This is a genomic window from Echinicola sediminis (genome assembly GCF_054777495.1).
The window spans coordinates 1-57,671 of the sequence record NZ_BAAHAP010000025.1 but is presented as its reverse complement, the minus strand read 5'-3'; the positions used below and the strand labels follow the sequence as shown (position 1 = coordinate 57,671).

Annotated in this window: 29 protein-coding genes (1 of these 29 running past the window's edge); 8 read left to right on the top strand and 21 right to left on the bottom strand. The window is 44.0% G+C overall.

Going from position 1 to position 57,671, the window contains the following annotated elements; translation table 11 throughout:
• The 8 genes from ACYVAA_RS08760 to ACYVAA_RS08725 all read right to left on the bottom strand — a co-directional run.
• Nucleotides 1-134: the beginning of a FecR family protein gene (locus ACYVAA_RS08760; protein ID WP_460540614.1), read on the bottom strand. The gene continues 955 nt to the left of window position 1, outside the view; the window shows 134 of its 1,089 coding nt (coding positions 1-134); it begins with the start codon at nt 132-134; its stop codon lies beyond the left edge, outside the window.
• 508 nt (nt 135-642) lie between these two features.
• Nucleotides 643-1,248 (bottom strand): RNA polymerase sigma factor, encoded by a 606-nt coding sequence (locus tag ACYVAA_RS08755; protein ID WP_460540612.1) that lies wholly within the window; start codon nt 1,246-1,248, stop codon nt 643-645.
• 346 nt (nt 1,249-1,594) lie between these two features.
• A complete protein-coding gene (locus tag ACYVAA_RS08750) occupies nt 1,595-2,242 on the bottom strand; it encodes a DUF2490 domain-containing protein (protein WP_460540609.1) in 648 nt (215 codons plus the stop codon).
• Between the two features lie 392 nt (nt 2,243-2,634).
• Entirely contained in the window at nt 2,635-3,522 is an 888-nt protein-coding gene (locus ACYVAA_RS08745) for an alkaline phosphatase (RefSeq protein WP_460540607.1), read from the bottom strand.
• 57 nt (nt 3,523-3,579) lie between these two features.
• Nucleotides 3,580-5,082 (bottom strand): RagB/SusD family nutrient uptake outer membrane protein, encoded by a 1,503-nt coding sequence (locus tag ACYVAA_RS08740; protein ID WP_460540605.1) that lies wholly within the window; start codon nt 5,080-5,082, stop codon nt 3,580-3,582.
• A gap of 12 nt (nt 5,083-5,094) precedes the next feature.
• Nucleotides 5,095-8,487, bottom strand: a complete 3,393-nt coding sequence (locus tag ACYVAA_RS08735; RefSeq protein WP_460540603.1) for a SusC/RagA family TonB-linked outer membrane protein — start codon at nt 8,485-8,487, stop codon at nt 5,095-5,097.
• 150 nt (nt 8,488-8,637) lie between these two features.
• A complete protein-coding gene (locus tag ACYVAA_RS08730) occupies nt 8,638-9,642 on the bottom strand; it encodes a FecR family protein (RefSeq protein WP_460540601.1) in 1,005 nt (334 codons plus the stop codon).
• 569 nt (nt 9,643-10,211) lie between these two features.
• On the bottom strand, nt 10,212-10,871 hold the full coding sequence (locus ACYVAA_RS08725) for a sigma-70 family RNA polymerase sigma factor (RefSeq protein ID WP_460540599.1): 660 nt from the start codon (nt 10,869-10,871) through the stop codon (nt 10,212-10,214).
• Nucleotides 10,872-11,136: 265 nt separating this feature from the next.
• On the opposite strand from ACYVAA_RS08725, the gene ACYVAA_RS08720 reads away from it, so the two are divergent.
• Complete coding sequence (locus tag ACYVAA_RS08720; RefSeq protein ID WP_460540597.1) at nt 11,137-14,301, top strand: GH92 family glycosyl hydrolase; 3,165 nt, start codon at nt 11,137-11,139, stop codon at nt 14,299-14,301.
• Nucleotides 14,302-14,805: 504 nt separating this feature from the next.
• Here ACYVAA_RS08720 and ACYVAA_RS08715 read toward each other — a convergent pair.
• Nucleotides 14,806-16,617, bottom strand: a complete 1,812-nt coding sequence (locus ACYVAA_RS08715) for a DUF3472 domain-containing protein (RefSeq protein ID WP_460540595.1) — start codon at nt 16,615-16,617, stop codon at nt 14,806-14,808.
• A 1,107-nt stretch (nt 16,618-17,724) separates the two neighbouring features.
• Between ACYVAA_RS08715 and ACYVAA_RS08710 the strand changes: the two genes are divergently transcribed.
• From ACYVAA_RS08710 to ACYVAA_RS08685, 6 genes are all read left to right on the top strand, one after another.
• Nucleotides 17,725-20,847, top strand: coding sequence for a SusC/RagA family TonB-linked outer membrane protein (locus ACYVAA_RS08710; RefSeq protein WP_460540592.1), 3,123 nt, complete (start codon nt 17,725-17,727; stop codon nt 20,845-20,847).
• Nucleotides 20,848-20,858: 11 nt separating this feature from the next.
• Nucleotides 20,859-22,709 carry a RagB/SusD family nutrient uptake outer membrane protein gene (locus ACYVAA_RS08705; protein WP_460540589.1) on the top strand — a complete coding sequence of 617 codons (1,851 nt, stop codon included), beginning with the start codon at nt 20,859-20,861 and terminating at the stop codon, nt 22,707-22,709.
• A 322-nt stretch (nt 22,710-23,031) separates the two neighbouring features.
• Nucleotides 23,032-26,382, top strand: a complete 3,351-nt coding sequence (locus tag ACYVAA_RS08700; protein WP_460540587.1) for a VCBS repeat-containing protein — start codon at nt 23,032-23,034, stop codon at nt 26,380-26,382.
• Between the two features lie 264 nt (nt 26,383-26,646).
• Nucleotides 26,647-29,004 carry a GH92 family glycosyl hydrolase gene (locus ACYVAA_RS08695; RefSeq protein WP_460540585.1) on the top strand — a complete coding sequence of 786 codons (2,358 nt, stop codon included), beginning with the start codon at nt 26,647-26,649 and terminating at the stop codon, nt 29,002-29,004.
• Between the two features lie 68 nt (nt 29,005-29,072).
• Entirely contained in the window at nt 29,073-31,817 is a 2,745-nt protein-coding gene (locus ACYVAA_RS08690; protein ID WP_460540583.1) for a GH92 family glycosyl hydrolase, read from the top strand.
• Nucleotides 31,818-31,849: 32 nt separating this feature from the next.
• Complete coding sequence (locus ACYVAA_RS08685; protein WP_460540581.1) at nt 31,850-33,979, top strand: thioredoxin domain-containing protein; 2,130 nt, start codon at nt 31,850-31,852, stop codon at nt 33,977-33,979.
• 60 nt (nt 33,980-34,039) lie between these two features.
• Here the strand turns inward: ACYVAA_RS08685 and ACYVAA_RS08680 are convergent, their stop codons facing one another.
• From ACYVAA_RS08680 to ACYVAA_RS08660, 5 genes are all read right to left on the bottom strand, one after another.
• Nucleotides 34,040-35,143 (bottom strand): ROK family protein, encoded by a 1,104-nt coding sequence (locus ACYVAA_RS08680; RefSeq protein WP_460540579.1) that lies wholly within the window; start codon nt 35,141-35,143, stop codon nt 34,040-34,042.
• A gap of 24 nt (nt 35,144-35,167) precedes the next feature.
• Complete coding sequence (locus ACYVAA_RS08675) at nt 35,168-36,892, bottom strand: class I mannose-6-phosphate isomerase (protein WP_460540577.1); 1,725 nt, start codon at nt 36,890-36,892, stop codon at nt 35,168-35,170.
• A 50-nt stretch (nt 36,893-36,942) separates the two neighbouring features.
• Nucleotides 36,943-40,086, bottom strand: coding sequence for a GH92 family glycosyl hydrolase (locus ACYVAA_RS08670; RefSeq protein ID WP_460540575.1), 3,144 nt, complete (start codon nt 40,084-40,086; stop codon nt 36,943-36,945).
• A 59-nt stretch (nt 40,087-40,145) separates the two neighbouring features.
• On the bottom strand, nt 40,146-41,309 hold the full coding sequence (locus ACYVAA_RS08665) for an MFS transporter (RefSeq protein WP_460540573.1): 1,164 nt from the start codon (nt 41,307-41,309) through the stop codon (nt 40,146-40,148).
• A 520-nt stretch (nt 41,310-41,829) separates the two neighbouring features.
• Complete coding sequence (locus tag ACYVAA_RS08660) at nt 41,830-42,045, bottom strand: hypothetical protein (protein ID WP_460540571.1); 216 nt, start codon at nt 42,043-42,045, stop codon at nt 41,830-41,832.
• Nucleotides 42,046-42,709: 664 nt separating this feature from the next.
• Here ACYVAA_RS08660 and ACYVAA_RS08655 point away from each other — a divergent pair.
• Entirely contained in the window at nt 42,710-43,240 is a 531-nt protein-coding gene (locus ACYVAA_RS08655) for a hypothetical protein (RefSeq protein ID WP_460540569.1), read from the top strand.
• Nucleotides 43,241-43,553: 313 nt separating this feature from the next.
• Here ACYVAA_RS08655 and fbp read toward each other — a convergent pair whose 3' ends face one another.
• From fbp to ACYVAA_RS08620, 7 genes are all read right to left on the bottom strand, one after another.
• A complete protein-coding gene (fbp, locus tag ACYVAA_RS08650; RefSeq protein WP_460540567.1) occupies nt 43,554-44,561 on the bottom strand; it encodes a class 1 fructose-bisphosphatase in 1,008 nt (335 codons plus the stop codon).
• Between the two features lie 2 nt (nt 44,562-44,563).
• Nucleotides 44,564-47,212: a pyruvate, phosphate dikinase gene (gene ppdK, locus ACYVAA_RS08645; RefSeq protein WP_460540565.1), complete on the bottom strand. Its 2,649-nt coding sequence runs from the start codon at nt 47,210-47,212 to the stop codon at nt 44,564-44,566.
• Nucleotides 47,205-48,032, bottom strand: coding sequence for a pyruvate, water dikinase regulatory protein (locus ACYVAA_RS08640; RefSeq protein WP_460540563.1), 828 nt, complete (start codon nt 48,030-48,032; stop codon nt 47,205-47,207). The genes ppdK and ACYVAA_RS08640 overlap by 8 nt, the downstream gene beginning before the upstream one ends.
• A 475-nt stretch (nt 48,033-48,507) precedes the next feature.
• Nucleotides 48,508-50,883 (bottom strand): peptide-binding protein, encoded by a 2,376-nt coding sequence (locus ACYVAA_RS08635; protein ID WP_460540561.1) that lies wholly within the window; start codon nt 50,881-50,883, stop codon nt 48,508-48,510.
• A 195-nt stretch (nt 50,884-51,078) separates the two neighbouring features.
• Nucleotides 51,079-52,524 (bottom strand): RagB/SusD family nutrient uptake outer membrane protein, encoded by a 1,446-nt coding sequence (locus ACYVAA_RS08630; protein WP_460540559.1) that lies wholly within the window; start codon nt 52,522-52,524, stop codon nt 51,079-51,081.
• A 45-nt stretch (nt 52,525-52,569) separates the two neighbouring features.
• On the bottom strand, nt 52,570-55,887 hold the full coding sequence (locus ACYVAA_RS08625; protein WP_460540557.1) for a TonB-dependent receptor: 3,318 nt from the start codon (nt 55,885-55,887) through the stop codon (nt 52,570-52,572).
• A 133-nt stretch (nt 55,888-56,020) separates the two neighbouring features.
• The gene (locus tag ACYVAA_RS08620; RefSeq protein ID WP_460540555.1) at nt 56,021-57,190 is read right to left on the bottom strand and encodes a FecR family protein; all 1,170 of its coding nucleotides are present in this window, start codon (nt 57,188-57,190) and stop codon (nt 56,021-56,023) included.
• Nucleotides 57,191-57,671 lie beyond the last annotated feature (481 nt).

Sequence of the window (57,671 nt, the reverse complement as noted above, 5' to 3'; positions counted from 1 at the left end):
TCTTCACTTTTATTCGGGTATTTTTCCAAAAAATCACGCCAAAGAGAATTGGTATAATTATCCGGCTTCAGGACCCATTTTTTGAATTCGGTATCCAGAACAAAATCCTCTATGGTATATTTTGATTTACTCATTACAATTCCTTTTCATCTATAGGTGTCACAAGCCAGCAAAAGTTATCCTTCCTAAAGGAGTTTTTTTTTAGAAAACTTAAATAAAATCCATCAAATACCTGACTTACAACGATTTAAAAACTATTCGAAGTCAATATTTTTTTGAATGTAAAGGAGTGGAATGACATAAGTAGATTTCTCTGAGTTCTACACAAATAATTTTTCCTTGTAGCCTGAGAGTCAGTGGAGAGAGGGCCCGCCCCAAAGGGGCAAATTTATATTAGCCTGGGGTGGAGCCCCAGGCTAAAGTACCCTAAAGGCTCATGTTTTGGCCGGATTAATAGCAATAGAGCATACCACTTGCCGCCAAAACCCATAGATTTCAATTGAGAAGTCTACCCAAGATAATGTACGAATTACGCCCTAGGTTTGATCCTTATTTAATTGCGCCTATGCACCTTTAATCTCAGTGGACAGTCGTCCGTTGACCGTCAACTTTTAAAACCTTTCCCGCCTACTCCGGGACTGATCAAAAAGACATAAAAAGAATAATCCACACCATCAATTTCCCTACCTTTTTCTTCAAGGCCGAAATGGCCTTCCAGGCCAGGGTGTAGACCGACTTGATATTGATCCCCATGATCTTGGACACCTCTTCATAGGACAGGTTTTCGAAAAACAGGTAATAAATCACTTCTTTTTGCCTTTCCGGCAGCTTCTGCATCAGACCGGCAATCTTATGCCGTAGGCTTTCTTCCACCTGTCTGGCGATCAGCTGGGACTCTATCGAAGGAGACACCAGTACCTGCTCAGACAGCGTATCCAAACTTTCCTGGGATCGTTTTGACTTTTTCTTGGATTCCCTGAACATTTTATAGGACAGGGCCTTGAACAGGTACACCTTTACATTATCCGCCCTCTGCAGGTTTTTGTGGTACTTCCACAATTCTATAAAAACATCCTGAATACAATCCTGCACAAAATCCTGGTCCTCAAAAATGGAAACACCATACAGAAACAATTCTTTAGAAAAAACCCTATAAATCCCTTCAAGTCCACGCTTTTCACCCCGGATCAACTGCTCCCACAGATCATTGACCTGTTCATTGCTCGGACTGAACTCCTGGATTTTCATGAAAGGATTATTTTAGGTTTAAAAGCTATAGCTGTATTCCAAACATCCTTATAAAAGGACAATTTTCACTGGAAACTATTACCAGGTCCCCACTTTTATTTCTTTTTTTACTTAGGGATTGTGTAAGGTAATTAAAATATTCTTAAAAAGTGTTTGGAATGGGCAGCAAAAAATGTCGTTGTAAATAGGAGGGTTTGTGGCAATTACATCAAAATAAGGCTACAGTGGAAGCACTGTACTGGTCAAAGAAATAGGAATGGAGATTTTCAGGAAAACTTCAGCATAGATTATTTAACCAAACTTGATAGTACAGAGAGCTGACCACACTCCGTATCCAGGAAGCAGGTCACTTTAATTTTATCGAAAGCATCCCGCCAAACACATAAGTGGAATTCCACTCTCCCTGTTCTTCATCCCCCTGATGGGCCAGGTACAACCATGGGACAAAACGCCTGTTCCCTGCCATAAAAACACCCAGGTAATTTCTGGTCCTTCCCAATTTGCCCTTGGAAACAAAAACCTCGCTTGTACAAAATGGTCTAAAGCCCAAAAACTTAACCGACTCGGGAGGAATAAACCTAAAATCTGTACGGTATCGGATTTTTTTGACTGACTCGGGCAACATCCTGTATTCAAACCGTAGCCGGTTTCTAAGCGACCAATTTCCAATTTTTAGCTTAGTCCCAAACCGCAGCTGAGGCCTGTTCTCCACCAACCATCTCCCCTCTTCCCAATATCTTTCATGTCTAAAATAACCTTCCAGATAAAAATGGGGCGAAAAGGTGGTTTTCATCCCTAGCTCTACAAAATTATCATAAGAACCGACTCCCTTCTGAAACAAGGAATTAAACAGGGCAAAAGCGGAAAACTTCGGTGAAACCTCTTTGAACAGATAAAGCTCAGTCCATGCTTCCCTTCTGCCAGCTGATTCTTCCACTCCCTGCGCGAATGTGGATAGATGGACAAAACAGCATATCCATAAACTTATGGCCATGTAACATGCCAGCTTATTACTGCTTGTAGTTTTTTCTCTTCTCCTAACACCCATCATATTCAAATGCAAGGAGTGTATTTTTTTCGACTTGTTACAAATTGATTATTCCGGCCTTGGTTGAAACTGGCAATCAACCTCCGGTTACTCAGCCTTACTTTTTTTCAGAAAATAAGGAAAGGAATACTCTGGCCCGGCCATTCCCGGTCCGGAGTTCCAAATAGTTGTATTATCATGAAGATCCATTCCAGCACACGTTTAAAGCTTCCTCCCTCCTTGCATTGGATGAGGCTTCAAACTTCACTTCAAGATAGCTATCCTCTCTATTCTCGCTTCCTCACCAATAAACAAACCTCATCTCTTACATTGCCTATTCTGAAACTTTTAAAAACGGGCTATTTAAATACCTCATCAATTGAACTACCTCTCCAACTATCGGGAATAGTTAAATTTAAAATTTTTGCAATTGTGGGAGAAGTGTCATAATTAATTACCAGGCCTTTAATGTTATAGTTTTCTTTAATTCCTGGTCCTGAAATCACCCAGGGTACAAACACCTCTTCAGGCGACTTGCCACCATGGGTTGCATCAATTCCACCATGGTCTGAGATCAAAATCACCGTTGTTTCATCCTTCTGGTCCAGCTTTCTGATGGTGGATAAAATTTTATTGAGATACTGATCATTCTTTTCAATCTGACGGTATATTTCAGGGGTTGCGTGGCCGATATCATGCCCTACATGATCGATATCATCAAAATGCACCAACATAAACTGGGGAGAGTTTTTTGTCCAAATTTGGATTGCCGTTTCAGTAGTCAGGCTATCTCCCTCACAGTGCACACTGAAATCGGTCAATTCCTCCTCAAAATAAGAGTTAAGCCCCTTCCATGAATAAACAGCACCTTTGTATGCATTTGGATAGGTTTTATCCAATAGATAAAAAATGGTAGGAAACATGCCGAATTCCGTGGTGTCCGCTGATGCTATTTCAGGTTCTTTGCTATACCATGTGGTGTAGCCGTGTACTTCCGGTCCAGCTCCCATTAAATGAGAGGCCCAATTTACCCCAGAAGATGTTGGTAGTACAGCTCTTGTCTTTAAGGAATAAGCTCCTTTTTGTAGGAGTGAATCTATGGTTGGCGTGTGTGCTTTTGGAATAGCATATGATCCTAATCCGTCAAAGCCCACTACTATTACTCTAGAAGTTTGGGCATTTGAATAAAATGCCAAGTTTATTAAGAGAATTGTAAGGATGTAAATAAATAGTTTCTTTTTTTTCATGGAATTGAAATTGATGGTCATAATAGCCCCCTCTTAATCAAAAGAGGAGGCTGTTTTTTACTTTATTAACCACATCTCAGCGTTGATATCATCAGATCCATTATATTGTCTGTTAATCGCATCGGAGACGTTTTGTTCATTTACCTGAAACTCATTTAATGGGTACATCCATCTTTTAGGAATTTTATTTCCATTTTCATTAGCAGGTCCCACTTTAAAAGAGGGAACTCCTGTTCTTCTTTGATTGTAAAATGCTTCCCATCCCGAGTTTTGGAAAAAGGCGACATATTTTTGCAGGAGAATTTGCGTTAAACCTTCTTGATTATCTCCAGTATAAGCTACCTTTTCACTGTTTAGAAAGTCCTGAATTTTTGATTCAGGTATTCCATAATGTAACATACTTGCCCTAATGCCCCTTTGATAATGTTGCGATGCATCTCCGGGTATCCATCCTCTATTTATCGCCTCAGCGATTGAGAATTCTGTTTCGGCCCAACTCAGAAGGAACGTTTGCTCCCCTGTGGGAGAGTAGAAATGATCAGGATTAAAGGAGGATAGCTGCCCTTCAACAGACTGGATATAAATATCAGCTTGTAAAGCTCCAGGGTTGGCTCCTCGGTATGATGAAAAATCAGTAGCATAATCAGGATTTCCACTATTAGCAGATTCTGGTGTGGGAGAAGCGACAACAAAGGTCCTTGGATCCTTTAACTCAGTTAGTATATCCAAATAAGTCATAGATATAGGAAATCTTTGCTGGGAATTTCCCGCGCCAGATCCGGGACGGAAGAGTGGATAAGTGTTGAGATTATTGTCGACCCAAGTAGCCTTTAAGCTTTCATCATTAGATGAAATAAGGGGGTATTTTTCAGGTGAATTTACAATTGCTGAAAATCTTTCACTTATTTTTAAATCTGGATCGCTCTCTTTATGGCTTAAACTGATCAATACCCTTAACGTATAGGAATTAATTGTTTTTTGCCAGGACTGAACGGACCCATTTAAATAAATGTCTCCGTTTACAGTAGCGCTGGGATTATCAATTAGGATTTCAGTAATTTCATCGTTTGCCTTTTCCAAAAGATTTAGTGCCTCAAGGTAAACTTGCTTTTGAGAATCGTATTTTGGTGTGAAGATTCCTTCATCAGCTTTCAGGGCCTCTGATAGCGGAATATCTCCAACCCGTCTGGTCATGTCAATAAGGAAGTAGGCTTTGAGGAATTTTGCCAAGCCAAGATAAGGGTTTAATGTCGGACCACTTAGTCTTAGGGTCTCCTCTTCCATCTTCTCAATATTTCGTATGACGTCGTATTTTAAGGAAGTTCTAGTCCAAAGAAAATTTTGGTTGCCATAATAAGATTCATTTATACAAAAGAACTGATTGTGGCGCATGGTGTAGTCCCAGGCGACAGGGTCAAGATCCACCAATATTCCTGTGAATATGGTTGAAGGCGTAGCTTGTGAAGGGGCATTGGGATTAACCTGCAAATCATCCCAGGATTCGCATCCCCATATCAGTATAACTGAGATAAGTAGTATATATGATTTTATGTATTTCATAATGGTCTGGAATTAGAAAGTGGCATTGATATTAAACCCGTAGCTTCTAACTGAAGGAGTTTGTAAGTTAGAGCCCGACTCATCGTTGGTATATTGGTCTAAATCAACAAATGGAGTACTGGCCCAATAGAATAAGTTCCTCCCGATTAAGGAAATATCTGCTCTTTGCAAAGGCGTTCTTTTTAACAATGGCGCTGGCACTGAATAGGTAAACACAACTTCTCTTAGTTTTAGGAAGGCCTTTTTCATGACCATATTCTCTGTTTTGGGATAGAAACTTCTAGCCCAATCCTGGTAAAATAAAGCAGTGGTATTAGGAGCAAACTCCCTGGTGTCAGATATAATATTTCCTTCACCATCATAGTTGATTTCTCCACCTGTCACTATAACGCCAGGCCCAACCATCGTCTTTTCTCCTCTCTCAACTGCGTCTTCCCTCTCAGGAGTTACAGAGTCTGGGTGACGTCCTGACCGCCACAAATTATATTCTATATTGTTAAATATGGTTCCTCCTACTCTCCCGTCCAGAGAAGCCGAAAGTGTCATGTTTTTATATCTGAAGGTATTGGTAATTCCTCCAAACCAATCAGGCCTTATGTATCCCAAGAATCTTGCATATGGATCATTTTTGGGAAATCCATTATCGTTATAAACCACTTCTCCCTGAGGTGATTTTTCAAATGCTGTTCCCCAATACTGGTCGGTACGTTCACCAACCTTGATATATCCAAGCTTTTCTTCCTCTCCATACACGGATTTGAGATACTCCCGCATGGTGGCCCAGTTGATGGCCGTGCTCCATGAAAAATTCTTTTTCTTGATCAAGTCAAGGTTCAAAGAAACTTCCCATCCCTTACGTTCGAACTCCCTGCCACTCACTTGGCGTTGATCAAACCCTGAGGCTTCTGATATGGGTAGGGAAAATACTTGGGGACCATCAACAGTGTTGAACTTGGCAATATCCAAGTATATTCTGTTGTTTAAAAAGCCAAATTCTGCTCCCCATTCAAAGGAATTACTGAATGGAGGCTCTATAAGGTTTGCATCATATAAAGTACCCGTAAAACGTAATGGTGTCATACCATTCCATTTCGAGCCTTGGGAATATAATGGGGTGTAACTGTACAATGGAAGATCACTACCAACGCTGGCATATGCGCCCCTTACTTTCACCATACTGATCAGGTTAGGCAGTTTGATCATCTCACTGACAAGCACACTCCCTGAAATGGAAGGATAGAAATATGCATTCTTACTTATTGGCAAAGAACTGGATTTATCCCACCTTCCTGTCATTCCTAGAAATAAGAACGACTTGTAGTTTAAATCTAATGTTCCATAGAAACTTAATACCTGTTTATGGCTTTTAAAGTTGGTAGGGGAGAAAGGAAGAACAGAATTTTGAAGGGTATATACCCCTGGAACATTAAGTCCACCATCAGTTCTTGCATATAAATTTTCCGAATTTAAATACCTAAAGTTACTTCCTCCAGTAGCACTGATTTCAAAGTTCTGGGAAAGCTGCTTTTGGTAACTGATAAGAAAATCTATATTATTCTCTAAATATTTGTCATAAGTCTCCTCAAAGCCACCAACATAAGTCCATGGTCTGTATTCCATCGTTGAAAGTGGATACTTGTTTTGGCGGTTGAGGTAGGTGAAACTAGTATAGTTTCTTATATGGGCTTTTAAATTTTCCGTAATGTCAAAATTTAACCTTAAGTAGCCATACATGTCATCCTTGTAATATCCTCTAGTCTGTTCGTAGGCAACAAAGTACGGGTTGTTGTATTGGAAGTATTCGACATTTTTTTGTTGGATTCCTTCTTGTCCTGGAAGCCAATAGTCTTGTAAGTCTCTTACATCATAATGGGATCCCTGCCAGATTAAAAGATTATAAATAAAACTTCTTGGACCGTAGTTTACGTTGGGGTAATTGTCGGTTTCCTGCCTGTTATAATTGATGTTGGCATCAACCCAAACTTTTTCACCCAGCTTCTGTAAACCGGATAGATTAAAGTTATAGGTCTTTAAATCGGTATTGGGCACCAAACCTTTTTGGTAAGTGTTCGATAAAGAAAAACGGATATTTCCTTTGTCATGGTTGGAAGCTACGGTTACGTTATTGGTGTTGAGTAATCCTTCTCTCATAAAGTTGGTCAGGTTGTCTTTTCCTTTAGGTAAAAAGGGAGTAGCAATTCTTTTACCCGTTTCTGGATCTATTGGTGAATCCCATTGAGGAATAAGTTGGCCATTTAATTTAGGCCCCCAGATGTTATAATCGTAATAATTTATTCCGCCTTCACCTCGTGGGCCATCACCGAATGCGTATTTCCCATAGTTTCCTGGTCCATATACATGCTGAACATCAGGAATAGCAATGAAACCATTTTGGAATTGGGTACTGGAATTAATTTCTACTGTAAATGGATTACCATTCGAAGCTCCTCGTTTTGTGGTTATCTGTATAGCACCATCACGTCCCCTTGATCCGTATAAGGCTGCTGCTGTTGGACCTTTTAGGACAGAAATTGATTCAATATCGTCTGGGCTGAGGTTCCATGAATCTGAATTAATAGGGACACCATCCACTACTATTAGAGGTTGTTTGCCTCTTAACCTTATTTTAGGATCTCCAAATAAATCAGGGGTGTTTGAAATTTGTAAACCAGCGACCCTGCCTGTGAGACTTCCCATGGCATTGGCATCTCTAGCTTTGGTCAACACATCTCCTTTTACTTCTTGGATAGCATAACCAAGTTTGGCCTTGTCCTTTTTGATCCCAAGGGCGGTAACCACCACCTCCTTCATCCCCAAAGCTGACTCTTCCAAGGTCACATTAATCTCCACCCTATTTTCAATAGGCTCACTATGTGTCTCAAAGCCTATAAATGAAAACAGCAAGGTGTCGTAAGGGTCCGCTTTTACATGGTATCTCCCCTCTATGTCGGTTATTGATCCAGTTTGAGTTCCCTTTACCTTCACTGTTACCCCCGGTAGTGGCATACCATCCCCACCAGACAAAACTTTCCCAATTATTTCTAATCGGATCGGTTCAAGGGACTTTTTGGAGCTCTCAGGCCTAAATTTCCGAAGGGAAATATTATTATTGACCTGTTGAAAGCTCAGCCCTGTCTGTCGGCTGATGTCTAATAATAGCTTTTCAACAGACACCTTGGAATAATCAACTGAGATCCTCTCCCTCAAGTAATTTTCCTTCTCTTGTAACGTAAAATGAAAATCTGATTGCCTCTCGATTTCCTTGAGCACATTGATCAACTTTTCCTTTTCAAAGGAAACACTCACATAAACTTCATCGATTTTTTGGGCTTCAATTTTGTGGGCGAGTACCACGTTTAATAGTAGCATCTGAAACAAAAAACCATATAGGGTATATTTTGTCATTTTCAGAATTAGTAGTAAAGGTTTTTTTTCCATAATTTTGGGTTGTTAAAGTACTGACTAGTATTTTGATAGGTTTAACCAATAAGCGACCAAACCTTTGGTTAAACCGGCCCAGAATCAGCGGGGCGCCATCCTGCTGATTCTGTTTTTTTAGAATTGGATGTTTATGCTGTCTTCTTTTATCTCATAAGTAAAGTGTTTAGCGTATTGTAAATCGGTTAATATATTCTTCAATGTCTGACCATCGTACACCGTGGTCAAATGCCAATCTTTAGGGATCTCACCATGCACATCGATCTGCACCCCAAACCACCTTTCAAGTTTTAACTTTACCTGATCAAAGCTGGCATTTCTAAAGCTGAGTTTGCCCTCTTTCCATCCGATCACCTCCAGCGGGTCAAAAGGCCTTTCTTGAAAGTGGTTGGTGGATTGCACCAAGTTCGCCTCCCTTCCGGGATTTAATATCAAGCGCTTATTGGATTGCCCTATCTGCCGGACCTCCACTTTCCCTTCTATCAGGGACACGCTCAATTCGTCTTGGCCTTCATAGGCATTCACATTAAAAGCTGTGCCCAAGGCAACGGTTTCCAGCCCTTGGCTTTCCACCACAAAGGGTTTTTCTTTATTTTTCACCACTTCAAAATAGGCCTCTCCGCTTAGCAGCACCCTCCTTTCATTTCCGGAGAATCCTTCCCGGAATTTTATCTGGGAGGCACTGTTCATATAGGCCACCGAGCCATCAGGCAGGAACAGTTTTGTTTTTTGCCCGGATGGATTTTCCCTTATTACATAAGTTGCCTGAATGATTTCTGTGGGTAAGGTTTCGGAAGAATGGAGATAATAGTAAAGACTGCCGGAAACGCCGATCAGGATCAGAATGGCCGCAGCATACTTCCAAATGGCTTTCCATGGGGAGATTACGCGGGCCTTTTCCCCCATACCTGCTTCCCAAATCGTGTTGATTTTTTCATCTGCATTTACCAAGACAGGTTCAGGGCTTTTCTCAGCCCAAGCCTTTTGTAAAGTTTCCAACAAGGCCAGGTTCTGCTCACTATCCGCAGCCCATTGCTTGATGCTTTCCTTTTCCTCCTCGCTGGCATTGCCAGAAAGCCAGTCCGTCAATAGCTTGTCAATATGGTTTTCATCTGTGCTCACATTATAAAGACAATCCTAAAAAGGAAAAGGCGTAATGGGTAGTGAAGTTTTTTTGAAAAATTTTCTCTATATGATTTATATTGAATACCGGATTTGATTGTGTTAGCAAAATATCACCATAATAATCAATTCATACTTTGTTACTTTTTTGCTTCAGGTCAAAAAAGTAACCAAAAAACCCCGCCGCTATGCATGTATTTGCCTAAAATTAAAGCCCTCCCTCATGCAGGCAAACTCCTCCTGCTAAGCTGCCAATCACCTTTTTGATCAGCATTTCGTCAAACAAGCCTGCCTTCTTGCTTGCCCACTTCTTTAATTTCTTAACGCCCAATACCTGCAAGGCGGATTAACCTACACGTTTACATAATCCTAGACGGATTTTGTTCAGGCTATTGTTCATAAGAACGTTTGGCCCCATGACTTCATATAGAGCAAAAAATACATTAGCCGCTTTTCTGCTAGTAGAACACTTTATTGAGAATTTCAAGGTCTCAAAAAAATTCGTGTAAATCCGTGTAAACTTGTCCGCCGTGGTGGATTCGTGGACTCCCTATCTTAAGCCTTTAAAATCAAACACCCTCCCCAATCCTCACTTCGGTGAGGAATAAGGCCAGCCAGACCATATTGGCTTTTCTGTTGAGCGGGATGATTTTGGTCGCTTCGTCCTTGGAAGAGAGATAATCCGTGATCCCCAGCCTCAGATCCTTAACGGCCAGTTCCAGATGCTTTTTCACGGTCTTGTCCGCTATGTCCAACAACTTGGCCACTTCACTGATTTTCAAGCCCTCATCTTTGATCATTTTGAACACGAGCTTTCTTTTGTGTGGCAATTTCTCCACAATTTCAGTAATGACAGTTCTAAGTTCTTTGGTCAACAGCTCCTCTAAAGGCTGGGTATACTCACCGGTTTTGACATCTTCAAAATCTATGGGAGTGAAAAGTTGGTGTTTTCTCAGGTCCTTCTTGAGTTGGTTCAGACACTGGTTCTTAACCGAAAAATAGATATAGCCTTCAAAGTTTTCAATGTTCTTCAAAGTGGAATGCTTTTTCAGCAGCTTTATAAAAACTTCCGAAACCGCATCTTCTGCCTCCTCATAACTGGACAAATAACAAAGTGCAAAAGAAACCAGTTTGGAATGATATCTTCTAAAAAGTTCACCGAAGGCCTTCTTATCGGCAGATTCCGAAATTCTCAAAAGGAGTTCTTTATTGGTGATTGCACTTAACATAATCCATTTTTAATGTCCCGTTTTGGTCATAATAAAAAAATCATCAAAATATTAAATTTTAAAAAACATGTACAAGGTAATGTAATTGCATTAGTAATGCTACGAAAAGCGATTTTTTCACCTGCAAACCCATTAAAGGCCTATGATATAGTAAAACAATTTTAAAATGTATAAACATAGGTACATTTGATTCATTTTGAACTATATTTGAAATGATTCAACCTAATTGGTTCCATTGGGACCTATCACCTTTACCATAAATCTAATGAAACAATTTTTCTACAATATACTTCTCCTTTTTATCAGCACATTTGCCATTAAGGCCATCGCCCAGACTTCTGATCAACAACTGCTTTGGAATATCGGACTGAAGGACAGTTCATCCCTTGAATTTGCCCTCTCTCCAAATCATTTCCAGGATTTTGTACCGGAGGGCTTTGGAGGCTCAGCCCGCTATTATGTAGTGGGTGAGTCATCGCCTGAGCAAGACTTTCCCTACCTACTGCCCGGTCCAAAAGATGGATTTGCTGGTTATGGCTATTGGGCAGGGCTGGCTTTGAGTCAGTTGCCTATCTATTTCAATATAACCGAACTTCCACTATCTGGTAGCTGCACCGTCCATATCGATATTCTGGCGGTCAATTCCATTCAAGCACCTCTGTTCCGATGCACGGTAAACGGAAAAAACTTTGACCACCAACTAGAGAAGGGATTATCACAGTCACCCGAAAATGTGCAAGAAAGCCCACAGCAGATTTCATTTACAATGCCTGTTTCCATTTTAAAAAAAGGCATCAATGAAGTGACCTTTCAAAACATGACCGGTAACTGGTCTACCTTCGACGCCATTAATTTCTATGGACCAAAGGAGCTTAAAATAAAAGCACCGGGCAAAACCTTGATTCACGCTGTCCAGTTTGCCGAAAAGGAACTCAAAACTGAAACAGGTACCAGCCTTCCCCTTCAGGTGGAAATCCGTCACACAGGTAAAAAAACAGCTGCCCGGGCCATCGTCGATGGGATAAAAAAGGATTTGCTTTTGGAAGAAGGGCATTCCATTCTGGAATTTGAATTCCCCGCGGTCGATAAGAAAACCATGTCCTCTGTTCAGGTATTTATAGATGGAAAACTTCATCACGAATCCCAATTGGAACGCCACCCTCAGCCTTTAGTGACGCCTGCTGATTATGTGGACCAATTTATGGGCACCAGTGGTTCCCGCTGGATGATTACTCCAGGCCCAAGACTCCCTATGCCTATGGTACAGCTAAGTCCAAACAATGAAGCCTCCGTATGGAAAGCCGGTTATGAATACCAGATCGAAAACCTCTCTGGATTCAATCACAGCCAGGAATGGACTGTAGCTGGCTTTCTGATGATGCCTACAACTGGCAACTTACAAACCCAACCGGGGCCTGAGCACCACCCTGACCTTGGTTACCGTTCCCGAATCAATAAACCAACTGAAAAAGCGGAAATCGGCCAGTACAGTGTAGACTTAACAGATTACAATATTCATGTAGACCTCACTGCCACGACAAGGGCCGGTTTGCAGCGGTATATTTTTCCCAAATCGGAATCTTCCCGAGTTTTGATTGATGCTTTTCCAAACGCTGAATACGCTTATAAAAATGCAGAAACAAAAATAACCCGTGTCGGAGACCAGAAGATAGAAGGCTATGTCCATCATATTTGTGACAAAACAGGATACGTCCTTAGCCAGGATTATAAACTCTATTTTGTCCTCGAGTTCAACAAGCCTTTCGAAAGTATGGGCGGATGGCTGGACAAAGCGGACAGCTTCGAAAAATTGGGCCATGGCAGCACCTTCCAATCCATTGTACAGGACGTGCAGGAAATTTCAGGTTCTGGATCTACCGGAGCCTTTATCAACTTTAAAACCGAGAAAAACGATACCATCTTGGTAAGAAGTGCTATCTCCATGGTGAGTATTGAAAATGCCTGGCTGAATCTGGGAAAAGAAATCACCGAACCTTTTGATTGGGATTTTGAAAAGGTGATTCAGAACCAAAAAAATCACTGGAATGACTATTTGGGAAGGATAGAGATAGAATCCAGCGACTATTTACAAAAAGTGAAATTTTACACCAACCTTTACCGTGCATTGTCCGGCAGGGTGGCTTGGGGAGATGTAAATGGCCAATGGGTAGACATGAACGAAAATATCCAGACCTTTCAGGACCCAAATCAAAGGCTTTGCTCCGGGGAATTCTGGAACACCTTCTGGAATGTCCAGCAGCTCTTCCAGCTCATTGCGCCTGAATTTTCTTCCATGCAGGCGAAAAGTTTAATCGAATTTTATGATAAGGGAGGATGGTTATCAAAAGGTATTTTCGCGGGAGAATATACCAGTGTCATGGTTGCTGAACATGGCATTCCCTGGATTGTAGGGGCCTGGAATGCAGGAATCAGAGATTTTGATTTCGAAAAAGCCTATCAAGCCATGTACAAAGCACAGACCGAACTTCCTCAGGCCTCACACCCTGGCGGAGGACGTGTGGGAAATGAAAGCCTCGAAGATTACTTGAAATACGGGTATGTACCCAGGCAAACAAAAGTCTATCAGAGCTATATATCCAACACCCTGGAATATGCCTTTGACGACTGGTGCCTGGCGCAGGCAGCCAAGACCTTGGGAAAAGAGGAGGATTATAAAACGTTTATGAACCGTTCAGACAACTGGCGTAATATCTTTGACAAGAACACCGGGTTTATGAGGCCTAAAAATTCCGACGGCACATGGGTGGAACCTTATGATCCCTATCACACCCCCGGGTTTGTGGAAGGAAACGCATGGCAATTCAGTTGGTTTGTCCCGCATAATGTCCACGGATTAGTGGAAGGCATTGGAAAAGAACGCTTCATCACCCGCTTAAACGAGGCGATGGAGGAATCCCAAAAAGTAAACTTCAATGCTTTGGGAGACAACTTTTCCAAATATCCCATTAATCACGGCAATCAGCCCAATATGCAGTCTTCCTACTTATTCAACTATGCAGATGCTCCTTGGCTTACCCAAAAATGGACCAGGGCCATTCAGGAGAAGTACTACGGCATGGGACCAAGGGATGCCTACCCGGGTGATGAGGACCAGGGCCAAATGAGTGCCTGGTATGTCATGAGCACATTAGGGCTGTTTCAGATGGATGGGGGAGCTTCATCAAGTCCTTATTATGAATTGGGAAGTCCCCGATTCGAAAAGGTAACCCTCCATCTGAGCGACAACTACTATGGGGGCAAAACCTTTGTCATCAAAGCAGAAAATGCTTCCAGGGAAAACAAATATATCCGTTCTGCGGCCATAAACGGAAAAAAACTGAACACATGGCGTTTTCCTCAAAAAGAGCTTATAAAAGGTGGAATACTGAAGCTTGAAATGAGTGATTCGCCCACTATGATAAACCGATAGGTTCTCATAGTAGGCGAATCATATACTATTCACAATTTACTACAAATAACTATTTGCTCTTTTCAATCAACAAAACCCATTAAATCACCTGACTATCAGTGATTTGAAGGAGTCATTAGTAGAACAAAATGCTTAACAGAAATCCTTCTGAAGGCCTTTGGAGCATTCGGTTTTGGGACAGGTTTAGCCTACAGCAAATGTCACAAAATCAAATTGAGATAAACTGATTGTAATCCAAAACGAATTTACTCAATTTGAAGGACCTGTCCCGACCACTGCACGGGATGCTCCATGGCCTAGTCCCGAAAGCTTTCGGGATGGTTCTTTTCATCAATGGAAATGCACAGCATTCATGAAGACCACCAAGAACAAAACAATACCTGAATAAAAGAACAGAAAAACAATAAGAACCTTATAAGATTTGATTATATGTATCATTGCGGATACACCTATTAAATTACGCGCTGCTTTAGAAAACACTTATTTATTATCAACATTTCATCTCTAACGGGTAAATGGCATTATTTCCGCCATTGACGCATTCTCGGTACCATCATAGGATGATTTGGCGATAAATTTAAAGTACCTGTAATTTTGTGTGACAGGAAAATCAATATCCTGTGGTGAAGCCGTTTTTTGTAAAACAAAATCACCTAAGCTTGCCCAGCCCGAATTATCATGACTGACCAGTATTTCCACCTCTTTTACCGACCTGATAAGTGACTGTCTTTGAACAAACCTAAATCCATCAAAATCATTATTCTGCCCCATGTCCACAGTTATCTGGTGAGGGTAGGATGCCACACAACTTCCGCTCCAGCAGGAATGCCAGTAGGTATTTACATCACCATCTAGAATGTCCGCGGCTCTTCCCGTGCTTCCTTCCCCTCCTTGGTCTTCCTGCGTGCTGTAACCGACCACTGACCAAGCTGTTCTGTCCAAAATTGTTGGCTCTGCGGGAAGAGTGGGCACTTCTAATTGCGAAAAATCAATAATCGGAGCCGTTCCGCTAGCGGATCTGGTAAAGGAGGTATTGGGCACTTCATTGTCACTGAAAAAACCACCATTCCTCAAATAAAAACTATTAGGGCTGGCCCCAATTCCTCCATCAAAATCCAGTCTGATGCCGCTCGTTTCGGAACCATCTGTTGTAAACAATGCTGTAGTTAACTCTCTCCATGTCCCTTGGGTATCATAAACCCATTGATTGGTATATTCTACTTGTCTGGTCTCATCCCCCATGGTAGTATCAAAATTTTCCAAAAATGAGTGTAAACCTGTTAAATGAGCACTTCCAGGATACGGTCTTCTCCAGCTGGCTATGAGCTTCCACTCGCCGACTTCAGGGGCAAAGAAATAGGCGGTATAATCGGTCGCATTGTTTACAACAGATTCACCTTTTAATAAAAACCTATAGGTATTGCCTGCCACCCACGGATAGATCATGGAACTCTGTCCGCCTGAGCCCTCATTACCAAATTCCCCTACATAAACACCATCACCATATCCCAATAGCTCCACCGTATATTCTTCAGGAACCTCATTAGGGTCATTTGTATCGTATGCGCTCCAAACAGAAAATAATATTCGCCTTTCTGTGGCACTATTTACCTGCATGCCAAAATAACCGTCTGAAAAACCATCCGCCATGAAATAAGAACCAACAGGATCTTTCCCTACAGGAACAGTCAATTCATTGTAAAACCAGGTAATGTCTTTATTGGTGGGCGCCGTATAAGATAGATGTACAGATGGCCCTCGCCTTCCCCAATAAAATGACTCCACATAAGAAATGTTTGAGGACCAGGAATTGTCGCCCAGCAAGATGTTTGAGATTTCACCAAAAGAGCTTCCGTTGGTAGAACCCCCTTCCAGCTCCACATAATAATAGCCAGTTTGGCTAATTTCTACGGAACCGACATAATGTTTTTTGAAATTCGCAGAAGCAGGAAAAGTATGTTCTTGAGTCACCCCATTTAGCGTAACTTTTAAAATAGTATCGTCGGAGAACTTTCCCAAAATCCCAAAATCAATGGTTCCCGTTGATTTTGCATAAAAATAGGTCCGGATCTTATCATTGGAATCTGTCCAGTTTTTTATCCCACCAGCAACTATAATATTATTCGTGGCAGTTGGGTTGTCATAAACCCAACTATTCCCTTCACAGGGAACAGAAATGGTCAGTTTGTTTACAGACTGCCCCCCTTTGGCATCTGCGATGTCCTCTTTTTCGGATTCATTTACTGTTTGATCTATACTACAGGAAACAAGCTGTAAAAAGATTACCATGTAAAAAAGGCGAAGCAATTTTCTCATAATTAAGTTATTAAATGGGTTTATAATAATATTGGTTCTAATCACTTAGATCTGTAGAAAATGAATGCAGAAAATTTTTCGTCACTATCTATATAATACCCTTTATTTATCCGTGTTTCTTTTGGAACAGGTACCACTTTACACCTTAAATCACCCAAGAGGTAATTCCCGCATTCTTTTAATCATAAATACCCAAACCGCTGAAATTACTCCCTGATTTTTAAAAAAATTGCCCCCATTTGATCTTTCCTTTTTTAAATCTTCTAGGTTAAAAGAGATCCCAAAAAAATGCCTCCCGGAACAACAAATATATCTGTACTACCACGCTTAGCGGCAAAGCCACTGAATCCATGGCGATTTCGGCAGCTTGAATTAATTAAAGGAGGAATACCCACCATTGAAATGGGTGATTCTCCTCATAAGTAACAAACCCTTTTGTGATTATTTTAAACTATGACCTTATGTAAACTGTAGCTAATAAACTTGCAAAAACCTTAAGCCCTTTGTCACCTCCCTTTGATTGATTGCGGGTAGATTTTTGGTATAAGTAGATTTCAAGGGAGAACTTTACCCAAGATAATGTATAGAATTACGTAATCGCAAGCGATCAGAAATCCTATACCCCTATACAGCCTCATTTTTCTATTTGATAAAAAGCGTAATTCGACATTCTTAGCATGTAAAACCATGCAAGAGAACATTCCAAACTGCGGCCTTTTAAAAATTATTTTACGATAAAACCAACACTGGCCAAATAATAACCAACACTAAAAGAACAAAAACATAAAAAATACTTTGCCTGAAATATTTTTTTACTAAATTACAATATGTTTATACATTCATACATTGAGAAAAAATAAAAGATTTGTTCAGGACGATCATACAGTTTTAAACAGTGGTCTCAGAAAGGGGAAGTCTTGCTAAATATCCATGCTGTAGTTTCCAGCCGTCAGGCCAATACCTACATCTTATAATCAAAAACAAATATCACCTATGAAAAAGCTAAACAGTTCTTAGACAAAAGGCCGGTCTTTTGGTAGAGGACCGGCCTAAGAAGGCTCGCTAAAACCTTAGTCAATTATTAACAATAACCAACCATACAAATATATGAAATGTAAACCATTACCGCACAAATGGCGTGGGGTCATGCGTGGCATGTATGGGTTCATACTTCCTTTTATGGTATGTTCCTCACTTTTGGCCAATGACAAAAAATCCCATGAATTATCCAGCACAACAAAAAATGAGCATTCCGGTATTATCCCCAAGATAAGCATTTCCGGTTCGGTGGTAGATGAAAACGGCTTAAGTCTACCGGGAGCAACAATCGTAGAGAAAGGAACGAACAACGTATCCATTACCGATGGAGATGGAAAGTATTCCATAACGGCGGATGACGAAAATGGTATCCTCGTTTTTTCCTATATCGGCTACGAAACCCAGGAAATCACCATAAATAACCGGACCAGCATCAATGTCCAGCTTAAACTGGCTACTGACCAATTGGATGAGGTCGTAGTGGTCGGCTATGGTACCCAGAAAAAATCTGAAGTTACCAATGCAGTGGTCCAAACTTCTGGGGAAACCTTGAAGAAGTCCACCGCAGCCTCTCTATCCAATTCTTTGGCCGGCCGAATGGCCGGGCTTTACGTCAACCAAAGAAGCGCTGCACCAGGTTTTGATGATGCCCAAATCATGGTTAGGGGCTTTAACACCTACCGTAACAACTCCGCCCTGATTGTAATCGACGGAGTGGCCAACGCTGATCCCGATGGTCTGAACAGACTTGATCCAAATGATATTGAATCCATTTCTGTCCTAAAGGATGCATCGGCGGCGATCTATGGTGCCCAGTCTGCCGGTGGGGTAATCCTTGTTACCACCAAAAGGGGAAAAACGGGCAAACCTTCATTCAACCTGAGCTCCACCCAATCTTTCCAGTCGCCTACCATGAGGACAAAATCAGCTGATGCCTTTGAATATATGGGTATCCTTAATGCCAGCCGTGCATTGGACGGTACCAGTCCTGATTTCCCGGATGAACTGATTGAAGCCTTTAGAAGTGGGGACAGAAGGCAAGAAGATTGGTATGCCGCATTGGTGGATGGGCCGGCTCCCCAATCCAGACATTCACTGTCCATGCGGGGCGGTACCGAAAAGATCAAGTACTTTGCCTCATTAGGGACCACTTCACAAGGGGCCATTTTGCGCGGGGACGATATTTCCAAGCTCAAGCAGTATAACGTGCGTGCCAATCTGGACGTGACCGTTACTGATGACCTGGAAGTAGGCATTGACCTCTCTTTTAGAGAAAAATACACCCAAACACCTCAGGGGGGAGCAGGTGGAGAAATCGGCTATTTTGCCTCCACCAGTCCACTTCAAGAGGCTTATATCGACGGGGATTTCCGATACCCTGGTCAAGGTTGGTCCCACCTTAACCCTGCTGCCAGGCTTAGAAGCCCGGGGTACAGAAAATACACCGCTGACGTAGCCAGCGGCACTTTTAGGTACAAATACACGATGCCCTTTCTCAAAGGGCTGTCACTGCAGGGTTTTGCCTCCATCGTCAAAACTGCCAACTACAACAAGAGCTTCAATTACACCTGGGAATATTTCGAGAAAAACTCAGCCGGTGAAATAGTAAAAAGAACCTCCCGTATCGTGGAGGACATCGGCTTGCGGGAAGACTTTAGCCAAAGTACCAGGGTAACGCTGAATTCCCGATTAGGCTATGAAACAACCATCAACGATGTCCATAATATCAGTGCTTTCTTGGCCTATGAACAAATGGAATACAAGGACAACTACTTCTGGGCCCAACGCCTAGGGTATGATTCTCCACAGATCGACCAGTTGTTTGCAGGGAGTACGGACCGTAGCAACTGGAACAATAATGGAAGTGCCAGTGAATCCGCCAGACAGAATTACTTTGGCCGTGTCCGTTACGATTTTAGCAACAAATACCTTTTGGGCTTCAACTTCCGCTATGACGGCTCCCCCATTTTCCCCAAAGAAACTCGCTGGGGCTTCTTCCCGGGAGTATCTGCGGGCTGGGTAATCAGCAACGAACCCTTTATGGCCTCCAGTGGATTTAGCAACCTTAAGTTCAGAGGTTCTTGGGGCCAGCTGGGGAATGACAGGGTAAATCCCTTCCAATACATTGGAGCATTCGGTTACGGTACCGGTTGGGTAATCAACGGTGCAGATGTACGTGGCATCCAGGCTACTTCTACCCCAAATCCCAACATCACCTGGGAAGTCAGCGAAACAACTGACTTGGGATTAGAGGCCGGATTACTGGACAATAAAGTCACTTTTGAGATTGATGTTTACAAAACCAAAACCTCCAATATTCTAGGAACAAGACAAGCCTCCATCCCGGGCTATACAGGACTGGCCCTTCCTGATGAAAACATCGGTGAAATGGAAAGCCAGGGCATTGAATTTCAAACCGGCTATAAGCAGTATATCGGAGAGGTATTCTTCAGCCTCAATGGAAATGTGTCCTATAATGAAAATAAAATCATCTACTTCGACGAGGTACCGCAGGCAGAAGAATACCAAAAGCTGGAGGGAAATCCTTTTGGTTCCATATTGGTATACAAGGCCGTTGGGATTTACAGAACACAGGAAGATCTGGACAACAATGTCAACTATCCCGGAGCCCAATTGGGAGGCCTGATTTTCTCGGACTTAAATGGAGACGGGGTCATCAACGGAAATGACCGTTACAGATACAATGCCAACAGCTTCCCTAAAATGCAGTTTGGCTTAAATATGAACCTGGATTATAAGGCATTTGATCTTGCTGTGTTGTTCCAGGGACAAAGTGGCGCCAAGTGGCGGTTGAATAACGGCTTCAGCTCTGGGGCCAATGGCAATGGACTGGCTTATGTAGCAAACAACAGCTACACCATGGACAATACCAGTGCTGAGCTTCCTAGGGTTCGCCTAACAGGCACAGGAGCCTCTGACAGTGACTTTTACTACCAGGAAGTGACTTGGTTACGCTTGAAATCCGTTGAGCTGGGCTATACTATTCCAAAAGACCTGCTTTCCAAACTGGGCGTGGACGCATTCAGGCTTTACGTTTCAGGGGACAACCTCTTTATGGTGTTCAACAACCTGAAAAAGTATGGTGCCGGAGATCCTGAATTTTTAAGCGGGAACGGCGGCGCCTACCCCAATATGAGAAGGTTAAATTTTGGTCTCAACATTACTTTCTAAAGCTTAATCTCATGATAAATAAAGTATTAAAAAATAGATTTGCCGGAAAGGCATTCGTGCTACTGACTGCGGGGACAATTTCTTTGACGACATCGTGTAGCGATGACATCTTGGACAAACAGCCATTGGATGCCATCTCAGAGAACAATGTCTTTAACGACCCCACATTTCTTCAGAATTATGTCTTCAATGTATATAATGGAATAAAACCACCCTGGAGCCCGGGTACCGGTGGCTATATCGGAATGACGGACATTGCTGTGTTTGCACCGGACACCCACAACCGTAGTGGAGGGATGCGGGAATACCTGCAAGGAAACATCACCCCAGATAATATCACCAGCCTCACCAATATCTGGAACGAGGAATATGAATTTATCAAAAGGGCCAATATTTTCTTTGAGAACATTGCTGACTCAGACATTGACCCTGCATTGCTGGATCCTATGAAAGGGGAAATGCACCTGTTACGGGGATGGATGTACTTTGAACTGATCAGAACATTCGGCGGGGTTCCTTTGATAACCAGCAGTTTTCAGTTGGACAATGAGCACTTTGATGTCACCAGAAACTCCTATAGTGAATGTGCCCAATTCGTACTGGACGAGTGCGAAGAAGCCATTGAGCTGTTGGAAGGAGTCACTCCTGCCGCAGGCAAACTGACCAAGGAGGTGGCCATGGCTTTGAAAGCCCGTATGCTCCTGTATATGGCCAGTCCACTCAATAACCCAAGCAATGACTTGGCCAAGTGGAATGCTGCTGCTGAAGCTACCAGGGCAGTCATCGATGCGGGTTTTTCTTTGCATCCCAACCACGAAGAATTGTTCCTGCAGCCAATAGAGAGCGATGAAACGATCTTTGGCAAATCCTACACCGCCGGAACAAGAATTCCTGACTGGGGATACAATTATGACTTCTGGCCAAGTGGTTTCGATGCCAGGCAGCGATTGATGCCTACCCAGACCTTCATCAACATGTTCCAAATGACCAATGGGGAATATCCCTACATGGAAGATGGTATGACGGTCAACCCCGCCTCTGGTTATAATCCTCAGGATCCCAACACCAACAGGGACCCCAGATATTACAGCTATATCCTTTACCCTGGAGCAGGTCCAATAACGATTAACGATGGTTCCAAAAGTACCACCAGACTGTATGAGTATTGGGAAGATGCCAATCCAAATGCGGATAATGATCCTCCGTACCAAAACCCCAATAAGGTCGATCCCATCAACGGCCAGGAACTGTTTGATTTTGGCAGGGATTCAAAAACCTATTGGGTAAAAGGCCTGACTCCTTTCCACTGGAGAGTTCAGACAGGATATACCTTTAGGAAACTATTGGATTTCAAGGGTCCCCGTGCAAGTTTTGATTACGACTATAGCCAGACCACCGTCTTTATGCGACTGGCCGAGTTCTACCTGAACTATGCCGAGATACAGATTGCCCTTGGCAATGAGGATTTGGCCCGTGAGTACATCAACAGAGTACGTAGAAGGCCATCGGTCAACATGCCGGACATTACCAGCTCAGGAGCTGATTTGGTACGTGACTATAGAAATGAAAGGGCGGTAGAGCTACACCTGGAAGACTCCCGCTTCTTTGATCTTATGCGATGGAAAGCCGCTCCGGGAAATGTGGACCTTAATCCCATTAGAGGACTTACAAAAGTCACTATGGACTGGACCGGCGCCAGCGAGGGTGATCTAATGGGCACCTTGAACTATACCTACGGAGAAATAGAGGCCATTGACCCTAGGTCAGCATGGCCGGGCGATCATTATTACCTGTTCCCTATTCCACGAGTGGAAATCCAAAGAAGCAATAATAATATCGAACAGAATCCTGGATACGACTAAACCCGAAATATGCAATAGAAAATCTATTACGGACTGAAACTACTTTAAAATCAGTCGCTTCGCTGCTGTTTTCGACTCTATCTGGCGGCTAGACAGGTTCACCATAGCGGTGCTATGCTTCAGTCTCCAAACAGCCTGATTTTCTTGCATTTTCAGTCCTCATAACGAATCCTATTGCATAATCCGGGTTAAAATAGATCCTATTTGTTTAACACTTCTTATTGAATACTACCCTGGCAGAGATTCATTCTGCCGGGGTTCTTTTCCATGCCTTCCAACAGTACGCTACATGGTTGTTTTGTCCAAAAAATCAAGTTGAGTTATGCAGTACCTTACCAATAAATTGAATCGTCTCTCTCTATTCACTCTTTTGGTGTCAGCCACGCTGGTTAGCTGCGAAAGATCCGCTGAATTTGGCGCAGCAGATAAACTTTTCACCGAAGTTTCTCCTCGGCATTCAGGCATTGAATTCGCAAACACTTTAAGTGAAAATGACTCCATCAACTATTTCAACTACATGTATATCTACATGGGTGGAGGGGTGGCGATAGGGGACCTGAATAAGGATGGACTCCCTGATGTTTACCTCACGGGTAATATGGTTGAGAACAAACTTTACCTCAATAAAGGAGATCTCGCATTTGAAGACATTACCCAGGCTGCCAAAGTAGGCGGGGATAACCGATGGGTAACCGGGGTGACCATGGGCGATGCCAATCAGGACGGTTGGCTGGATATCTATGTCAGCGTATCCGGGAAATGGACGACCACCAAAAATCTTCTCTTTATCAATGATGCCAAAGAAGGTGAAGTGCCGACATTCACCGAATCAGCAGAGGAATATGGTGTGGCAGACGAAGGCAACAGTACCCAGGCCGTATTTTTTGATTATGACCTGGATGGCGATCAAGACCTTTATGTGGTCAATTACCCCATAGTTCCTTCCCGAAGGAGCATCACAGAATTCATCAATTACCGGAACCATGCCCCGGCGCATAGAAGCGACCGCCTGTACAGAAATGAAGGCAAGGGAAAGTTCTCTGATGTCACCCATGAGTCAGGGCTCGCGAAGTATGGCCTGTCACTGGGGATATCTGTAGGAGATTACAACCGGGACGGGTGGCCCGACATTTATGTCTCCAATGATTTTAGTACGCCTGATTACTTTTTGATCAATAATAAAGACGGTTCCTTTTCAGACCAGAATCTCAACCTCACCAACCATACTTCCTATTTCGGAATGGGCACCGATGCCGCCGATTTCAATAATGACGGACTGCTCGACATCTATCAAGTGGACATGATGCCCAAGGGCCACCAAAGGGCCAAAGAAAATATGGACAGCATGGACCCAGAACGCTTCTATAACATGGTCAGCAATGACATGCACCACCAATATTCCATCAATACCCTTCAAATGAATCTGGGGAATTCCCAAGGAGGCCTGCCCTTCTTTGGTGATATCGCGCGTTTTGCGGGCGTTTCCTCTACCGATTGGAGCTGGGCTTCCCTATTTGCCGATCTCGATAATGATGGCCAAAAGGACTTATATGTAACCAATGGAGTGAGAAGGGATATCAATAATAGCGATTATTTCAGGACTGAAGAGGTGAAGAATTTCGAAACAGGCAACTCGCTGGACCTGACCAAAAAGATCCCCTCCGAAAAAATTGCCAATTATGCCTTTAGGAACAATGGCGACCTTTCGTTTTCCGATGTCTCCGAGGAATGGGGGCTTGACTTCAAAGGCTTCTCCAACGGCGTCGCTTATGCCGACCTGGACAATGACGGGGATCTGGACCTGGTCATCAACAATCTGGATGATAAATGTACTGTGTATAAAAACAAAACCAGTGACTCCAAGTCCAATAACTATTTAAGAATAAAACTCAATGGCCCGAAGTCCAATGCCTTTGGGCTGGGCTGTAAAATATGGTTGGAAGACGGGAAGGAATTGCAGTTTCAGGAAGTGACCTTGACCCGGGGTTTTCAGTCATCGGTAGAACCCCTAGTACATTTTGGAGTAGGTGCCAAAACCACCATTGAAAAACTTAGGGTGTTATGGCCTGATGGAAAGGAAGAAACCATCCATCAAGTAGCGGCCAACCAGGTAGTCGAGCTTTCATTTCAAAACGCCAAGACAACAACTGCTATCGAAAAGGGAAGAACTCCCCTCTTTTCTGACATCACCCAGCAGGCAAAATTGGACTACCGGCATACGGAAAACAACTTCAACGACTTCCAATATCAGGTGCTTCTACCCCACAAGATTTCACAGTTTGGGCCGGCACTGGCCGTAGGAGACATCAATAACGATGGATGGGATGATTTTTATATTGGTGGTGCCAACCGGTCTCCTGGGGCCCTATTTCTGCAGCATGCAGACGGCACTTTTTCCGAGGTATCCACCGCCCTATGGGAAGAGGATAAAGTCCAAGAAGATGTTGGGGCCTGTTTTTTCGATGCCAATAAAGACGGTCTTTTGGACTTGTATGTAGTCTGTGGAGGAAATGAACTCCGGGAAGGAAACCCATATTACCAGGACAAATTCTACCTCAATAAAGGAAACGGTGTCTTTGAAAAAAACACAACGGCATTGCCCAATATGACCCAGAGCGGATCCACGGTAATTGCGTTTGATTATGACAATGATGGAGATGAGGACTTGTTTATCGGAGGCAGGATTGTTCCTAGAAAATACCCCAATGCTCCCAAAAGCACCATCTTAAGAAATGAAAGCTCTCCTTCTACAGGAATAAAATTTACCGATGTAACGGAAATTATAGCTCCTTCCCTACTCGACCTGGGTATGATAACTCAAGCAGAAAGTCTTGATCTGGACGGTGATGGTTATAAAGACCTGATTGTGGTCGGCGAATGGACAGGCATCACCTATTTAAAAAATGTAAAAGGAAAATTCACCAATCAAAGTGAAGCAGCCGGACTTGGGGATACCATGGCTTGGTGGTTTGGACTGGTAAGCCATGATTTTGATGGTGACGGTGACCAGGATTTTATGGTGGGTAATCTGGGAAAAAACTACAAGTACCAAGCCAAGGAAGGCTCCCCTTTCAGTTTGTACACCTATGATTATGACAATAACGGTAAACAGGATATTGTACTAAGCAAAATTGAAAAAGGGAAACAGGTCCCGGTAAGAGGTAGGGAATGCTCTTCCCAACAAATACCGGCTATCAAAACCAAGTTTAAGGATTACCATTCCTTTGCCACGGCCAGCTTGGAAGAGATCTATTCCACCGATCACCTGAAGCGGTCCGCTCACTATGAAGTCAAAAATTTCGGTCATTGTTATGTAGAGAACCTTGGCAACGAACAGTTTGAGCTTCATGTGATCAAAGACAATTTCATGCAGCTCGCCCCTATAAATACAATGGTAGTGGAGGACATCAACCGTGACGGGCATTCAGATATGATTTATGCAGGAAACCTGTATGCTTCTGAAGTAGAGACCCCTAGGGGAGATAGCAGCTATGGCGGGCTGATGCTGGGGAACAGCCAAGGAGACTTCAAAAGCCTGAAACCTTATGAAAGCGGTCTGTTTGTAAAAGGAGAAGTGAAGGCTGCCAAAAAGCTGAAATTGGCCAGTGGTGGAGAAGGAATCCTTTTTGCCAAGAACAACGACTACCTGCAATTGGTAAAGTTGAATAAATAAACGAATCAATGCTAGTGTTAAGTTAATCGTAAACAGGCGTATTGAGCATGTCGAATCCTTTGCTTCGAGATATTGGGTAGACCGGGTTTAACTGTTTAGGCAGCTTCCCCGCTGTGCGGGACAAGGCTGCTTGTTTAACTGCTTAAACAAGAAGGTGGCTACGAAAAGCATCGACAAATCATGCTTAACATAACACTAGTTTCCATGCTCGACCACAAAAAGCTAAATCTTTACAAAACATTTACAATAAAACAGCAAGATTTAATGAACCCTAACTTTAAGCTTCTACTATTAACTGCTTACCTGATTCAATGTTCCATTTTTGGGTATGGACAAAAGAAGACTTCTCCATTGGATTATGTGGATCCAAACATTGGGACAGCGCATTGCCGCTGGTTCTTTTATACGCCGGCAGCAGTTCCTTTTGGGATGGCAAAGCTAGGGCCATCTACCGACGCACATTTGGGCAACTCTGGCGGATGGCAGGCAGTGGGTTATGATTATAGACATAACTCTATTGAAGGCTTTGCAAACTTTCATGAATTTCAGATAGGAGGAGTAGTGATTGCCCCTTCCGTGGGAAAATTACAAACTGTCCCTGGAGAACTGGACAATCCTGCGGGTGGATACAGGTCTACTTTCAATAAAAAGGATGAGCTGGCCAAACCGGGCCATTATTCCGTATTTCTACAGGATTACGGGATAAAAGCGGAACTTACGGCCAGCAAAAGAGTGGGATTTCACCGCTATACTTTCCCTAAGACCTCCCAGGCCAATATTATCTTTGACATAGGCAACAAGCAAGGAGAAAGTGGAGAGGTCAAAGAGGCCAATGTCCACCTTACCGAAGATGGCCGTATCGAAGGCTACGTGGTGACCTCACCGGTGTATGTGAACATCTACCAGAAAGGGGCTGATATAAGGATGTACTTTTCGGCCAAAATGGATAAGGTACCAGCTTCTTTTGGGACTTTTGTGAAAGACCAAACCTTTCCAGGAAGAAATAAACAAGAGGGAGTCGGTGCTGGAATGTACTTTACCTTTGATACCGAAAAAGAGGAAGCAGTTGAAATTAAAATTGGCCTTTCCTATACATCCATCAAAAATGCCCGCCTCAACTTGGACACTGAAGCCCAAAACCTGGATTTTGAAAAGGCCAAAAAGCAGGCCAATAAGACTTGGGAGGAATACCTTGGCAGAATCAGGGTAGACGGGCAACATGAAGCTGACAAAGTGAAATTTTACACCGGCCTGTTCCATGCCCTATTGGGAAGGGGGCTTGCCAGCGATATTAACGGGGCCTATCCGATGAACAGCGGAGAGGTAGGACAGATCAAACTTGATGAAAAGGGGCTGCCACTTCACCATCACTATAATACCGATGCCATTTGGGGAGCCTTTTGGAACCTGACCCAGCTTTGGGCAGTGGCTTATCCTGAATATTATGCTGACTGGATCCAAAGCCAGCTTCTGGTGTATAAAGATGCCGGATGGCTGGGAGATGGAATCGCCAACAGTAAATATGTATCGGGAGTAGGCACCAATTTTACCAGCTTGGCCATTGCCGCGGCTTACAACTGCGGGATAAGGAATTACGACGTGGATCTCGCCTACGAAGCCGCTTTAAAAAACGAAGTGGAATGGAAGGGCAGAATAGAAGGGGCCGGAAAAATGGATGTCAGGCAGTTTGTGGAGCGGGGCTATAGTCCTTACGAAAAGCATTTTGATATGACAACGGTTCAGGAAGGCTCCGGTTTCGCAGCATCCCATACCCTCGAATATGCTTTCAGCAGCTTTGCCGTTGCCCAATTTGCCAAACAACTCGGCAAAAAAAAGGATTACGAGCAACTGTCCAAACTATCCAATGGCTGGAGGTTATTATTTGATGAGGAAACCAAATTGATCCGACCAAAGGATACCCATGGCGAATTCATTTCAGACTTTGACCCACTGGCACCCTGGAAAGGTTTCCAGGAGGGCAATGCTGTACAATATACCTTTTATGTGCCCCATCATGCAGAAGAGTTGGTCGCTACCATAGGTGAAGAGACCTTTAATACCCGACTTGACAGTATTTTCATCGTTTCCCAGAAAAGTATTTTTGGAGGAGGGGCTCAAATCGATGCTTTTTCCGGATTGAAGACCCTTTACAACCATGGCAACCAGCCTAACCTGCATGTTTCATGGATGTTTAATTTCTCAGGCAAGCCCCATCTGGCCCAAAAGTGGGTGAGGGCGATTTGCGACGAGTTTTATGGGACGGAAGGGATTCATGGATACGGCTATGGACAGGATGAAGATCAGGGACAGCTGGGAGCCTGGTACGTGATGTCCTCCATTGGCCTGTTTGATCTAAAGGGATTGACGGAAATCGATCCGAAGTTCCAAATCGGGAGCCCCCTCTTTGATAAGGTAACTATCCAGCTGAACCGTGATTATTTCACAGGTAAAAGTTTCATCATAGAAACCACCAATAATTCCAAAGAAAACATTTATATCCAATCAACGCTCCTTAATGGCCAACCGCTCAATTCAAACCAATTAAGGTTCAAAGATATCGTCAATGGCGGAAAATTAGAATTGGTCATGGGCAAGCAGCCTAACATGAATTGGGGAAAATAAACCCATTTCTTATCCGTCTCACATTTAATAGAAAACTGATGAAAGCTTCAGCATTTTTAACATTACCGATGAAATTTCTTGTCTGCACGACATGCTTATTGATGACCTTTGAGACCTTACTCGCCGGCCCGGATAATATTGCTGTACATGCAAAAACTACTGCAAGCAACAGCCTGAACGGGACCTTCGATGTTTCCAAGGTCAATGACGGAATAGTGCTCTTTCAAAATATGGGGGAATGGGCTTCCGATAGTAAAATGAACTTTTGGGGAGGCGTAAACTTCCCATGGGTAAAACTGGATTGGACATCGGAACAAGCTATCAACAAGGTCATTCTCTACGACCGGCCAAGTGCAAAAACACATACTGCCGGAGGAACCCTACATTTCAGTGATGGGAGTAAAATCAGTGTTGCGGCCATTCCGAATGACGGTTCAGCCAAAGTGGTTTCCTTTCCTGAAAAAACCGTTGAATGGATAAAGTTTGAAGTAACCGATGGCAATGGGGACCACCTTGGACTTTCCGAAATAGAAGTTTATCCTTCCCCTAAGGGCTATAAAGACTTCGTCTCCTTTGTCGATCCTTATATTGAGACCACCAGGGGAAGGTATTTCTTCTTTGTAACAGGGAGCCGGCCATTTGGGATGATCAGCGCAGCCCCCATGACACGGAACAAAAACCAAATGGGTGGCGGATACAATTACAACACCACTGAAATTTTAGGATTCCCACAGTTACATGACTGGATGGTTTCAGGTATAAACATTATGCCCACCACGGGAAAAATCAACCCCAACCTCGGCGAGCATTCTTGGAAATCCAATTTCAAACATGAAAGTGAAATCGTGCAGCCGGGCTACCATAAAGTCTTCCTGGATGATTATAAAATTTGGGTAGAGCAAAGCAGTACCGATAGGGTAAGTTTTTACAGGTATACCTATACCGAAGATGCCCTTTCCAATATCCTGATTAATCTGGGAGGTTACCTTTCCACTACCACCATGACAGATGCCCGCGTTACTAAAATCAGTGATACAGAAATCCAAGGCTCGGTAAATTCTACCGGCAGGTTATGGGGAGGCCCGGACAATGCCAGAATCTTCTTTGTCATCCAGTTTGATCAAGCTATGAAGGAGCTAAACGGCTGGGATGGAGAAGCTAAATTTCAAAACATCACATCCTTTTCGGGCAGTCCGGAAAAAACCGCAAGGAATGGAGGTTGGTCTTATTACGATGCGCCCAATGCAGGGGTGTCGGCAGACTTCCCCGTCAAACAAGGCGATAAGATCCAAATGAAAGTAGCCGTATCCTATACCAGTATAGAAAACGCCAGAAACAATTTGTCCGAAGAATGTAACCATTGGGACTTTGATCGTGTCAGGGACGATTCGAGGAATGAATGGAATGACTGGTTAGGAAAAATCGAAGTCAAAGGCGGTAAAGATGCTCAAAAGACAAAATTCTATACTGACATATGGCATGCCCTATTAGGCCGACACAAAATCGACGATATCAGCGGGGACTATCCCGACTATACAGAAGGTCAGCGTCAAGGTAACCACACCTTAAACGCCAAACTGAAAGTAAGATCGTTGCCCAGAAACGACCGGGGAGAGGCTAAATTCCACATGTACAATTCGGATGCTTTTTGGCTTACACAATGGAACTTAAACATCCTCTGGGGCCTGGCCTGGCCTGAGGTACTGGACGAGTTCTCCGCCTCGCTCGTGCAATATGCCGATAATGGAAAATTACTTCCCAGAGGCCCCAATTTAGGCGGATATTCCTATATCATGACGGGATGCCCCGCCACCCCACTGATAGTCTCTGCGTACACCAAAGGAATCTTGACCAAGGTAAATCCACAGCATGCCTATGCAGTCATGAAGCAAAACCATATGCCCGGAGGGATGCTGGAAGCAGACGAACATTATATTAAAAATGGATACTTTGCCAACAGCGCCGGCAGAACCCTAGAAGCGGCCTTTCAGGACTGGTCCTTGGCGCAAATGGCACATGGCTTAAAAAAGAAAAAAGATGAAAGGTACTTTTTAAATCGATCCACTGGATGGAAAAGCCTTTATAATAAACAGCATAAACTAATTTTCCCGAAAGACGAAAAGGGAAATTGGCTACACGATGATCCGTTGAGCGGACATGGGTGGGTGGAGGCCAATGCCTGGCAGGCTACCTGGTCGGTTTCTCATGACATTCCAGGTCTTTCGGAACTAATGGGAGGAAATGATGTGCTATGCGAGCAGCTAAACTTTGCTTTTGACAAAGCCAAGTCAGAAGACTTTGTTTTTGGATACGGCAGCGGCTATGTAAGCTATGCCAATCAGCCGGGCTGCTCCAATGCCCATGTGTTCAATTATGCGGGCAAACCTTGGCTCTCCCAATACTGGGTGAGAAAAGTGCAGGAACAAGCTTATGGGGGGACCACTCCGGACAAAGGCTATGGTGGACACGATGAGGACCAAGGTCAAATGGGAGGAGTCAGCGCTTTGATGTCACTGGGGATGTTCAGCCTAAAAGGCAGTTCCTCGGCCAAGCCTGTTTATGAAATCACCAGCCCTATCTTTGATGAGATCATCATCAAGCTGGATGAAAAATATTACCCCGGAAAGCAATTTGTCATCCGGACTTATAACAATTCCAAAGAAAACATGTACATCCAGGATGCCCGATTAAATGGAGAAAAGCTGAACCGGTTTTGGTTTGAGCATACGGACTATGTTAAAGGAGGCTTACTGGAGCTATGGCTGGGGCCAGAGCCAAACCAAAGCTGGGGTATTACAGGCATTGTTCCTTAAATTCACTTTGCAAAACGGACATCCAATCAACTATGATTTTAAGAAGAGCTAATAACTTCAACTTGCTGAAGTGCACTGTGCTTCACATCTTTTGTGGACTTTTACTTGGGATGGCCGCTTGCAACTCCAAGTCCCAAAATGAGGAGAAATCGCGAAACCCGTTGCTGGGGTCTTCCAGCCCATATCTACGCCAACATGCGGACAACCCCGTAAACTGGCTGGAGTGGGGAGAATCAGCTTTGGAAAGGGCCAAAGAGGAAAACAAGCCCATCATTATCAGTGTCGGTTATTCTGCCTGCCATTGGTGCCACGTAATGGAAGAGGAATCCTTTATGGACTCCACGGTGGCCAAGATCATGAATGAAGGCTTTATTTCTATAAAAGTGGATAGAGAAGAACGACCAGATGTGGACAAGACCTACATGGAAGCTGCCCAAATCCTAAACGGAAGTGCAGGCTGGCCGCTCAATGTTTTCGCGCTCCCTGACGGGCGCCCCTTTTTTGCAGGGACTTATTTCACAGTGGATCAATGGAAAAGACTGTTGGTGGAAATAAAGGAGATCTATTCAAATGATCATGAAAACCTTACCCGGCAGGCCCAAGTCCTATTACAAGGATTGAAGGAAGAAAACGCCGTTTCTCAAGACCAGCCACAACTAACTTTTGAAATGTCTGATTATACCCAGGCTTTTGAATCCTTTAACGAGCTGATCGACCATGAATTTGGAGGAATCAATGGGGAACAGAAATTCCCCATGCCTGCCGTCTGGGAATCCTTGTTGCAGCACCATTACCTTACCCAGGCCACTTCAAGTATCAATGCTGTAAACACCACCTTGAACCGTATGGCCACAGGAGGGATTTATGATCAGCTAGGGGGCGGTTTCTCCCGCTATACCACCGATTCCCAATGGAAAGTCCCCCACTTTGAAAAAATGCTCTACGATAATGCCCAGCTGACCAGCCTTTATGCTCATGCCTCTCAGCTTACCCAAAACGAGCTGTACGCTAAAACCATCCGGGAAACATTGGCTTTTGTTGAAAGGGAGATGACCAGCAATGAAAATGGATTTTTCTCCTCCCTGAATGCAGACAGCCAAGGGGAAGAGGGGGATTTCTATGTTTGGACCACCCATGAAATAGAAGAAACCCTTGGAAAGGAAAAAGCTGAGTTGGTCATCAAATATTATGGCATCAGTGAGGCAGGCAACTGGGAAAATGGGAAAAACATATTATCCGCCCCAAATGACCTGCAAGGCTTTGCAAAGAACCATCAACTTTCGCTGACAGCTGTCAGAAATGAACTGGCCTCCTCAAAGAAACTATTGTTCAACAAAAGGCAAGAACGGGAGCGCCCAAGTTTGGACACTAAAATACTTACCTCTTGGAATGCCCTGATGCTTAAAGGGTATATCAATGCCTATCAGGCATTGGGGGATAAGAGGTATCTGGACATTGCCCTAAACAATGCCCAGTTTATTTTGGATAACATGTGCCGCAAAGATGGAGGACTGTGGCGCTCTTATTTCAAAGGACAGCTTAGTGTCGAGGGGTTTATGGACGATTATGCTTTTCTGATAGAGGCTTTCACGGAACTGTATCAGGCCACATTTGATAAGAAATGGCTTGACAAGGCGAAAGATTTAGCTGATTACGCTTTGGCCCATTTCTATGACCCTAAGGCTGGCTTATTCTATTATTCCCCCAGTACGGACCAATCCCTTATCCTCCGCCACTACGAAGTTTTCGACAATGAAATGCCTTCTTCCAATTCAGTCATGGCCTTAAACCTTTATAAACTGGGCTTATTTTTTTATGATCAGGAGTATACTGAAATAGCCAAGAAAATGCTTTCTACCGTCAGGAATGAATACCCAGCGGTAAGTCCTTTTGATGCCAACTGGCTGCGGCTGATGGGATTTATGGCTTCCAATCCTTTTGAAGTGGCCATCATGGGAAATGAAGCGTGGGAAAAGACTCAGCAAATGCAAAAACGTTATTTGCCCACATCCGTTTTTTCCGGTGGAACAGAAGAAAACATTCCCTTATTGGAAATGAAAAAAGTAGAGGGAGAAACCCTGATCTATGTCTGCAGGAACAAAACCTGCAGACTTCCTGTAACCAAAGTGGAAGCAGCCTTGAAACAGATAAACCCACTTTAAGCAATCTCGCCAAGCCATGGATCAGAACTGCTCACTAAGCCTGCTTACGCTTAACATTACCTACCTTTTACCATCAATCTTGTGAAGGGCAAAAGCATAGGCCCCCAGGGCAATCGCTTTGCTGGCGCCCAACTCTGAAACCATTACCCCTGTCATCTTCTCAGCGATATAGGGAATGGTCTTATGGGTTCCCGGTACGGTAATTTCCTTGGACTTGGCTCCAAGAAACCTGGTCAATTGTTCCTTATCCGTCAGATCATAAGCCTTGGCTTGAAGGCGGGGAAACTTTGTCCCTTCCAAATTATGTATTTCACTGTTCAGCTCTTTCACTACAGCAGGAACGATATATTTGGCCGCCCCTATCAAACCACCTCCAATAACGATGATCCCATCGAGAATGGTAATCGCCTGGGCTATGGTATCACCCGCCATTTCTCCCAGTTCCTGAAATGCCCTAATGGCGGCCTTTTGATCTCCATTCCTTTGCCCCTCGGCAATATAAAATATCTCCTCTGGGCTTTGACCGCTTGAATCTCCAGAAAGCTCTGCATAAACCCTTTCGACGGCCCGTTTGCTCACACTCTCTTCGATAATACAATCCCCATATTTCTTGTTCCGAAAAACCCATACATCTCCTCCGGTGCCGTTATCCCCTATAAGTAACTCCTGATCGACCACTGCCCCGCCCCCAAAGCCTGTCCCTAAAGTAATGCCCAACAAATTCTTAAACCGCTTCGGGCTTCCATTTTGGGCCAGCAAACAATTTATCTTGGGCAGAGATCCTGCTAGCGCTTCCCCGTAGGCAAATAGGCTCCCGTCATTATTGATGTACACCGGGACCTTAAACTCTTCCTCCAGCATAGGTCCAAGTGCCACTCCTCCTCTGAAGGCGGGGAAATTGGGCAAGTCACTGATGATGCCATGCTCATAGTCCGCAGGCCCTGGAAAGGCAAAACTGATGGCAACAGGGAAGTCCTCCAATTGCTGCAGTACCTGATGGAAGCCCTCTTTGATCGTATTTAAACAGGCTTCCAAATTGTCAGGAGAGGCTTTCCGTCTGATTGGGTCTACCACTTCCCTGTTTCCCTGAATAGCCGAAAACTCAAAGTTGGTCCCTCCGGCATCAAGCGTCAGTACGATGCGTTTATCTTGATTGTAAATCATCTATCGCTCTTCAATTAAACCGGACTATCTCACAAAGGCTTTAATGGTGGCAATCTTCTTCCCTTCGCTTTCGCCATAAGGGCGGATTACATAATCCCCCACTGCTGCCGGAACAATAAAGGTCTCTGCATAATGTACCACGAAGGGATCAAAGGCATTGGTTGGACTTTCTACGATCGCCTCCCGACCCTCTACCAGGTTGAGTACATTCACCCCCCCTTCTGTGTTATGCTGAACAGGCTTGGTAAACCAGTGCCTGCGGGTCTCAATAAACTGCCTCTTGTGCAGACCGGTCCTTTCTTCTACCCAACCGTCACCTTCAGCCACTTTCTCCACCTGATTGATCAGTTCATCCTTGGCATAATCCGTATCCCTGTCCCAATCGATGACCTTGCTGGCATGCTCAATATTGATAGGGCGTGGTTTTCCATCCAGGCCTAATCGTCCCCAATCCCACATTTTGAAGGTAAAAATAAAAGGTGTAGCACTGATTTCCAGCACCATGGAGTCCTTCCCCGAGCAATGTACCGTCCCCCCAGGGATCAGGAAATGGTCGTGCTTTTTGGCAGGGAAAGTATTCACAAATTTCTCTGCATCAAATGATGCCTCGCCTTTCTGCGCCTTTTTCAAGGCTTCAATCATCTCTTCAGAATTGACGTCCTTTTTCACTCCTAGATAGACCAAAGCATCCTCTTCGGCATCCAGTAGGTAATAGCTCTCATCCTGGGTGTACTGCATCCCAAAGTTCTGCTGGATATAAGTAGTATCCGGATGCACTTGAAGGCTTAGGTTCCCTCCCCCCATGGTATCCAGGAAATCAAATCGGATGGGGAACTCCTGCCCGAACCTGGCTTCTACCTTATCACCTAACAGATGACGGCTTCTAAAAAACACCAAATCGATGGAAGGTATTTCAACAATCTCCCCTGCAATGTCAAACAGGAGGCTGTTTTCTTCGGGCACACAATCAAAACACCAGGCATGATTGGGCTTCCCGTCCACCTCCAAGTCGCATACTTCCTCCATCCAATGTCCGCCCCAAGGCCCCGGATCAAAGAACGGCACTACCCTGATAGGCTGGGAAACCGCCTGAGACAGGCCTTTCTCGATTGTCTCCATACTGACCAGTTTAGGAGCATTGGCTTTATTGGTATCAAGCAGGTAATCACATTTGAAAAACCACTCCTTTTTAAACTTGTCGCACACCCGCCAGTCTACAAAAAAGCCGCGCTTATACTGGAGATTAAAGGCTTCTGAACAGTTTTTCACGCCCAGGCCATTGACTTCTTTCCTCCTCATCCGTTGCTGGATCTCCCAGCGGGCCATATCAGCATATATTTTGATAGCAGCATCAGGGGCAAAAAGTAAGGCTCCAGGTCCGCAAACCACAATGGTTCCTTCCTCACCGCTAAGCTTATCGCGCATGGATTTTACCTTGTTTTCGTCCAGGAAATCCGCCAGCTGCAACCTGGTCATGAAACCGAAAATAGCATCTTCCGTTACATCCTGTCGGGTAAGATGGATTACCTCCTCTTCATCCTTAAACAAGGCATTTGTATCAATGAAGCAGGCCTTTCCCTCAAAAGCATTCTTTAATTCCTGACCGTAAACCCCATGATAACATTCTATGGCAATGAGTTTATTTCGTCCTCTGCTTTCCAAAAAAGCCAGAATGTTGTCCCAACCCTTTTGCAACTCCCCCTCTACTTGAATCGAAGGAAACTTATCGAAATTTGATTTTGTCTTCATACTAATCCATTTTGTTTACATCCATCCCAAAGAATGGTTACTTTAAAAATTTACTTGCCGGTACCCCAGTTTTCATTGGGCAACGGCCCCATAAGTAGCTCAAGGGTTCCTCCCTTCAGCAATTCACTTGCCGGGAACTTGAAATCCCTTAACTCCTTTCCGTTCAGTTTGGCCGATTGTACATACTTATTGAGCCTGGAGGCATTTTTTGCTTCAATGATAAATTTATCGCCACGCCCATACTGGCTGCCCAGATCAATTTCTATTTTCTCGTAAAGGGGACTTCCTATCTCATAAATTGGGTCCACGCTACAACCACCATCCGTTTGGAACAGACCAATTGAAGCCATGATAAACCAGGCACTCATCTGTCCTTGGTCCTCATCTCCCAAATAGGCATTGGAAATCCCATAACCGTAATACCTTTCCAGAATCGAACGGCTCCACTTTTGGGTCAACCAAGGCTTGTCTACCCAATTAAACAAATAGGCAAAGTGCATGGACTGTTGGTTTCCCTGCATGACTGGATAATCCCAATATTGATCTCTCAAGCCGTTAAACCGTGTTTTTTCGCTTTCTCCAAATCCCCAATCCAAACGCTCAACGAACCTTTCCTTGCCAATTGCCTTGGCCAAAGCCGGCACATCCTGGGGCACAAAATAGGTCAACTGCCAGGCATTTCCCTCTACGTAATGCTCGTTTGCCCCAGACTTATAAGGATCAAAATCCGGCAACCAATTGCCTTTGGAATCCTTCATCCGGGCAAAGCCTGTCTCCGCATCCATGATGTTTTTCCAATAATATCCCCGCTCCAAAAACTCCTTGTAATCTGCTGTTTTTCCCAATGCTTTCGCGAATTGTGCTACGGTCCAATCATCGTAGGAGTATTCCAGCGAATTGGAAAAACGCCCTTCATCATAAGGCACATATCCATGTTCCAGATAGGTTTTCAAATCCCTGTTTCCCGCAAAGCCATCCCCCACAGCCCTGGCCTCTTCGGTCTGCATTTTCTTCACTGCTTCAAAAGCTTTATCCACATCAAAATCACGGATTCCCATTTGGTAAGCAGCGACTATCATTGGAATCTCATGCTCTGCCACCATCACGGGAATATACTCCATTCCGGCAGGCCCCTTGGCCAACCAACCGTTGGCATCGTACATGGCCAATTGGGATTTCACCCAACGACTGCTCCACTCAGGTGTCACCAGGTTCCAAAACTGGTTCAGGTTCCAGAAGGTATTCCAAAAGGCATCACAGCCCAAAGCAGGTGATTCCGGATCGGGTAGTTTTTGAAGGTTTTCTTCTGCATCTATCCATTCTCCGTTCACATCACTGAAAATATTCCTACTACACATCGAGCGGTACATGTTGTTATAGAACCGCATTTTTTCCCGCTGGTCCTTACTGGAGATGAGCAGCCTGTCAAATATTTCGTTCCAGGTATCCACATGCCCTTTACGAACCGCTTCAAAACTCCACCCGTAGGGTTTTGACACCTCTGTTTCCAGGTTTTCCCTGGCATTTTCTATACTGACATACGAAATCCCTGTTCTAAGCTGAACGACATTGTTTTGATGCACATCAAACTCCACAATGGCTCCGGCATCCTTGGGGGCTTTTACTTTCAATAATTCGGTTCCCTCTTGGACACCTTGATCGGTCCAAACGCTGAAATTGGAAATAGGCTGATCAAATTCGGCCACAAAATGAACGATATATTCTTGTGTCACCCCTCCGGACCAGGTATTGGGCGTCACCTGATGACTATATCCCTCCAAAGTGGATTCTCCGGTTCTTTTGATATAAACTTCCTTGGAATTAAAGGCATATTCTGCTGGGAAAATCAGGTCAAGCAATACCCTCGCTCCCTCTCTATCTCTTGGAAAGGTATAGCGCTGGAAACCGCATCGGGTGGTAGACGTCAATTCTGCTGTGATATCATAATCCTCCAGATCAACTTTGTAATAACCAATAGGTGCTTCCTCTGTTTCCTTATTAATCCGCGATCGATAGCCACTGTCTACTTCTTTTTCGTCTCCGACCTGGGTCTGAAGTGGGCCATTGGTAGGCATGGTCACCAGTCCAGACATGGTCCATTCATGGATATGGCTGAATCCTCCAATGGATTCGAAAATAGGATCATAGCCTGCCTGCCAACCTCCATTTTGGTTATCTGGACTCAGCTTGACCATACTGAAAGGCATCCAAGGCCCTGGGGCAATCATCCATCGGGAATGCGCGCTGCCAATTTTGGTATCCACGTAAGCAGCGGGAGTTACGGTCTCCTGAGGGCTTCTAATAATTTCACCGGATTCAACGGTTTTGCCATCAACAAGGATCTCATACTTGCTTTTTTTACGGGCAGGTACCGCGGGCATAGGAGCTTCAAAGGTATACCTTCCTTTCTCTACGATCTCAGAGAAAACCTTTTTCCCATCCAGCATAACCTCCAAATTTGGTCCTCCAGCAAGGTGCTGCACATCCACTAATAAAGGCTGGGCTTTTCCATAGGGCGCAGCAATCTCATACTCCGCAGCTTCAACCTTGCGCAGAAAAACCTGATTGCTTGCTATCAGAAGGGTATTTTCGGGACCTTCCAGTTTGATCTGATCAAACATCAGCCAAGAACCTTCCAAAACAGTAAGGTTGACTTCATTGCCTCCCTTCTTTATGGTTCCGGCAGGCAAAGGGATTTCTATTAAATGCCCCTCGCCCCTATCAATATTGCCATCGGGAGCGGTGTTTCCTGATCCCTTTGGAAGCCTGTATTTCCATGAGTGACCGTTTACGCTTACCTTAAACAAGGGCAAATCAGCGGCATTGCAGTCCTGAATATCTACTGTCAATTTCCATGCTTCCTTTTCTGGCAATTTATCTACACCAAAAAGAACGGTCAGGGTGTGGGAGCGCCAGCCGGATGTTCCCCATGTTCCTCCCCAGGTATCACTGGGGCCAGGAATGACGTAAGGCCAATCGGTTTTATCCTCGGACGATCCTATCAAAAAATAACGGTCTTCCCAGCCAAAATCATTTTCCACAAATCCCTCATAGCCATTGGGAGCCAAAGCAAATTCGGCCGAACTTTGATCATCAGCTCCAATTTCCCAAATGATTTTAGTTTTTGGCTTGGTAAAGCCCACCAAACAAAACAAGCCTGTCAAGGTCATTAGGCATTTCACGATGTTACGCATTGGTTTATCTTAGTTTAATTTTATTATTCCTGACTTAAATGCTTTTGCAAAAGCAAAAACTAACTGAGTTTTACTTTTCGGGCATTGGCAATGGATACCAATAAAATCCCGCTTATGGCCAGCACCAAGACCATAATACTTGCGGTTACACTCATGGTATCAGCAACCCATCCCATAATGGGAGGAAGTGCTGCGCCCCCCACCACGGCCATGATCATTAATCCCGAAATTTCATTGGCCCTCTCGGGATACCTTTCCACGGTCAATGAAAACACCAGCGGAAAGATATTGGCCAAGCCCAGTCCTATAAGGAAAATAATGCCCATTGCCGCAAGTTCACCCGTGCTGACCATTAGTGCTACTATCCCTGCCAGTCCGAAAAAGGAGGTATACAGGAAAAATTTGCGGGAAGCAAGCTTGGTCAGCAAAAGCGCCCCACCAAAAGTCCCCAGCATCTTTCCAAAGAAGTAAAGGCTTCTTGCTGACTCTGCCGTGGTCTGTTCCGTATGGAAGCGGCTGATCAAAAATTGGCCTGAAATGGCATTGATTCCCACATCCAAGCCCACTATAAAGAATATACAGGCTACCATGGTGGCCACGAAGCCATTGCCCAACAATTTAAAGGAAGAGCTGAAGGTGGCCCGTTTTTCCAAACTTCTGGTTTCCTCAATAGGGGTGGCCGAAAGCCAAATGACAGTAAGTACCGAGAAGCCTGCAAATGCCAGGAACAAGATCCTCCAGTCACCATAGGCACTTGCAAACCAACCCGCCAGGGGCGCTGCGACCATGGAACCTATGGATTTTACAAACTGGGAAAAGCTCAGAAAACTTGACCTTCGGTGGGAAGGGACCACATCTACCAATAAGGGATTGGCAGAGACTTGTACAATGGTATTTCCTATCCCCAATAAGGCAAAGCCCAATAAGACCATATTATAGGTATAAAAAAGAAAGGGGAACAAAAGCCCCAAAGCGGTTACCGACATTCCGATGTTCAGCATTTTCCGCTTTCCAATCCTGTCCTGCAAAATCCCTATGGGGACGGACAGCACAAAAAACCATAAAAACACGGCAAATGGGATCATTTGCGCCAGTGTATTGCTAAGGTCAAATTCCGACTTGACCCGATCCACTCCTATACCTACAAGATCACTAAAACTCATAACGTAGAAGGAAAACAAAACCGGAGTAACCAGTTTTAATGAGACTTTTGATTTAGACATCTATCTTGGGTTTACTAGCATTTATCAAAACTCCTTTCATCAACTCTCAGAAGGAAATCAATATACCCCTTATCAGTAATCCTCTCTCCAGTAGGAGCCTGCTGATTACAGATAAAGTGCCTACAATGCCTTTTTCCCCGCCTCAATACCTTCCTGATAAAAGAGTCCATTATCATGTTTTGATTACAAACTTATTATTTATGTATAAATGTATGAACATATTAAATATAAACAAACGCCGAACTTGATTTTTTTTCTTTTAAGATTATCCCCAATGATGTCAATAGTCCCAAATGTCACACTTTTATCCAGCGGAAGAGGGAAAAGCATCTCCTTTGCAACTATTATTCTTATAGTATAAGTAAAGAGCCTCAGTTTGATTTAAAAAACGTCTCTTCGAGTTTTCCCAGAGCCCAACAGGGATTGGAGCGGGATTGAGGGGGGGACCTGCCGTCAAAGCTAGGTAAAAACCCAATGTGTGAGAAAATCGGTTCTTTATGATTTGTGGTGGCTAAACGTGCTAAAACACTCCGTTCCTCTTTGTTTGGAGAATTGCTTGCAGGTATTTGGGATGGCTTTTCAAGGCGGCCGAAGGCATTAGCGGAAAGGGGTTGCCACAGCGGGGAGTATTTGCGGCTAATGCTTTGATCCGTTGTGTTTTACCATCCCCGGGCTGCGCCTCCCCTGTCGGCTTGACCGGGGTTACCCATATTGCACCCGTCTCGGGTGCTTCCATTTCCAGTTATGAATTGTTCCTCCCGGCCCCAGAGGGGCCAAAACATTGATTCCCCCCGGGATCAAACCCGAAATAGCATACGGTCACTGAGCTTGTCGAAGTGAGCTGCCTTGTCTGTCAATTGTGAATGTTCTTTTTCTGCCGATAATTATCGGCACCAGATGCCTTTCAACAGCCAGGCTCTTTTTTCTTATAAACTTAAATTTTCTACCCACAGTGTTCCATATAGAACCCGAAAATCTAAATAAATGGCCAACCCCGGCGGGTTGTTGATTAGTATGGCTACTTTCTCCCAGGTGGAGTACCAAATAGGATTTCCAAACATCTATTTTTGAAACCATTTGCGCTATCCATCTTTGTTAAATTGGCTATACAATTATCCGCAATTACACCAGTAAATTTATTTCTCACTGATTCCACAGAATTACACGGAATTAAAAATCTTTTCTGTGGGTTTCTGTGCATTCTGTGAGAGATGGTTTGCTAGTTTAGACCTACTGGTGTCTTTGCGGATATACATAATTGGCTACTGGCAGAATAGTGGATAATCAAATTTCTTACGCCTTTATACCCGCTTAATTTATCTTTAACCAATTCTTTGGCTCATTTTCATAACCTAAGATCGCTCCTCCCGTAAAGATTTTTTCGACTATTTATCTACTACATGATTAAGCTCCGTTCCAATCTTAAGACATTTTTCATTCTCCCAGTTTCAGCATTGGGGCTTTCCATCACCATGGCTTCATGCAATAATCCGGATCCCAGGCCAAGCACCATCGATGGAAAAGTTTGGCTGATCAGGAAAGAAACTGGATTATCTACCGGAGACCGTATCTTCCCCATAAGCCTAAAGGGAGATTTTGACAGGGATGGAACCGAAGAACATCTTGAGCGGGAAGATCTTTACGTCTTTGAAGAAGCCTGGTGTCACCGGGGATATCGGCTGCGGGTGTTGGAAGATGAAGGGGAGGATAAAGAGAGCCTTCAAAAGAAACACGGTGTCATTTATTCCGGAGCGGGGTCACCTTATACCTTACGTGCCGATTCCATCAACCTTTACGGCCATTGGTATAAGGTTAAAACTGGCAATAGCAGCTTTAGCATCTCTTCCAAGGGTCACTATCAAGCAGTATTTGAGCAAAGCACCGATCTGAAAGCCTTAGATGTCATTAATGCCCCGGTAGAGCCTGATTGAAGCTTCAAAAATATCCTTGAATACTAAGTTTGGTTTAATAATTTAAAGTGGGTATTTAACTGTAACAGGGAAAAACCAAGATTTTTCCAAACGTTAAAAATTGGATAAGTTGAGAAAAGCCTGAAACCATTAAGGAATTAAGAAAATTAAGGGCTGTTTCCTTTTTTCCTTTATGCTCTTAATTCCTTAATGGTTAACTCAAGGCCCCCTAAAAAAAACGCCTATAGCGTTTATCTGATATATACTTTCCTTTACAAAAAAGGCTACGATTGACTAATTTCCTTATCAAAACGGCATCAATTTTTGATCATGGCTAAAGCCCCATCAGTTCCTTCACCATATCATGTGACCCTGTATAAAAAGGCACCCGCTGATGGTGCCATTCCGGCAGGATTTCCAAAATACGCCTTTTCCCGTCCGTTGCCTGCCCCTTTGCTTGCTCGGCGATCATGGCCAGGGCATTGCATTCGTAGAGCAACCTTAATTTCCCATCACTATAATTGCGGTTTGGAGGATAGAGAAAGACCCCTCCTTTCAGCAAGTTGCGGTGAAAATCACAGACCAAGGACCCCACATAACGCGTATCCCTATTTCTTTGCTTGCAAAACGACAAATACCGCTTCACCTGCTCCGGAAAGGAATCAGCCTGGCTTTCGTTGATCGAATAATATTCCCCCGTGGCAGGCTGTTCGATAAGGGGATGGGAAAGAAAATACTCCTCCAATGTTGGCTCGTAGGTAAAGCCGTTCACCCCTTGCCCCGTGGTGTACACCAGCATGGTGGATGCCCCGTACAGGATATAGCCTGCAGCTACCTGAGCCGATCCGGGCTGCAAAAAATCCTCCACGGAGAAATCTCCGCCCCGCTTTGTTTTCCTGTTATAAACCGAAAAGATGCTCCCTACGGAAATATTGATATCGATATTCGATGATCCATCCAAGGGGTCAATGACCGCCACATATTTGGCTTCTTTGTGACCTGTATCAATGATCCCGTCACTTTGCTTGGAGAGAATGGCACATACCTGCTTTCCTTTGATCAGGGCACTGGCAAATCTTGCATCCGCTATGGCATCCAACATGCCCTGTTTTTCCCCTTGGACGTTTTCCTCCTCCTTCATTCCTTCCACCCCACTGAGCCCGGCCCTGTTGATCTCACGGCTAACGACTTTTGAAGCCTCTACGATGTCCCTTAGCAATTGGGAAAATTCCCCCATAGCTTGGGGGAATTCACCTTGACACTGTGAAATGAACCGATCAATGGTCGTCCCTAGCGGATGCCTTACGGCCTGAAGACCGGTTGTTGACCCTTGCCGACTCATATTCAACGATTTGTTGTAACTAAACTGGCTTTTTTCTCTGCTTGGCTGATTGCTGCCTGCGCGGCGGCAAGCCTGGCTTTGGGTATCCTAAAAGGAGAACAGGACACATAGTCCAACCCCAATGTATTCAGGAAGCGAAGCGACTCTTCCTCACCGGCCTGTTCACCACAAACCCCTACTTTCAGGGAAGGTTTTTCAGTCTTTCCTTTTTGAATGGCCCATTTCATCAATTCTCCTACTCCCTCCTGATCCAGTTGTTGGAAAGGATCATGGGCCAGAATTTTTTGTTCCTTATACTTGGTGATAAAGGTACCGGCATCATCCCTACTGTAACCAAAGGTCATCTGGGTAAGGTCATTGGTTCCGAAAGAAAAATAGTCCGCATGCTGGGCTATTCGATCAGCCACCAAGCAGGCGCGGGGTACTTCGATCATGGTGCCTATCTTCACTTCACCCAGCTCCTTTTCGGGATCCAGCTCATGCTTTACCTGCTCCACCAAGTTCCTCAGTTTTGATAACTCCAGCTCATTGCCTACGAGGGGTATCATGATTTCTGGGCATGGCACCATCCCTTCCTCCTCCTTCACCTCCAGCGCCGCACTTATGATCGCCCTGGCCTGCATCTCATAGATGGCAGGATATACCAGACCAAGCCTGCAGCCCCTCAAGCCCATCATGGGGTTGACCTCAGAAAGTTCTTCCACCACCTTTTCGAGCTCTTCGAGTGCCGCTCCTAAATCGGCCGCAGTATCACGCATTTCCTCTTTTCCTTTAGGAAGAAACTCATGCAGTGGCGGATCAAGTAGCCTGATATTTACCGGCATGGTTCCCATTACTTTGAAGAGTTCTTTAAAATCATTTTTTTGATGGGGATACAACTTCTCCAGCGCCGCCTTCCTATCTTCATCCGTATGCGCCATGATCATCTCCCGGATATCCATCACCCTCCTTCCCTCAAAGAACATGTGCTCGGTCCTGCAAAGCCCGATACCTTTGGCCCCGAATTCCTTCGCACGTCTGGCATCCAGGGGTGTATCTGCATTGGCCAGCACACCAATACTGCTGAATTCATCCGCCCAGGACAGCAATTCTATAAAATCCTCGTTTATCGTTGACGATACGGTGTCGATCTTTCCTAAATACACTTTTCCCGTGCTGCCGTCCAGAGATAGATAGTCTCCCTCTTCCAGACTATGGTCCCCTACCTTCATCCTCCGGTTCCCCTCATCGATTTCCAGATCGATACATCCGGACACACAACATTTCCCCATTCCTCTGGCGACCACCGCCGCATGGCTGGTCATGCCCCCTCGGGCAGTCAACACCCCATTGGAACAGACCATCCCCCCTATGTCCTCCGGTGAGGTTTCGTTTCTCACGAGAATCACCTCTTTGCCACTTTCCCGAGCCTGCTCAGCGGACTTGGCATCAAAATATACCTGTCCAGTCGCCGCTCCTGGACTGGCTGGCAGACCTACCGTCAGTTCTATCGCTGCAGCCAGCTTTTCCGGATCAAAGCCTGGGTGCAAAAGTTGATCTATTTGCTTTGCCTCAAAATTCTTGATGGCCTCGGCTTTTTCAAGTTTACCCGATTGGACAAAATCAACCGCAATTTTTACCGCTGCCGATGCTGACCGCTTTCCGTTACGGGTTTGCAACAGGTAAAACTTACCCTTTTCGATGGTAAACTCAATATCCTGCATGTCCGAATAATGCATTTCCAACAGTTTCCCGGCATTCTCGAGCTCCTCATAAACTTCTGGAAGCGCGCCCTTGAGGTTTTGAATGGGGCTGGGAGTCCGGATACCGGCCACCACATCCTCGCCCTGTGCGTTCATCAGGTACTCTCCAAAAAGCCGGTTTTCCCCGGTCGAAGGGTTCCTTGTAAATACCACGCCCGTTCCCGAAGTATCGCCCATATTACCAAACACCATCATCTGGACATTAACAGCGGTGCCCACCTCGTCCGGTATATTGTTCAATTGGCGGTAAATTTTTGCCCGCTCATTGTTCCAAGACCTGAAAACTGCCTCTATGGCCGCAAAAAGCTGCTTTTTAGGAGACTGCTCAAACTCTTTGCCTGTTTCCCTCAGCACCACCGCTTTGTATTCCTGGATGATGGCTTCCAAATGACTTTCCCCCAAATCCTGATCGTTCCGTATTCCGTCCTTTTCCTTGTGCTCCTCCAGGATGGACTCAAAATGGTAAATGGGCACCTCCAACACCACATTGCTGTACATCTGAATAAACCTTCTGTAACAATCCAGCGCAAAGCGCATGGAATTCGTTTGCTTTCCCAGGTCCCGGACATTTTCATCATTAAGCCCCAGGTTCAAAATGGTATCCATCATTCCGGGCATGGAAAACACCGCGCCAGACCTTACCGACACCAGCAATCCCGGCGTACCGCCAAAGTTCTTTTCCACCAGCCCTTCCAGGTTGCCGACCGCTTCATCGATCTGTGTTTTTATTTCAGGGCTGATGGTATTTTGGTCTAGGAAATATTGGTTACAAGCCTCGGTGGTGATGGTAAACCCGGAGGGAACCGTCAGTCCCAATTTTGTCATTTCGGCCAGATTGGCTCCTTTCCCTCCTAGCAGGGCCTTCATGGTCTTGTCTCCTTCAGAAAAAGCGTATACGTATTTATTCATGGTTTTGGATATTTGGTTTATTCGTTAGTTTCATAATGGTTTCGGCGGTTTCCTCAATGGCCCTATTGGATACATCTATCACCGGACAGCCTATTTTCTTCATCACCCTATCAGCAAATTCCAGCTCCTCTATAATCCTGTTCATATCTGAATAGGGCGACTCGCCTATCAGGCCCATATTGGTTGTACGTTCTGCCCTTATCTGATTAAGTCTTCTTGGGGAAATGGTCAATCCGATGACTTTTTTGGAGGAGAGTTGGTACAGATGCGGCGGCACATTTTTTTCCGACACCAGGGGAATATTTACCACCAGATAATTATGGTAGGCCAGGTAAATGCTCAAAGGCGTTTTGGAGGTCCTGGACACACCGATCAAAACGATATCCGCTTTTTGTAGGGAAGACAGGCTTCTTCCATCGTCATTGTTAATGGCAAACTCCAGGGCACTGATCTTCTGGAAATAGGCATCGTCAAGCTGCCAGGAATAGCCTTGTCGATAAACAGGGGGTGTTTTGAGTACATTCCCCAATGCCTTTACCAATGGTGACAGGAGATCAAAACACTGCACCCGGTGCTTCAGCCCATCGATAAGGAAGGTATCCCGCACCTCCACCAGGGAGGTGGTGAACACCACCAGGGAAGGCTGGTTTTCCTTTGCCGCCAGCACCGTCTCCAAGGCTTTCTCTGAGGATTTTACGTTCGGGATTTTGATGATTTTGCATTCCCGATCGGAAAAGCTCGCTGCCGCCAGCTGGGCGATGGATTCTGCCCCCAAAAAGTTGATGGAATCCGATGCGATATAAATATGATACACTGACATACTCTCAAGAACTCTTTTAAAAGTGACCGTATACAGCCCAGGCCTGCGATCGGCCATATGGATAAACGAGAATAAGGCATCTAACCACAATTTTGTCGGCAGGTCAAAGGATATACTATAAAGATTGTAATTCTACTGCAGATTTCCCACAGAAAACCTTCCCCTTATACATACTATATTTACCATTTAAACTAAAAAAATACTCTTTTATCCCAAAAACCTGTAAAAGTAAGGGTTTCATTGTTTTGAAGGCCAAAAGGTCGGCAGGGGAAACAGAAGGATTGGCGGTAAAATATACTTCCTTAGCGAGGGATAGAAATTGTGTCTTCCTATTTTTGGTCCTCACCTTGGTATCCGGAGAATAAAAATATGCTTAGCTATTCTTATTCTCCGGAATGGTTAAAATGATGATCCCTCTTCAAAAAAATACTCAGGGCCACATTGAAAAATCATTATGCTGCTAATACCGAACTTTTCATTTATCAATGGAAACAGACACTATAGCTTGATTTCTCCAAACTTTCAATTCCACAGCCCCCTTCCAAGCATTACTCTTTTCCACTTTTTGTAAGTCCACTACATTATTTACTTTCTCTCCCCAACAACCTATTATCACATCTCCTTTTTGTAGAGAACTTGAGGCAGGGTCAGAAACTTCTAAAACCAAGACTCCAGCTATTTCATTTAAGCCTGCTGCAGATTGTTCTCCAAGTGTTTCCATATTCTTGACCTTATACGCCCTCCATTCATAGACTTTTTTAATTTCTTCCTTGCTTTCCATAAACAATACCGGTAAAACAGGCTTTCTGGCGAGGCTTTTTAATGACTTTGAAACCACGCCAAAATTATCCATTGAAAAGTTTTCGAAGCCTACTGAAACACTGGCAAAAGAAGCATTCTCTAGTCTGAAATCTCCTTTTTCCGGGGCAATAAATTTCGGGTCTCCAAACTCGCCACTCGCTTCCACTCCATAATCTCTTGTTCGATCCAAGTCCTTTTCGGAGGTAAAAAAGTTCTCATCTACTTTATCACCCCAATGGTTTACCCGGATTTGTTGATGGGCCATCATTACAATATTCCGGGTAAATACATCATGGCTGTCTTTGAACCAAACATGGGGATGAAAGCCATTGTTCAGCATGATGTTGTTATATACCGTTCTATAAAACCCTTCCCTGAGCTTGATCCCACCACTTAAACAGAGGTTATTGTATATTTCATAATTGCTGGAGCCATCATCCAAGTCTATATCCCAACCGTGATCACAATGGAAACGATTATTTCTGATAATGGTGGTTTTTATGGCATCAAGTTTTATCCAATCGGGGTGTTTTTTCACCAAAGTATCCATTACCCCTCTGTTTGGGTGCCAAAAACGGTCTCGGCCCCATGAATTGAACGCTCCGTGATCACTTGTTTCCAACACGGTATTGAACACATCGTTGTATTCAATAATATGTCCGCCCCATGCCCCGTCTCCAATATTAATCCCTGCTCGGGGCACATCATAAATGGTATTATGGACAACATGTAAATCCATTGCCATTTGGATTTGAACTCCTGCTACCTGTTTTTCAATCAGGCCAATATCGTGGATAAGGTTATCAGCTATTAATGAGTTGGCGGGATAATTCTCCGTTTTCGGTCCCGGAACTGTATCCATATCCTCCTCCTCAACAAATTCATGATAATTGAAACTTGGTGAGCGCACGGCATCCGAATGGCCTACCAGGCTTATCGCACTGCCTCCTATAGAACTGATATGGTTCCCCTTAATATTCACCTTTCTATTATAATTGCTTACAAAAACAGCATTGCCTTCAAGGTTATTAAAAATTGAATTTTCAACAGCACAATGCTCGGTCCCCTCCAACAGCATTGCCCCTCCTCTATAAATCGCCCAATCACTTCTCATTAACCTTTCCTCTGTTTTCATGAATGTTGGGGCCGTGTGGGCAAATACCAGCCCCTCAAACTTTATATACTGTACGGGGTTTCTTTGATCACCTTTTAGGGAGATCAGGTTTTCTAGTTCTGCAACCTCTACTTTTTTTATTTCAGTACTGCTAAAGCCTTGCTGTGGATAGTAATATAGCAAACCTTTCTTGGTATCCAGAAACCACTCGCCGGGGCTATCAAGCTCCTCAAAAATATTTTCTACAAAACGCATACTGGTATGCATAGGACTTTTTCGGTTATTTTGCCAGCCCCCATCATAAGCCAAACTCCCGTCATCATTCTTCCCGGTAATCAAATAGTGCATTCCTCCCCACCTTCCTTGATGTAGGGCATGTATTACCCCACCCTCAGGATGTTTCCAACTTTCCACTTTTTCTTTTGATAAGGCATCGGCAGCAAAGCCCCCGTAGGGATAGATGCCCTTTTGATAATTTGGATACCGCGCCCTGATCTGTTTTTCACCATTTACAAACAAGGCTTCAAACTTCAGCCCTTTTGGTACCTTGGCCATTAAAACCCCGTCCTTAAACGTTTTCCAGTTCAACTCCAAAGCTCTTCCGCCACTGATCACTGCTTTTTCCCCTTTTGCTGAGCGAATAAGATAAGGCGCTTTTTTACTGCCCGACTCCTCGGCTCCAAAAACCAAAGGTTCTTGAAGATAGTACGTCCCTTCTCTAAGAATCAGGTGAATTGCCTCATCGGTATTTGCGACCTTATGGTCTTTGATTATCGCTTTTGCCTTTTCAAGGCTGCCAAAAGGTGCTTGTTCAGTTCCTGGGTTTTTGTCATTTCCCAGTGGGGACACATAAAATTCTTTTACTCCTTGTGCAAAACTGTAAAATGAGGTACTAAATAGCCAGATAATGGCAATAAGGGTTTTCGTAAATTTCATATAATTTCAATTAACTCAACTTTGTATTTTTCAAAAACAACTATTCTCTAGGCTTTTAATAATATTTCTTCCGCTTACATCTTCCACTTAGATGCTCCGGACCTCCGTTCTTCTTCTATGGCAACTACTACCTCCTTAGACGTGAAACCAAAAAATGAACATAACAGCCTGAGTCCCCCCAGGCTGTCATTTACCCTATTGATAAAGCGGGTTTTGTTCAATATTATTGTTGGTTATTTCTTCAATTGGAATCGGCCAGGTCTGATTATAAATCCCTATTGGCACAGTCAGCGAATTCCCCCTTACTTCTTGGATTCTATTGAAAGTATTCAATCGCTTCATATTATGCCATCCATGGCCTTCTTGATGAAGTTCCCAGTTGTACTCCGCTATCACAGCTTGGTGAAACTGCTCTTTGGAAAGACCGGCTAAATCAGGAACGTGTGCGACATCGTTTTTATCTATCCTCGCCCTTTCCCTGATTCTGTTGATATATTGATAGGCATCTCCAGGACCATTCAGCGCATTTTCTGCCTCGGCTGCTATCAGGTACATTTCCGCCAACCTGATCAACGGTATGGAAAAGGAGACTATCGAACCAGAAGGGCCTGTTCCTCTCTCAACCAAATCATTGTCTACAAACTTCTGAAAATACGGTGCTAAAACCTCTCCCGAAATTGGGCTTACCATATTAGCTACTATGCCCCACTCTTTTCTTCTGTCTCCAACGGGAAAACTTTTGATGAAGCTTTCTGCTGGTACTAAAGTTGGACGATAGCCTTCTAAAGTACAACTAATCCCATGCAAGCCATTCCCTCCTCTTCCGGGTACATATTGTTTCTCCCATATAGACTCAGTTGTATACGCTGTTTGATGAAAGACATCGGCATAATCATCCTGTAGATCAAATTTTTGGGAATTAATCACCTCCTGAGCTTTTTCAAGTGCTTTACTATATAGTGAAGTCTGGTTCAGTGGGTTTCCTGCCATAGTTACATACACCCTGGCCAAAAGCGCCGTGACAACAAGTTTATATGCCCTTCCTTCTTGGGGAGCCTCATCTACTAAATGGTCTTCAGCAAATTCTAAATCCTCCAGAATAAAGGAATAAACTTCTTCTTGAGGACTTCTAGGCAGTTTTAAGCTTTCGTAGGTATCCCCCACTACTTTGGGCAAAGGAATGTCACCGAATAATTGTACCAGATCAAAATACGCATAAGCCCTTAGAAACCGGGCTTCTGCAAGAAGGTGATTTTTCTTTGTTTCATCCAAAGGAGCTTCTGCAAGATTGGCGATAATAAAGTTTGAATTCTTGATGACAGAATAAGGGGTATTCCATGCCCCTCTAGCATTGTAAAAATAGGGGGTCGGTTGATTATTATAAATGGGTAATGCCTGCTCAGACTCGGGAGACGGCATACCATAAATATCAATCAACATTTCATGGGTTTCCGATACAAACAAAGGTAATTGTGAATAAATACCTATCACTACGCTCTCATATCCATCCGGATTTTGAAAAAACTCGTTCGGACTCAATACCGTCTTCGGGTTTTCTTCCAAAATCCCCTCGCAGGAAGAAAGCATCCCCGAACCCGAAGCTATTAATAATGATATTAGAATATTTATAGTACGTTTCATTATTTTGTTGTTTAGAATTGACTATTGACACTTAGTTAGACAGCATTAAAAATTTAATTTTAGTCCTGCGGTAATAGACTTAGAAGCAGGATAGTTACCTCTATCCCATCCGTTTATAGACGCTGCTGCCCAAGAAACCTCGGGGTCATAACCGCTGTACTTGGTAAATGTCAGGTAATTCTGCGCACTTAAATATGCTCTGATCGATCCAGCTCCCTGACTTAAAAAAGTAGGCTTAAAAGTATACCCCAAGGTTATGTCCCTTAGTCTCAGGTAAGAACCATCTTCTACCCATAGGCTGTTAGCATAGTCCCTTACTGAACTTCCCGCTCTGGAGGATGGCCTTTCTGCCGTAGTACTACTTCCTTCTCCTTGCCATCTATTATCGTAAAACTCTTTGGTGGGAGCCCATTTACCGTTCAATGTCAAATTGTACTTTCTAAATTCATTGACTATATCATTCCCATAACTGCCCACAATAAGGATCGACAAGTCAAATGCTTTATAGCTCAAGCGATTATTGAAACCAAAAGTAAATTTAGGTTCCAGGTTGGACAGCACTGTTCTGTCATCAGTATCGTTGACCACTCCTTCTCCATCCCAATTTCTGAAACGATAATCACCAGCTTTTTTATTTGGCTCACCGTTGTCAAGGGCCTCCTGATCAGTTTGATAGACTCCTTCTACCGTGAAACCGTACAACTGCATCATCGATTGCCCCACAATGGTTGGGAACCAGTTTCCTCCCGTTCCTATCTCTTTAAAAGTAATCGGATTTCCATAAGCGTCACTTCCTAAATCCAGGACTTTGGTCCTGTTGCGTGTCACATTCAATGAGGAGGAGAGATGGACATTGCCAAAATCATTCTCCGTAGAGACCATAAACTCCAAGCCCCTGTTTTGTACCACTCCGACATTCTGAAGAACCGAGCCAAAGCCGCCAGACCCAGGCAATGTCACATTAAGAAGCAGATCTGATGTTCGCTTGTTATAATAATCTGCCTCAAAAAGTAATTTATCATCAAAAAAGCCCAAGTCTACCCCAATATCCAACTGCCTAGTAGTCTCCCACTTTAGGTTAGGATTTTCCAAAGAAGAAAGTACAAAGCCGGTGTAAAGCTGATTGTCCAGCACCACATCCCTACTGCTCAGGTTGGCCAGCGTTTGGTAGTTGCTGATGGCCTGATTTCCCGAGGCCCCATAACTTGCCCTTAACTTTAAATAAGAAACAGCATAACTATTTTTCAGGAATTCCTCTTCGGAAAGGGTCCAAGCCACTGCTCCTGATGGGAAAAAAGCGTATTTGTTGTTTGCACTAAACCTGGAAGAACCATCATATCGCCCTGTCAAGGTTACGTAATATTTATTGTTATAGACGTAATTGAACCTTCCATAGTAGGACATCAGTTTATTGTCCGTAAAGGAAGAAGATGGCAGGGCCTTCGTCACCGCCGATGATATGTTGTTGTTCTCATAAATATCACTCAAAAAACCAATAGCGTTTCCACTGTTCAAGCCCTCTCTTTTAGAGGATTGATATGAAATACCTCCAAGTGCGTTCACATCATGTAGACCAAATGCTTTGGTATATTCCAAAACATTTTCGTTGATAAAAGTAGCACTGTTTGAATAAGACTTCGACCCTACTCCGAATACGGGATTTCCGTCTGCGTCGCTTCTTTGGCCCAAACTGATATTCGAAGGGAAATAAACATCTGCACGATTAAAACCATTATCAAGGCCTGCGCTCAATTTTAGCTTAAGCCCCTCTAGGATTTCGTAAGAAAAAGAGGCATTGCCTATAATTCGCAAATTATTATCCATGTTATGCCAGTTATCAGACAATCCTACAGGGTTGGTTTGCCCCCACGGAACTCCGGTAAACCTCGTGTAGCTTCCATCAGGATTATACACTCCTTGCGTTGGAGGCATTACCATGGTGGTAAAAGGAATACCTCCACCCCCATCCGCACTTTTGAATTGCGCTTGATTATATTTGGAGTTTTGAATGGAGAAACTTGTATTAAAGGTTGTCTTTTGAGAAAAGGTATGATCAATATTTGTCCTAAAAGACATCCTTTCAAATCCCGAATTCCTTATGATCCCCTCCTGATTAAAATAGCCAAATGAGCTGTAGTATTTTGTTTTATCATTCCCTCCGGAAATAGAAAGATCATGGTTTTGGACCGGAGCATCACGGTAAGTAAGTTTTTGCCAATCAGTCCCGCTCCCCAAGGCATCGATTTCAGTCGGTGTCCAAGGAAGCTCAACTCCATCATTCTGTGCCACTTCATTTTGCAACTGGGCAAATTGAGAGGCATTGATCACATCTATTTTTTTCCGGAGACTTTGAATACCATAATAAGTATTATATGAAACTTGAGCTTTCCCCGTCTTTCCTTTTTTGGTGGTAATCATGATGACGCCATTCGCACCTCTAGAACCATAAATGGCTGTGGCCGAAGCATCCTTTAAAACACTGATGCTGGCAATATCTTCGGGATTAAACTGTGCAGTCAAACCATCCAAAGGAAGCCCGTCCACCACATATAAAGGGTCATTACCTGCTCCCAATGAATTGGTACCCCTTACTTTTATTCGCATAAAATCCCCGGGCTGACCAGAAGATTGAGACACTTGCACCCCAGGAGATTGTCCCTGGAGTGTTTGCGCTAGATTGGATACCGCATTTACCTGGGTAATATCTTCTGAAGAAATAGACGCTACAGCTCCCGTAAGATCCGACTTCCTGACAGATCCATATCCCACAACAACAACCTCTTCCAATGCCTGGGTATCCGGTAACATGCTGACATTTAAAACCGTCTGATTCCCAACTATCACTTCCTTGCGCTTATACCCCAAAAAACTAAATGCCAAGGTCGAGCCCTCTTCCACATCAATATTATATTTCCCATCGATGTCTGTAACGGTACCTATTGTAGTACCTTGAACCTGAACGGCCGCCCCTGGAATGGGCTGACCGTTTTCGTCCGTGACGGTTCCGGTAATTTCAATGCCTTTTACTTCCTGTTGTAATGGTGTTTCATCAGCTTTTTTGGTTTCTTTTTTCCTAATAATTACGGTTTTGTCGTGGATTTCGTAGGTAAATTCATGCGGGACCAAGATCTGATCCAGCACTTTTTCCAGACTTACTTTTCTCAGATTGACATTGACCTTGGGGATTTCCTTGATCAGGTCCGACCGGTACAGGAAATTAAATTCACTTTGGCTTTTAATTTCCTCAAACACTTGTTCTACAGTGGCTTGATGTAAATCCAGTGCCAATTTTACGTTTTGGGAATAGGCACTTGCCGAGACTTTCATCACGCCTACCAAAATGAGTATCAGGGTGAGTTTCATGGTTAATAGCATTTTACCCCTCAGTCCAAAGGGTAGGTTACTGGGCTTTTTTTTCATAATTTTAGGTTGCTTAAGTAAAACATTTGATTTGTTCGAATCGTTTTCAGGGGGATGTTGGTAGCATCCTCCTTTTTTATTTTATAATGATGGTCCTCCTTTCGATTTTGAATTGTACATCACGCGTTTTTTCCAATAAGACCAATACGTCTTCCAGGTCTTCATACTTTCTGATTTCTCCGGTAAAGGGGAGCTGTTTTGCTTCCTGGTTTTCAAACTTCACTTGTACATCATACCAGCGGGCAAGTGCTTTCATGATTTCCTCCAAGGGCTTTTCCTTGAAGTAAAACCAGCCATCCTTCCAGGCGATAAATTCCCGCACATCCACGCTCCTTTGCTGGATCTGCTCTTTTCCCTTGACCCATTCGCTTTGCTGGTTGGGTGATAAAACCTGCTTATTTTCCGGCTTATCTTTGATAAAGACGCTTACCTTACCCTCCACCAGGGTGGTGAAAATGGAAGCATCTTCTTTATAGGAAGCAATGTTAAATGCCGTTCCCAAAACCTCCACGACCTGTTGATCGGTGATTACCCTAAAGGCTTGCTCGGTATTTTTCGCTACCTCAAAATAGGCCTCACCGCTTAGCTCCACCCTTCTTTCGCTGCCTGTAAAGTTGGTAGGGTATTTCAGGGTAGAACCTGCATTGAGCCAGACCTGGGTACCGTCCGCCAGGCTCAGGTTAAACTGTCCTCCCCGCGGAACGACCAAGGTATTGTATTTTACTTGAGCCGCTGGCGATTTACCCTGTCTGTATTGCAGGGATTTTCCCTGGCTTACAATCTGGCTGCCCCCGTCTTCCAAATTCAGCGGTTTTCCGGAGGAAAGATCATAGGAAGTCCCGTCATCCATTAAGAGAATGGCCTTTTCTGTCCCCGGCCCAATGGTAGCCACCGTCTGCCCGGGGTTTTCTTTGTCAAACAAGGACGGTTTCAGCACGGCTGTCACGACCAGTACCAGAACAAGGGCTGCGGCAATAGCGGCAGCATACCGGCCGATAGGCCATCTCCTCTGTTTGGTATCGGATAAATTCTCGGAAAATTCCGGCCAGGCCTTTTCTGCCCATCCCTGCTCATCACCAAACTGGGATCCGTCCTTATAGAAGCGGACCACATGATCGAAATAAGTCCGGTGATCGGCGCTTTCCTCCAGCCAAGCCTTGAACTGCCTTTCTTCCTCCTGGCTCAGGGAAGCATGCACCTTTTTCCAAATGACAGAAAAATCAATATTTACAGAATCTTTATCCACCTATCGTTACTTTTACCCCTATGACACATGGAATTTAGGAATAGGTGACAAAAAATATTTTTTTTCTTTTATTATTTTGATTTAAGCCCAAGTGCCAGCGGCACGAAGCATACTGTAACAAAGCGATTCATCCCTGGTAAAAATGGCCTAGACTTTCCCACGAGTGCCATAGGCACGGTAGATTTTATTAGGTCACGTCCAAAACCTACCCCCTTGAGCAGTTGTATTCATAGGCTTTAATAGCAACCATGCCTAAAGGCATTTTTGGGCTCTACTCTCTTCTTATCTATGTGGGTTAAAACCCACTATTACAATAACCATCATGCCTAACGGCATTAATTTAACCGATCATTAATTTCCTTTATGAGGAAATTAAACCATTTCTGTTATCCGAATAGCTACCAAGCCCCTCTAGTAATCTCAAATTAATCGATGCCATTGGGATGTTAAACCCAAGTGCCAGCGGCACGATGCGTACTGT

Coding starts and splice junctions, on each gene's coding strand:
- ACYVAA_RS08710 (WP_460540592.1), top strand. CDS start 17,725: ATGAAATGTAAACCATTACCGCACAAATGGCGTGGGGTCATGCGTGGC.
- ACYVAA_RS08670 (WP_460540575.1), bottom strand. CDS start 40,086: ATGCGTAACATCGTGAAATGCCTAATGACCTTGACAGGCTTGTTTTGT.
- fbp (WP_460540567.1), bottom strand. CDS start 44,561: ATGAGTCGGCAAGGGTCAACAACCGGTCTTCAGGCCGTAAGGCATCCG.
- ACYVAA_RS08750 (WP_460540609.1), bottom strand. CDS start 2,242: ATGGCCATAAGTTTATGGATATGCTGTTTTGTCCATCTATCCACATTC.
- ACYVAA_RS08660 (WP_460540571.1), bottom strand. CDS start 42,045: ATGGAAGCACCCGAGACGGGTGCAATATGGGTAACCCCGGTCAAGCCG.
- ACYVAA_RS08735 (WP_460540603.1), bottom strand. CDS start 8,487: ATGACAAAATATACCCTATATGGTTTTTTGTTTCAGATGCTACTATTA.
- ACYVAA_RS08625 (WP_460540557.1), bottom strand. CDS start 55,887: ATGAAACTCACCCTGATACTCATTTTGGTAGGCGTGATGAAAGTCTCG.
- ACYVAA_RS08665 (WP_460540573.1), bottom strand. CDS start 41,309: ATGTCTAAATCAAAAGTCTCATTAAAACTGGTTACTCCGGTTTTGTTT.
- ACYVAA_RS08715 (WP_460540595.1), bottom strand. CDS start 16,617: ATGAGAAAATTGCTTCGCCTTTTTTACATGGTAATCTTTTTACAGCTT.
- ACYVAA_RS08655 (WP_460540569.1), top strand. CDS start 42,710: ATGATTAAGCTCCGTTCCAATCTTAAGACATTTTTCATTCTCCCAGTT.
- ACYVAA_RS08675 (WP_460540577.1), bottom strand. CDS start 36,892: ATGAAGACAAAATCAAATTTCGATAAGTTTCCTTCGATTCAAGTAGAG.
- ACYVAA_RS08695 (WP_460540585.1), top strand. CDS start 26,647: ATGAACCCTAACTTTAAGCTTCTACTATTAACTGCTTACCTGATTCAA.
- ACYVAA_RS08745 (WP_460540607.1), bottom strand. CDS start 3,522: ATGAAAAAAAAGAAACTATTTATTTACATCCTTACAATTCTCTTAATA.
- ppdK (WP_460540565.1), bottom strand. CDS start 47,212: ATGAATAAATACGTATACGCTTTTTCTGAAGGAGACAAGACCATGAAG.
- ACYVAA_RS08635 (WP_460540561.1), bottom strand. CDS start 50,883: ATGAAATTTACGAAAACCCTTATTGCCATTATCTGGCTATTTAGTACC.
- ACYVAA_RS08680 (WP_460540579.1), bottom strand. CDS start 35,143: ATGATTTACAATCAAGATAAACGCATCGTACTGACGCTTGATGCCGGA.
- ACYVAA_RS08755 (WP_460540612.1), bottom strand. CDS start 1,248: ATGAAAATCCAGGAGTTCAGTCCGAGCAATGAACAGGTCAATGATCTG.
- ACYVAA_RS08690 (WP_460540583.1), top strand. CDS start 29,073: ATGAAATTTCTTGTCTGCACGACATGCTTATTGATGACCTTTGAGACC.
- ACYVAA_RS08640 (WP_460540563.1), bottom strand. CDS start 48,032: ATGTCAGTGTATCATATTTATATCGCATCGGATTCCATCAACTTTTTG.
- ACYVAA_RS08740 (WP_460540605.1), bottom strand. CDS start 5,082: ATGAAATACATAAAATCATATATACTACTTATCTCAGTTATACTGATA.
- ACYVAA_RS08685 (WP_460540581.1), top strand. CDS start 31,850: ATGATTTTAAGAAGAGCTAATAACTTCAACTTGCTGAAGTGCACTGTG.
- ACYVAA_RS08700 (WP_460540587.1), top strand. CDS start 23,032: ATGCAGTACCTTACCAATAAATTGAATCGTCTCTCTCTATTCACTCTT.
- ACYVAA_RS08720 (WP_460540597.1), top strand. CDS start 11,137: ATGAAACAATTTTTCTACAATATACTTCTCCTTTTTATCAGCACATTT.
- ACYVAA_RS08705 (WP_460540589.1), top strand. CDS start 20,859: ATGATAAATAAAGTATTAAAAAATAGATTTGCCGGAAAGGCATTCGTG.
- ACYVAA_RS08630 (WP_460540559.1), bottom strand. CDS start 52,524: ATGAAACGTACTATAAATATTCTAATATCATTATTAATAGCTTCGGGT.
- ACYVAA_RS08725 (WP_460540599.1), bottom strand. CDS start 10,871: ATGTTAAGTGCAATCACCAATAAAGAACTCCTTTTGAGAATTTCGGAA.